Here is a 57,149-nt window from a genome sequence, read left to right on the forward strand (position 1 = left end):
CCGACCCCAAGCACTGGGCCATCGCGGGCTACTCGGCCGGCGGCCACTGCGCGACCCGGATGGCGCTGCTGCACCCGGACCGCTACGGCGCGGGCGTGAGCCTGTCCGGCTACAACGACCCCAAGGGCGAGCCCGACTCGGTCACCTCGAAGGACCCGGCCCTGCGCGAGTCCTCGAACCCGCTCACCATCCTCAAGAACGCCCCCCAGCCCCCGAAGGTCGCCCTCTACCTGGCCGGCGAAAAGGGCGACGGCTACGGCGACGCCCAAGCGCTCAAATCCATCGCCAAGCCCCCCACCGCAATCACCATCGCCGAAATATCGGGCGGCGGCCACGGCACCGACGTCTGGCGCCGAATGGTCCCCGACGTCTTCCGCTGGCTGACCAAAACCCTCGTCTAACCCACCCGCCGGCCGGACCCCCTCCAGCCCGGCCGGCACCCAACTCCAAACCCAGCCCAACCGACGCTTAAGGCCAAACCCAGCCCGGCCGGCGCTTGAGGCCACCCCAGCCCGACCGACGCGTGAGGTCAGCCGAACAACCCATCAGCCCGGCCGGCGACTGAGGCCAAAATCCAGCCCGGCCGGCGCTTGAGGCCACCCCAGCCCGACCGACGCGTGAGGTCAGCCGAACAACCCATCAGCCCGGCCGGCGCTTGAGGCCAAAATCCAGCCCGGCCGGCGCTTGAGGCCACCCCAGCCCGACCGACGCGTGAGGTCAGACAAACGACCCATCAGCCCGGCCGGCGACTGAGGCCAACCCCGCAACCTCCCGAACGTGCCGCCCCGCCCCCTCCGCAAGGAGCGACCGCAGGGCCGAAAACACCTTCCGCGCCTCGACCGCATTCCAATCCGCCGGCAACAACTCCGCAGGCAACCCCGGATCCAGATACGGCAACCGCCGCCATTGCGTAAGCATCGGAACATACGTCCGAAACGCCTCGCCCGGATCCACCTCCGGACGCCGCACGAGTTCGGCGGCGGCCGGCCCATACTCGTCGGTGAACAGCGCGTACTGCTCCTCGATCGCCTCGAAGTCCCACCAGTCCCCCACCGCGGACCCCAGCTCCGCAAACGCCGCGTCGCCGGTGAACAGGTGTACGTAGTCCGCGAGTTCGACCCGAACCAAAGTGCGCCGCGCATCCTCCAGCAGCCGCGCCGGCGCAATCCACACACCGGGCGACACGTTGCCGAACCCCAGCCACGTCAACCGCGACCGCAACTGATGCCGATGCGCCCGCTCGGACTCGGGCACCGAGAAGATCGCCAGCACCCAGCCGTCCTCGAGCCGAGCCGGCTCCAGGTTGCCGAAGATCCGCCGATCGCCCTCGTCGAAGATCGACTCCATCGCCGGGCTGAGCCGATAGCCGGTACCGTCCCGCCGCTCCTGCGTGAGTGTGCCGCGCTTCTTCAACCGCGAGATCGCCGATCGCACCGCCGGCGCGTCCACGCCGAGTTCGCCCATGAGCACGATCAGGTCGGCGATCGAGATCCAGCCGCCGAGTCCGCGCACGAACGCGCCGTACACGGTGTTGATCAGGGAGCTGGGCCGGGCCGGGGTCTCCGCCATGGTCGCCTTCCTCGCGGAGTCTGGTTCGCCGGCGATCCTATCCGGGGTCCACCTCCGCGCCGGCGACCGGCGTGCCCTCGGCCGCGCGCCGGCGCAGTTCGCCGCGCCGCAGCTTCCCGGTGCCGGTGCGCGGCAACTCGTCGACGAACTCGATCAGCCGCGGGTACTTGTACGGCGCCATGGTCCGCTTGACGAAGGTCTGGAGCGCGCGGACGGTCGCCTCGTCCGCGCTCACCCCGGGAGCCGGCACCACGTATGCCTTGACCACCATGCCGCGTCTCTCGTCGGTCGCGCCGACCACACCGCACTCGGCCACGTCCGGGTGGGTGCACAACACCGCCTCGACCTCGGGCCCGGCGATGTTGTAGCCGGAGGAGACGATCATGTCGTCGCTGCGCGCCTGGTACCAGAGGTACCCGTCCGCGTCACGGATGTAGGTGTCCCCGGTGATGTTCCAGCCGTCCCGCACGTAGTCGAGCTGACGCGGGTCGTCCAGGTACCGGCACCCGGTCGGGCCCTTCACCGCGAGCTGCCCGGCGGTGCCGTCCGGGACGGGCTTGCCGTCCGGACCGAGTACGACGGCCTGGAAACCGGGCACCGGAAGCCCCGTCGCGCCCGGGCGGATCGCGTCGTCTGCCGCGGAGACGAACACGTGCAGCATCTCGGTCGCGCCGATCCCGTCGATGATCCGCAGGCCGATCGTGTCCCGGTACGCCTGCCACACCCCCGCCGGCAACGCCTCACCGGCGGACACGCAGCGCCGCACGCCGGCGAGCAGGTCGGCGAGGCCCGCGCCGAGGATGGCCCGGTAGGCGGTGGGCGCGGTGAACAGTACGGTGACCCGCCGCTCGGCGACCACGGCGGCGAGTTCCTCGGGCGTCGCGCGTTCCAGGAGCAGCGTGGCCGCACCCGCGCGCAGCGGGAACACCACCAGGCCGCCGAGCCCGAAGGTGAAGCCCAGCGGCGGCGTGCCGGTGAACAGGTCGGTGGGCTCGGGACGCACGATGTGCGCGGAGAACGTGTCGGCGATGGCGAGCACGTCCCGATGGAAGTGCATGGTGGCCTTGGGCCGCCCGGTGGTCCCGGACGTGAACGCGATCAGCGCGACGTCGTCGGCCGAGGTGTCCACCGTCTCGAACATGGTGCTCTTCGCGGCGCAGCGGGCGGGCAGGGTGTCCTCGCCCGGGCCGCCGTAGGTGAGTACGCGCAGGCCCGGGGTGTCGGCCGCGTCGAGTTCAGCGGTGAAACGGTGGTCGCACAGCGCGACCGCGGGTCTGCCGATGTTGTGGATCGCGTCGAGTTCGTGCGCGCGCAGCAGTGGCATCGTGGTCACCACGACCGCGCCGGCCTTCAGCGCGCCGAACCAACTCGCGACCAGCCAGGGGTTGTTGGGACCGCGCAGCAGCACCCGGTTGCCGGGCACGACGCCGAGGTCCTCGATCAGGACGTGCGCGACCTGGTTGGCGCGGGTGAGCAGGTCGCCGTAGGTCCAGGTCTCGTCCGGGGTGACCAGGCACCGTCGGTGCGCCCCGTGTCGCGCGATGGTGTCGTCGAGCAGTGCCGCGGCGCAGTTGAGCCGGTCGGGGTAGCGCACGTCCGGCAGGTCGAAGATCAGCTCGGGCCATTGCTCGACCGGCGGCAGCCGATCCCGGGAGAACGTGTCGACGTGCGCGGAGGGACGGAGCTGCATGCCGGCACCTCATCATCCTGTTGCCATCGTGACGACAGTCAACGGTACGCGACATCGGCCCGCTATGGCATCCCCTTCCCGCCGAGCGCCGAGCGCCGAGCGCCGAGCGCCGAGCGCCGAGCGGGACGCGTCGGCGGTCGTCGCGCGGGCATCCCGTCACGAGGGCCTCGCTCGCGCGGCGTCCCGCCAAGCGGGCATCTCGCCAAGCGGGCATCTCGCCATACGGGCATCTCGTCGGGCGAGCGTCCCGCCGTGCGGGCATCTCGTCGGGTGGGCATCCCGTCACGCGCCGGTCCCGTTCGCCACCAGTACCGTGCCCCGACCGATCGCGCAGACCGTCTCGCCGCCGTCGGCGGACACCATGGTCAGCGTGCAGTCGCAGACCGCCTGTCGGCGGCCGGCGTGCACGATCCGCGCGTCGGCACGCAACGTGGCACCCAGCGCCGGGCGCAGGTATTGAACGGAGACGCTGCCGGTCAGTACGGCCGAGCCGAGCGTGCTGCCGGCCGCGAAGGTGATCGCGTTGTCGGCCGCATAGGCGAGCACACCGCCGTGCAAGTAGCCGTTCTGTTGCCGCAATTCGTCGCGAACGTCCACCTCCAGCGTGGCCTCCCCGGCACCGAAGGCGGTGACCCGGGCACCGACGAGTCGGCTGAACGGCTGGGCGGCCAATACGGATCGGGCGAAGTCGAGCGCCTCACGCGCCGCACGCGCGTCGGGGGCATCCGCTGTCTCGGGCGTGGTCGGCGGATCTGCGGGGCTCTGGGTCATCGTGGTGTCGCCCTTCGCGTGGAGGGATCGGGAGGGCCACGGGCGGCGCGTCCCCCGACGGGTGATCATCGAACCAGAGTCCCGATCACCCGCGTCGGGGCTTCCCGGGCACAATCGGGTCATGTTCGAACTGCTGCCGGGTGTCGGGGTGGTGCTGCCGCGCGGCGCCGGGACGTTGCGGTTCGAAATGAGCGAGTCGCAGGCGCAGTGGGTGCTGTCCACGGTGGTGGACGTACGCCCGTACTGGTCCTGTGCCGGCGCCGGCTACGGGGATGACGGCCACCGGGAGTTCTGGAGCTTCGGGGGTCACCTGGGCACCCTGCGCATCGACGTGACCGGCTCCGAGCACGGGTGTCGCACCATCACTTTCGAACCGGAGCCCGGCACCACCACGGATCCGGTGGTGTGGCGGGACGTCGACGTGTTCGGGTATCCCGCCGACGAGGTCGAGGCCGCGTTGGCGCCGAAGGCGGCGCGCGAGGCCGTCGGGCTGTTCCTGACCCGGGGCACGGCGGAGGCGGCGACCCGGATGGCGCGGGCGCGGTTGACCACCGAGGGCGGATCGGCGCGCCGGATCGGCTGACGCCACCGGGCGCCGTCGGATGTGCTTCGTCACATCACGGCGCGATGGTGAAATTGGACAGCTTCCCTTACCGTGGGCGCGCGTTTCGGCCCGGCCGGGACCCGGACGACCGGCCACGGTCCCGGTCCGATCCCGGGCATCCTCGGCCCCGAAAAGGAGAGCGGCGTCATGGCGCGGGACAAGCTGGGTGTGGCGATCGTGGGGACCGGATTCGGATGCATCACGCATCTGCCCGCCTTCCGGGACGCGGGCTTCGAGGTGCGGGCGTTGGTCGGCCGGGACCCGGCGCGTACCGCCGAGCGGGCCGAGCGGTTCGGGGTGCCGCACGCGTTCACCGATCTCGACGCGGCGCTCGCGCTGGACGGCGTGGACGCGGTGACCGTGGCCACCCCGCCGCACACGCACGCCGACATCGTGATCGCGGCGGTGACGGCGGGCAAGCACGTGGTGTGCGAGAAGCCGTTCGCGACCGACGCGGTCGAGGCGGCCCGGATGCTGGACGCCGCCGAGAAGGCCGGCGTCGTACACATGCTGGGCACCGAGTTCCGCTGGCAGTCCTCGCAGGCCCTGCTCGCGCGGTTGATCGCGGACGGCGCGATCGGCGAGCCCCGGCTCGCCACCTGGCTGTTGCACATCCCGGTGCTGACCGGGCCGGACGCCGAGGTACCCGCGTGGTGGGGTCGGGCGGAGGAAGGCGGCGGCTGGCTGGGGGCGCACGCGTCGCACTGGATCGACCAGATCCGGCACACGCTCGGCGAGTTCGCCGGGGTCAGCGCGGGCCTGCCGCTGGTCGCCGACCGGCCGGGGCAGACCGCCGAGGACACCTTCAACATCCGTTTCCGCACGGTGACCGGCGTCGAAGGCACGCTGCAAAGCTCCGCCGGGGTCTACGGACCACCGCTGCTGACCACGCGCGTGGCCGGTACCCACGGCACGGCCTGGGTCGAGTTCGACGACGTCTGGCTCGCCGACGCCAATGGCGACCGGCGCGTCGACACCCCCGCCGACCTGGCCAACCCGGACCCGATCGCACCCCCGTCCGACCTGATGCACACCGCCTACGACCTCCTGCACTCGATGGGCATCGACCGCGCGCCGTACACCAGGCTCGCCACGACCTTCGCCGCCCTGATCAACGGCGCCCCGGTCCCCGAGGCCCCACGCCACGCCGGCTTCGCCGACGGCGTGGCCGGCCAACGAGTCCTCGACGCGATCCGCGCCTCCGCCGCCGCCGGCGGCCACTGGACGCCCTGCGCCTGACCGCGGGCGGCCACGCGGCCTGTCTCGGATCGCTCCGCGCGGGCGCCGGGATGCGTGCGCGGGGTCGATCCAGGAAACCCACCCCTCGGAGCGATCAGCTCGGGCGCGAGGGTACGTCGAAGGTGTCGAGCAGAGCGCCGACGTACTCCTCCAGCCGCGTGGTGAGCAGCGCGGGGGTCAGGTCCGGGCGACCCGACTCCCGCCACGGGACCGCGACCTTCTCCGCGTCCGGCGCGAAGGCGAGTGCGTCGAGCAGACGCCAGTACAGGTGTTCGGCCGGATCGTCGGCAAGCCGCCCACCGGCCGCCGCGTAGGCGGTCGCGAAGCCCATCGCGGCGGCCGGGCCGTGCAGCAGGGCCGACGCTGTCGAGCAGTGCGCGACATCCAGGTCGGCCGGTCCCCACGAGGTCTCCACCCAGTCGACCACCCCGGCGACCCGCGCCTTTGGCCCGTGCCCGGCGAAGAGCACGTTCCCCGGGTGGAAGTCACGGTGCAGGAAGCGTCCGCGATACGGGGGCGGTTCGCGGCGAATCAGGTCGATCGCGCGTCGCCAGAGTTCGGGCCGCCCGGTTCTCTCGGGTACGCGCACCCGTTCCGGGGAGGTCCACGCCTGATAGCCCCGGGGCCGGGTGCGATCGTCGACCTCGACCGCGTGTACGGCGACAAGCAAGCGGGCCGACAACACGATCCGTTGCTGCGCCCCGTCGTCGTCACCCAGCCGAATCTCCCCCGGGAGCAGCGACATCAACAGGGACGGATGGTCGCAGTACTCTCCGCGCGGGTCCACGGCCACGAGCGTCGCCGCCGGGATGCCGCTACCGGCGAGCAGTTCCAGGATCGCCGCCTCCCGGCCCAACAGCCCCTCGGCGTGCCGCACGAAGAACGGCTTCACGAACGACCGCAATACCAGCGCTCGTTCACCGGCGGGACCGGCCACGCGCAGGCGACGCATCACCGACGTCCAACCACCGACCAGCCGCTCGGCGCCGACCACCCGCTCCCCGGCGGGCAACACCGACTCGACCCACGCCCGTGTCGCGGCCCACTCCACACCCTCGTCACCCACGCCGGCAGCGTACCGACCGACCCACCCGCCGACTCCCGCCCGCGCACCCCACCGTCCGCGTATGACGAGCTTCGAGACCCACCACCCGCAAAGCCCTGGACGACAGGCTCGGAAGCTCGGTGGCGGAAGTTCCGGCGGCGCCGGATCCGCGCCGCCGGTTGATCACGCCTCGTGCGCGCCGGGGCGGAGGTCGAGGCGGCGCAGGAGTTGGGCGTTGAGGGCGACCACGACCGTGGAGAGGCTCATCAGGATCGCGCCGACCTCCATCGGCAGGACCACACCCGCCCAGGCCAGGGCACCCGCGGCCAGTGGCACGGTGACGAGGTTGTAGCCCGCCGCCCAGGCCAGGTTCTGCCGCATCTTGCGGTAGACGGCGGTGGACAGGCGACGTACGCCGAGCACCGCGCGCGGGTCGTCGGAGGCCAGCACGACACCCGCCGACTGCACCGCGACGTCGGTGCCGGCGCCGATCGCGATGCCGACGTCGGCTCGGGCCAGCGCCGGCGCGTCGTTGACGCCGTCGCCGACCATGGCCACGCGCAGGCCCCGGGCCTGGAGTTCGGCGACCTTGGCGTCCTTGTCGCCGGGCAGTACCTCGGCGAAGATCTCGTCCACCCCCAGGTCGCGCCCGACCCATTCGGCGACCTGCCGCGCGTCCCCGGTGAGCATCCCGACGCGGACTCCCACGGTGTGCAACTCACGGACGGCGGAGCGGGATTCGGGGCGGATCTCGTCCTCCAGCGCGAGCGCCCCGGCCACCTCGTCACCGGTCAGCACGTACAACACGGCCGCGCCGCGCCCGACCCAGTCCCCGACGGTCGCCGACAGCCCGTCGGGCACGCGGACGGCCGTCTCGCGCAGCAACGCCGGCCCGCCGACCCGCACCCGGGTGCCGGCCACGTCCGCCTCGACGCCTCGGCCCGTCATGGACCGGAACCCGCTTGCCACGACCGGCTTTCCGTGCTCCTCGGCAGCGCGCACGATGGCCCGGGCGAGCGGGTGTTCGCTCTCCCGCTCGGCCGCGCCGGCGAGCAGCAGCACCTGGCCCTCGTCCCGGCCGGGTGCCGCCGCGACCCCGGTCACCGCGGGCGCTCCGCGGGTGAGCGTGCCGGTCTTGTCGAACAACACCACGTCGACGTTGCGCATGCGCTCCAGCGCGATCCGGTCCTTGACCAGGATGCCCTGCCGCGCGGAGAGCTCCGTCGAGATCGCGATCACCAGCGGGATCGCCAGCCCGAGCGCGTGCGGGCAGGCGATCACCAGCACCGTGACGGTCCGCTCGATCGCCGACCCGCCCTCGCCGAGCAGCGACCACACCACCAGCGTCAGCACCGCCGCGCCCGCCGCGTAGTAGAACAGCAGCGCCGCCGCCCGATCCGCCAACGCCTGGGCCCGGGACCGGGATTGTTGCGCCTCGGCGACCAGCCTACGGATCCCCGCGAGTTGGGTGCCCTCGCCGGTCGCGGTCACGACGACCCGCACCGCGCTGTCCACCGCGACCGTGCCGGCGACCACCGTGTCACCCGCACCGCGCGGCACCGCTCGGGACTCGCCCGTGATCATCGACTCGTCGAACTCGGCCGCCCCGTCCGCGATCCGGCCGTCCGCCGGGACGCGTGCCCCGGAGCGGACGAGCACGGTGTCGCCGGCCGCCAGGTCGGCCACCGGGATGCGCTGGAACTCCCCCTCCGGTCCGACCCGTTCCGCCTCGTCGGGGAGCAACGCCGCGAGTGCGTCCAGGGCGCCCGAGGCGGCGCCGAGCGCGCGCATCTCCAGCCAGTGGCCGAGCAGCATGATGTCGACCAGCAGGACCAGCTCCCACCAGAAGTCCAGCTCGTGCGAGGCGATTTCCAGCGTCGCGGCCCAGGACGCGACGAAGGCTACCGTGATCGCCATCGCGATCAGCGTCATCATCCCCGGACGCCGGGCCGCGAGTTCGGTGCGGGCGCCGGTCAGGAAAGGCCATCCGCCGTAGCCGAACACGACCGTGCCGAGGAGTGGCGGGATCCAGGACGAACCCGCGAACGACGGTTCTTCGTACCCGAGCACGTCCGCGAACATCGGACTCAGCGCCAGCACGGGCAGCGACAGCAGCAGGCTCAGCAGAAACTTGCCGCGGAACATCTCGGCGTGCCCGGTGTGACCGCCGTGCCCCTGGTGCTCGTCGTGGCCTTGGTGGCCTCCGTGCCCCGCATGGCCTCGCGGCTCGCCGTGCCCGGCGGGGCCTTCGTGCGCGGCATGCCCCGCGTGCGCCGCGTGCCCCTCGTGACGGCCACCCTCGCCCGGTCCTTCGCGGCCCGCGTGTGCGTCTCGTCCGTCCCGCTCAGCCCGCCCGCGCTCCATGCCGCTTCCCTTCTCGCCCGCCATCGACTTACCCTTTATACCCCACAGGGGTATAAGTAGCGTCGATCGACCCGCGCTCATTCCTTGCGATTCCGGCGGAACCATCCGCATCTCGGGCCGGCGGCGGTATAACCAGAGACCAGCCCCCTCTCCCTCGGGAGGCCAACATGGTGCGTCAGCCACGATCCCGCAGTGTCGACTGGTTGTGGTGGGCGACCTCGTCGGGCGAACTGCAACCCTTCCTGGATCATCCGGATCACGATCAACAGGAGATAGCCCGGGAGAAGTCGGCGGTCGCGGTCCAACTCGCCCGCCTCGGCGATCCGCTCGTGGACTGTCTGGCGGCAATCGCCCCGGACGTCCTGGCCGACGCCCTGTGGCGGTTGCCGAACCCCACCCGGACCGACACGCTGCGCGCGCTGCGGGTACCGCCCGCGCGCCGCCCCACTCCCGCGATCGCCGAACACGCGCTCAAGCGGCTGCGCAAACAGACCGCGAGCGTTCGCGGCTACACCGCCCAGGTCGTCACCCTGCCGGTGCTGCGCGTACTGCTGCCCGCGACCCTGGACACCGACTCGGAGGCGTTGGACGGCGAGATCCTGGAAAGCCTGAAGACCACGACGTTGACCCCCGATCTGATCCGGCTCACCGCGATCGCCGATTGGGGGTTCAGTTGTCAGGCCGCCGCGCTGCTGCGACTGACGCTGACCGAGGCCGATCTCGCACTGCCCGGCTGGCCCGCAGACGTGATCGCCGACGTGGTGACGGCGTGTCGGCGGTTCGAGGCGTTCTGCCGGGACCGGATGTGCGGCGCGAGCGAACCCCCGTCGCCGCTGCGCTCGCTCGACGACGCGCTCGGCCGGGCCCGGGCCGCCGCCGACTCGGTGACCGCCTCCGTAGCGGCCGGCCGCGCGCCGGAGGAGGCCGACCTGACCATGCTCGCGCTGGTCGGTCCAGCCGTCGCGGAAGCCCGAGAGGCGGTCGGCGCGCTGGTCGGCGCCGAGCCGGACACACTGCCCGAGGACCGACCGGGGCTGGCCGCCGCGATCACCGTGCACGAGGCCGCCGTACACGCCCGGGAACTCGCCGGCGTGGACCGCTTCCGGAATCTCGTCGGCCCGTCGATGCACGGCGCGGCGATCACCGAACTGCGCGAGCTGGCAACCGATCTGAGTACGCGTCACGAAAACTGGGAGCCGACCGACCGGCGCCGGGTACTGGCCCTGGCCGATCTCGGCGCGCTGATCGACGAGATCGCGGCCGACCGGGACGAGGGCGTGGACGCACTGGCCGAGACGGTCCGCCCACACCTGCCCGACCCGACCATCGTCAACGCCGCGCTGCGCGGCCGGTTGTCCTGGGACGAGACACCGACCACGGCCACCCCGCACGCCGCGACGCCCCCGCCGATCGCCGAGGAAACGGGGACGGCACCCGAGAGCACAAGCGACACCGAACCCGCCCCGACGCCCGAGGCTCCACCGCTCGACGCCGACGATCCGTCGTCGGGGGCGGAGGCTGCGGCTGCCGACACGGACGGCCGGGCCGACGACGCCGACGATGGCGGCGGCGGGGTCGAGACCGTCGGCACGGTGCCGATCGAGTCCGACCCCGACCCGGAGCCCGCCCCCCGACCCGACCCCGGTCCCGACTCCGCGACGCTGATCGGCGAGTTGATCGGTCGGGGCGACTACGCCTCGGCCGTGCGGGCAATGTCCGCCGACGCTCCGGAGCGCAAATCCGCGCTGCGCGCCCTCGCCTACGCCAACGGCGCGCGCTCGGACACCGGCGCCCTCGCGCTGTCCCTGCGCGACGAACTCGACGAAATGGCCATGCGCGTACCCGGCCACGACCGAGCGACCCAACTGCTGACCGTGGCCGCGGCCGCGCGCGCCGCCGTACTGTGCGGACACAGCACGTACGGCCTGCTCCAGGAGGCCGCCGCCGGGCTGAGCGACCTGCCCGCCGTGGCCACATTGGCCCGACACATCGCCACCGGCTCCGCGCAGGGACTGCTCGGCGGCGCCCGCAACCTCGGCGCGCTGGAAGCCCTCGCCGAGGCGGAGGCCGGCGCCGCCACGTGCGCGGCGGACGCCGCCGAGGCCCTGCTGCACCCGCGCCACCTGCGCTTCCCACGCGCCACCTCGATCGCCCAACTGTGGTGGCGACCCGAGGACGGCCTGCTGGGCCGACTGCTACGGCTGGCGGCCGGCAACGAACGGAGCGACGTGGACGAGGTCGCCGAGGCGCTGCGCCGGCTCACCAAGCACCACGAGTTGGAGAACCGACTCTCCGCGATCGACGAGGAGTTCCGCAACGGCAAGGGGCACCGCCTGGAGGGGCCGGCCCGACGCAGGCTGCTGGAGTACGCCCGCGAGTCGCTCGGCACGGTGAGCCGCTGGGTGGACGCCATGCGCCGGGTCGCCGAGACCGAGTCGGAGGCGGAGTCCTGGATCGCCGGCCCGCTGGCCGACCTGCGCCACACCCTGATCGCCGACCGCCCCGAAGCCGACCGCGAACTCGCCGATTTCGCCGCACACACCGGCGACCCACTCGCCGCCGGCGCGGCACGAGCCGCCGCCGCGAGCCTGTCCGCGACCCTCGACCTCCTCGACGGCCGCCCCCTGACCGGCCCCGAACCCACCCCCGAAACCCTCCTGCCCCCCAGTGCCCCCACTACCGACTGACCCCAACACGACACGCCACGAACACGAACGCAACAAGCGCAGCCGCAGACGCGAGGGCGGAGCCCGACACGGAGGCAGGTGCAAGCGCCAACGACGGAGGGCGCGCGGACGCGGGCGCGCGGGCGAGGGCCGACGCGAAGAGCAGGCGCGGGCGCAGACGCGCGGACGAGCGCCGACGACCGAGGCAGACGCGAACGCGGAGGCAGACACGGGAGCGAGGGCCGACGCGGAGAGCAGGCGCGGGCGCGCGGGCGAGGGCCGACACGAAGTGCGGGCGCGAGCGCGGGCAGAGGCGAACGAGCACAGGAACCGGGACGAACAATGCGGCTCACCCGGGACGAGCGCGGATACTCGACAGGCAGCACCGCAGGCACTCGCACCCGCACCCGCACCCCTCGCCCGGCCCCCTGTCCGCCCGCGCGACGCGGTCGCACCGGGCGTACCGGCCCGCGCTCGCGTCCACGGGACCTGTTCCGTCTAGGGGACCTCTTCCTCCGGGATGATGTGCATCGCCGCCTCCTCCGCGCCCGCCGCGCCGCCGTCGATGCCGACGTCGTGGGCGACCGCCTCCGATTCGGTGTCCTCGTGGGCACCCTCGTCCTCGGCGACCAGCCGCCCCGCCCTGGGGTCGGGGCTGCCCTCCCATTCGTCCGAGACGACGTCGTCGACGGAGACGTCCGGCTCCTCCTCGGCCAGGAGTTGGTCGAGCGACTCGCCGCGTCGCTCCTCCTCGGGAGTGTTGCCGTAACGCTCCGCCGCCGACCAGCGGTCCGGCGGCAGGATCCCGGTGTCCAGCGGGTCGTACGACAGGTCGTCGGTCGACAGCGTGTCCTCGGGGCCGAGTACGCCGTCGTCGCCCGGTGTGTCCGGGGAGTCTTCGGTCGGGTCCGGAGTGTCGTCGCTCATCGCCTGCCACCTTCCGCTGAAGTGCTCGTGCCGTGCGTCCAGGGCTCGGCCCCGTCCCCCCGCGACCCGAGTGACCTTGCCCAGCGCCGGCCGGTTCATTCGGGGCCGCCCGGGAGCGGCCCCGCCTGGCAGCATGTCCGGGTGCCGGAATATCGCTTGCGCGTAGCCACGGTCCTGACCTGTCTTCTGCTCACCGCCACCGGATGCGGCTCCGACGGCGACGACGGACCCGACGACAGGGCCGACGGACCCGCGAGGGTCGACCGCGCTCCGGAGCCCACCGAGGTCGCCGACGTCCGCCCCGAGCCGACCCTGACCATCAACTGCCTGCACACCATCGGCGAACGCCCGGAGCCCACGAGCGATTCGACCGTCGTCCTCGGCGACGTCGCCCTGGAGACCGGCCGCAGGCTCCAGACCACCAAGTCCACGGGCACCGAGTACCTGCACCCCTTGTTCGCCAAATCCGGCCTGATGGTGCGCAACGGCGCCGTCGTCGACATCGAGGTGTTGCCCGCGCCCGGCAACGGCGCGTCCATCGGCTGGGGCAACGGCCAGTCCTCCGCCGTCGCCGTCCGGGTCCCGGGCTGCACGACCGGCTCCACGGCGAACTCCTGGACGGCCTTCCCCGGCGGCTACTACGTGGACCGGCCCGGCTGCCTCACCCTGGTCGTGCGCTCGCGCGGGTTGCAGACGAAGGTGCGTGTCCCGGTTGGCGCCGACTGCTGAGCCAAGGCATCCCGACCGAGTGCCGCGCCGGGGCATCCCGGCCGACTGCCGAACCGAGGCGCCTCGGCCGACTCCCGCCCGCGGCGCTTCCGACCGGTTGGAGGCGATTCCCCCACCACCGGGCTCACAGCCCACCCAACCGCTCGTTCCAACGATGTAGACATCTCAACCCGTCTCATGCCTGAGGCTGATTTTTCCTGATGGATTTGGACGATCTTTGATCGCCGGCGCAGGGTGGTCCAGGGGGCAAGGGACGGAAAGCCCGGTCCTGGGGCCGGGGAGGGAGCGGACGGAATGCACGAGGCGCAGACACGCGAGACGAGCCGCGACGAATGGCAGACGCTGCACACCGGGACTCGGGAGTCCGCGGCCCGAGGGTTGCGCGAGGATTTGACCCACGCCGGAGTGGCCGAGGCGGACCTGGCCCGACGGGTGACCGAAGCCTGGGCGGGCTCCGTGGTGACCGTCGCGAGCACCGGCCGGCAATTCCGGATCACCCGGACCAGCGCTCCCGCGCCGACGATCTCGCTCAGCGAACCGCAACGCACCGAAACGGAACAATCGCTGCTCAACCGCTGACGTCGGCCCGCCGCCCGGCAACCGGGCCCGGGCACAACAGGCACAAGCACAAACACAGCCTCCGGCGAACGCCGCCCGTACCACTGCTCACCCGCTGATCCTCATCTCGCGCACGACGTCGCCCGCCACACGAAACGAGAAGTCCGACTGTCCGTCGAACCCGTCGCCCCCGACGTCTGCGGTCACCACGGTCTCGTCCCCGTCCTCGCGGACGGCGGTGACGGAGAGGGTCACCCGTACTCCGACGAACTCGGCGTCGCTCCACCGTGCGATCGCGTCCCGCCCGGTGAAGACCCGACCCCAGTCGTTCACCGACCCGTCGGCGGCGAACGCGTCCAGGAACGCTTCCGCGTCGCCGGCGTTCGCGGCGGCGACCAGCCGCCGAACGGGCGCGGGCAACCGCTGGTCCGTCATCGCGAACGTCCTTCCGGGGCGGGAGGCCGGACCTCGAACGGGAGCCCGGGCCCCACCAGTCGACCCGAATCGGGGCGACTCGGCCTGCCGGGTGACCCACTCGGGTAAGCGGACCGCGGTCGACCGGGAGCGGGCCTTCCGTCGAACCCCCGCGCCGTGCTGTGCTGTGCGCCATGGTCGACGAACCCACATACCCCACGGTTCCGCACCGGCACCGCGGCGTCCCCGCCCACGAGGCGGAAGCCCGCAGCCGAGCCTTCCACGACGTGATGGCCCAACGCCGCACCGTCCGCGACTTCTCCTCCCGGCCGATCCCGGACAACGTGGTCGACTGGGCGATCCGCACCGCGGGCACCGCGCCCAGCGGCGCCAACGTGCAGCCCTGGCGCTTCGTCGTGCTCACCGACCCCGAGCGCAAGCGCCACCTGCGTGAGGCCGCCGAGCAGGAGGAGCGCGAGTTCTACGAACACCGCGCGTCCGCGGAATGGCTCCAGGCCCTCGCCCCGATCGGCACCGACTGGCACAAGCCCTTCCTGGAGGAGGCGCCGGTCGTCATCGTCGTGTTCGAGGTGCACAAGGGACCGGACTCACCGCGCCCCTACTACACGAAGGAATCGGTCGGGATCGCCGTCGGCCTCCTGCTCGCGTCGCTGCACCAGGCCGGCCTCGCCACGCTCACCCACACGCCGAGCCCGATGCGCTTCCTCAACGAGGTGTGCGGCCGCCCCCAGGAGGAGCGCGCCGCCTACGTCATCCCGGTGGGATACCCGGCCGAAGACGCACGTGTCCCCGACATCCACCGCAAGCCGCTGGAGCAGGTCGTCGTCCGCCTCTGACCCGTCGGCCGAGCGTCACCGCGACCGCCGGGCGGGCCGCACGACCGCGCCCGTCCGGCGGAAGCCGTCCCGCGCCACCTCGAACGCCTGCGCCGAAGCCCGCCCCTCTGCGATCCTGAACGGGCACGTCCGGATTCGCATCAGCCGTACGTACGGGGGGCGTTGATGAGTGTCGTCGCCGGAAAGATCATCGACGAGTCGATCGTGATCGCCGCCGACTCCCAGGTGACCTGGGGTCAGGCCAAGACCGAGGGCACCAAGCTGTACAAGATCGGCGAGAGCCTGATCTTCGGCGGCGCCGGACTGCTGCGCGACATCAACCTGATGCGCCTGTTCCTGGACACGCACACGCCCGCGTCGGCCGAGGAACGCGACATCCTGGAGTTCTACGCCGAGTTCGTCGAGTGGGGCAAGCGCAAGCTGTCCAGCTTCGAGCCCAAGTCGGAGTTCATGTTCGCGTTCGACGGCAAACTGTTCGAGACGAGCAACGACTTCGACGTCTTCTACTACGACTACGGCGCGATCGGCTCCGGCTGGGAGTACGCGCGTGCCGCGCTGCACCTGGGCCACACCCCCACCCAGGCGGTCGGCGTCGCGTGCGACCTGACCATCTTCTGCATGCCGCCGGTGACCGAGTACCGAATACCGCGCCACCCGCAACATCAGCCCGGCCGTGATCACGAGGCCATCTGAAACGGACGTGGCGTGGGGTCTGCCGCAATTTGGCGCTAACCCTGTGTTTACGTGGTCTCTCGTAAGCTGTGGGGTATGTCAGAACAGCCCATCCCGGCGGACCTGATCGAGTTGCAGCGGGCCCGAGACGCCGCCTACGAGGCCATCGCCCGACATGCGGGGCAGCTCAGCGAAGAGGAGCACGCCCGGCTGTGGGCCCAGGCCCGCGACGCCGTCGAGGCGCTGCACGCGCACCCGGCGATGACCGCCGGCGGCGACCGCGCCGACCTGGTCACCCGCCTGCGTATGGCTGCCCAGGCCGCCTGAGCCCGGCCCGCGCCGGCATCGCGCGGCCCCTCGACGTCGGCCGCCCCGGTCACCACCGACCGCCGCCCCGGTCACCATCGTCCGCGAAACAAACGCCGCCGGCCGCGGCGCGCGCCCCGAAGGGTCCGCGCCGCGGCCGGCAGCGAAAAAAGACTGCGTAAAACGATCGGCGGAAGGCTCAGGCGCCCGCGGCCGCCTTGAGCGCGTCCACGCGGTCGGTCCGCTCCCAGGTGAAGTCCGGCAGGTCGCGACCGAAGTGGCCGTACGCGGCGGTCTGGGCGTAGATCGGCCGGAGCAGGTCCAGGTCGCGGATGATGGCGGCGGGCCGCAGGTCGAACACGGTGCCCACGGCGGCCTGGATGGTCGCCACCGGCACCGACTCGGTGCCGAAGGTCTCCACGAACAGGCCCACCGGCGCGGCCTTGCCGATCGCGTACGCGACCTGCACCTCGCACCGACGGGCGAGGCCGGCGGCCACCACGTTCTTGGCCACCCAGCGCATCGCGTACGCGGCCGAGCGGTCCACCTTCGACGGGTCCTTACCCGAGAACGCGCCGCCACCGTGCCGGGCCATGCCACCGTACGTGTCGATGATGATCTTGCGACCGGTGAGTCCGGCGTCGCCCATCGGGCCGCCGATCTCGAACCGGCCGGTCGGGTTGACCAGCAGCCGGTAGCCCTCGGTCTCGATGCCCAGATCGGCCAGCTCCGGCTCCACCACGTACTCGCGGATGTCCGGCGCGAGCAGCGAGTCCAGGTCGATGTCGGAGGCGTGCTGCGACGAGACCACGACCGTGTCCAGGCGGACCGGGCGGTCGCCGTCGTACTCGATGGTGACCTGGGTCTTGCCGTCCGGGCGCAGGTAGGGGATGGTCCCGTTCTTGCGCACGTCGGCGAGTCGCTTGGCCAGCCGGTGGGCGAGCGTGATCGGCAGCGGCATCAGCTCGGGGGTGTCGTCGCACGCGTAGCCGAACATCAGGCCCTGGTCGCCCGCGCCCTGGCGGTCCAGCTCGTCCTCGTCGCCGTCGACCCGGTTCTCGTACGCGGTGTCGACGCCCTGGGCGATGTCGGCCGACTGCGCGCCGATGGACACCGAAACGCCGCACGAGGCGCCGTCGAAGCCCTTCTTCGAGCTGTCGTAGCCGATCTCCAGGACGCGCTCGCGCACGATCGTGGGGATGTCGGCGTAGCCCTGCGTCGTGACCTCGCCGGCCACGTGCACCTGACCGGTGGTGATCAGCGTCTCGACGGCGACCCGACTCTTGGGGTCTTCCTTGAGGAGCGCATCCAGGATGGAATCGCTGATCTGGTCGGCGATCTTGTCCGGGTGACCTTCGGTCACGGACTCAGAGGTGAACAGACGGCGGGACACATCGCTCCCTGGGGTTGCAGCGGCTGCTGGCTGGCAGGTGGACCCGGACCGTCCGGACAGCTCGGGACGGGCGGGTCCACCGAATACTGGGCCCGAGTTTATCCCCCCGACCCCCGACGGGGGACTGGGTGTCCCACGCAATGGACGGCGTGGCGTTGCTCACTTTGTGTGAACTTGGGGCGATCGGGCGTTCGATTCGGCCGACGAACTAGCCGAAACGGGGCACGACCAGGTCCCAGACCACGTCCGCGAGGTCCTCCTTCGGACCGTGCGGAACCGGCGTCTCGGCACCGTCGGCGGCCAGCACGATCGCCTCGTTGACATCCGTGCCGAATGTCAACTCCTCGCCCACCTGGTTGACCACGAGCAGGTCACAGCCCTTGCGGGCGAGCTTGGCCCGGCCGTTGGCGAGGACGTCGTCGGTCTCCGCCGCGAAGCCGACCACGATCTGACCGGCCCGGAGCCGGTCGTGCGCCAGCTCGGCGAGGATGTCCGGGTTCTTGACCAGCGTGATCGGGTCCGGCTCCGCGTCGGTCTTCTTGATCTTGCCGCCCACCCGGTTGGCGGGCCGGAAGTCGGCGACCGCCGCGGCCATCACCACGCAGTCCGCGTCCGCCGCCGCCTTGACCACCGCGTCGCGCAGGTCGAGCGCGGTACCCACGTGCACCACGTCGGCCCCGGCGGGATCCGGCAGGCCGGTGTTGGCCTCGATCAGGGTGACCCGGGCGCCGCGGGCGATCGCGGTGCGGGCCAGCGCGTAGCCCTGCTTGCCGGACGAGCGGTTGCCCAGGAAGCGGACCGGGTCCAGCGGCTCGCGGGTACCGCCGGCGGTGACCACGACGTGCCGGCCGACCAGATCGGGCGCGGTCGCCCCGCGCGCGAGGGCGCGCCGGACCACCTGGAAGATCTGCTCCGGGTCGGGCAGTCGGCCCTTGCCGGTGTCCCTGCCGGTCAGCCGGCCCACGGCCGGCTCGATCACGATCGCGCCGCGCCGGCGCAGCGTCGCGACGTTCTCCACCGTGGCCGGGTGCTCCCACATCTCGGTGTGCATCGCCGGCGCAAACACCACCGGACATCGCGCGGTGAGCAGCGTGTTGGTGAGCAGGTCGTCGGCGAGCCCGTGCGCGGCCTTGGCGAGCATGTCGGCGGTCGCCGGCGCGACCACGACGACGTCCGCGTTCTGGCCGATCCGTACGTGCGGCACCTCGTGCACCGCGTCCCATACCCCGGTGGCCACCGGCTGCCCGGACAGCGCCGACCAGGTGGCCGCGCCGACGAAGTTGAGCGCGGACGCGGTCGGCACCACCCGGACCTCGTGCCCGGACTCGGTCAGTCTGCGCAGCAGTTCACACGCCTTGTACGCGGCGATGCCGCCCGCGACGCCGAGGACGACGCGGGGTCGAGATCCGGTACTCATCGCTGCTCCTGGTCCTCCGTCGCGGCCGACCCGTGTTCCGACCGGCACGGCGAGCCTACGACACCGCCCCTGGCGGCTCGATCTCGTGTCGCACGGGCGGCGGTTGCCGACCGGCCGTCGCGGGCGGCCCCCGCGCACCGCACTCCGCGCGGGACGCCCGCACGACGGGCCGGAATCTGAGTACTCGTACGGATGTCCCGTCCCGCCGGCGCTGCCAGCATCGTGGCGAGTATTCCATCGGGGGAGATGACGTCGATGTTGAACGAACGGCTGTTGGACGACGCGACGCGGTGTCCCGGCTGTGCGCGGGAGTTGGGGATTCCGCGCACCGATCGCTGCCACCGGTGTGCGATTCGCCTGAGCGGGCCGGAGGCGGACCGGTTGTGGCAGGTCAACGTGTCGGCGGCGCAACTTCTGCGGCAGCGCGAAGCACTGCTTCAGGCGATGCGCGCCGAGGCGCACCGGGCGCTCACCCGCCCGCCTCTGGCGCCGCCGGCGACACAGCCGTCGGCACCCGCCCCGCCTCCGACGCAGACGCAGACACAGACACAGACGCCGGTGTCCCAGCCCGTCCCCACCCAGCCGCCCGCGGCGCGCCTGCGCGAGATGGCCGAGGTCGGGCGGCGTCGGGTGGCCCGGATCGTGCTGGGCGCGGGTGTGCTGCTGGTGGTGCTGGCCGCGCTCGTGTTCGTCGCGGTCACCTGGAATCGCACCGGCACCGGCGGCCGGGCCCTGGTGATGGCGCTGGCCCTGGTGATGGCCGCGGCCGGCACCGCGGTCGCCGAGCGGCGCGAACTGCCCGCGACCGCAGAGGCGATGGCCGCGCTCACCGTCGCGATGGGCCTGCTCGACGGCTACGCGGCCTGGGCCGCGGACCTGGCCGGGCTGCGCGACGGGAGCGCGGTGTTGGTCGCCGCCGGCACCATGCTCGCGGTCGGCGGCGCGGCGGCGCTGGGCTCGATGGTGGCGCCGCTGCGCGCGTTGCGGGTCTCGGCGGCGGTGCTGCTCCAGGGTCCGCTGCCGCTGTTGATCGCGTGGTTCGGGGTGGGTCGCTCGTCGCTGTTGCCGCTGGCCGTCGGGCTCGGGCTCCAGGCCGCCGTCGACGTCGCGCTGCTGAGCCGGGTCTACGCCCGGGCCGCGCGCGGGCTGCGGATCGTCACCGAGGTCGGCGTGCTGTGCTACTGGCTGGCGGCGGTCGTACTGACCTTCGTCGAGGGTCCGAGCGGCCCGGCGGCGGCCACCATGCTGGGGCTCGCCGCGATCGCCGGCGGGATCGCGTTCACGCTGCGTCGCTCCCCCGCGGTGCGCCACCTGGCATCCGGATCAGCGATGGCCGGCTCGCTGGCGGCCGTGGCCCTACTGGTGGCCACCCGGCCCGCCGACGACTCGGACCTGCCGATCGCGTGGGCGGGTGTGGGTCTGTTGATCGTGGTCCTGGTCGCGATGGCGCCGCTGTTCGCGGTGCCGCGCGCGTTCCGGGCCGGACCGCTCGCGGTGCTCGCGCCGCTGACGGCGGCGCCCGCGTTCTGGGTGATCGCGACGCCGGTGATGGCGTTGGTGGGCCCGCTGTCGTGGCCCGCCCGCGCATGGAGCATCGACTCGGCCGGCGTGGGCGCACGAAACGCGATACTGCCGGACGGCGACTGGGACTTCGGCCTGGCGCCGCTGGTACTGCTGCCCCTGACGCTGCCGGTGGCGCTGGCCGCGGTGACGCTGCTGCGCGGTCGGCCCGGACGTACGCCGACCCTGGTGGCCGGCGCGGTCGTCGTCGAGGGGCTGCTCCTGGTCCTGCCGCCGGCCCTGGATCTGCCGTTGTGGGCGGCGCTGGGCTGGCATCTGGTGGCCGCCGGCGGGTGGGCCCTGACCGGGCGGGTACGCCCGTGGCTGCCCCTCGTCGCCCTCGCGCACGGGATCGTGGCCCTCACGTGGGCGACGGCGCACCCGCTGACCTCGATCACGGTCTGGGCCCTCGGCGCGGCCGGCCTCACGCTCACCGCCGTCCTGTCACCGGGACGCCTGTCGCCGGAGCCGAACCGGGCGACCGCCGAGGCGGCCCCCGAGACGAACGCCGACACGAACGCCGACGCGACCTCCGACCCCCGGCCATCCGACCGAGCAGCCACCCATCAGTCGAACAACCACCGATCACCCGCCCCCGAGGACTCGACCAATAACCCGTTCACCCCGCCACAGGATCGCCTCGCAGGCGACCGAGCCGCCGCCGACGACCACCCCGGCAGCGACCATCCCCACACCGCCGACCACCGGCCTCGCCCCACCCCCGCGCTCCTCGACCCGCTCGTTCGACCGATCGCGGCCGGCCTCGCCCTCGCCGTGGCCTGCACCGACGCCGCGATGGCGGCACACCACGCGGGTGCCGCGAAGGCCCCGACCGGCCTCGTGTCCGCCCTGCTGTGCGCGCTGGTCACGCTGATCGCGGTGGCGCTGCGCCCGAAGGCCGCGACCACCCGCGCGCTGACCCTGGTCGGCGGCGCCGGTTGGGCGATCGGCCTCCTCGCCGCGGCGCACGCCCCGGTCCCGCTCGCGGTGGGCCTGGCCGCGGCCCTGCCGACGTGCCTGGTCGGCGCGCTCCGCGACCTGCCGACCACCCGGCCGGCCTGGGCCGGCGCGGCCTGCGTGTGGTGGGTCGGCGCGATCGCGGCCGGCGCGCACGCGTTCGGCGCCGATCGGCCCGGCACCGCGCAGGCCGCCGTGATCGCCGCCGCCGTGCTGTTCCCGCTCGCCACCGTGCCCGCGAGTCGACCCGCCGTCGCCCTGGCGATCGAGGGCACGGCGGGCGCGGCCCTGCTCGTCGCCCTCCTGGTCGGCCGCACGACCTCGCCCGTCACGTTCGCGATCGCGGCGGGGGCCACCCTGTGCGGCGCGCTGTTCGGCCGCACGGCGCTGCGGCCCGGGTGGGCGCCCGCGACCGCCGTCCTGCTGTACGCCACGACGGCGGCCACCCTCTACCGGCTCGACGTCGGGGTGCCCGGTCAAGCGGTGGCCGGCGCGTGCGCGGCGGCGATCCTGCTGGTGGTCGCCACCTACCTGCACGATCTGCCGATGGCCGCGCTCACCATCGAGGGGGTCGCCATGGTCGCGGCGCTCGTGTCGATCGCACAGTCCGGCGGCCTGCTGCCGGTCGCGCTCGCCGTCGTCACCGCCGGCACCCTGCACAGCGCGATCCGCGGGCACGGCGAGGCACGCCCGATCTGGGCACCCGCCACCGTCGCGCTGTTCACCGCGACGGTGCCGGCCACCCTGCACCGCCTCGACGCCGCACCCACCGTATCCGTTCTGGTCGCGGTCGGCACGGCCGCCCTGCTGTACGTCACCACCGCCCGGCTCCCGCGCTCCGACGCCGCCGCCGGCCTCGCGACCGCGCTCGTCGCCGCGTGCTGCGTGCTCATGGCCGCCGTCGCGACCCTGGTGGTGGCCCCCGAGCAGATCTGGCTCGCGCTGGCCGCCGCAGGCTCGGCCGCGGCGACCACCCCGGACGGACCGCTGCGCCGGTCGGCCCGACCGACCGCCATTGCGCTGCTGTTCGCCGCCTACTGGGTACGGCTGGCGCTGCTCGGGGTCACCCACCGGGAGGCGTACACGATCCCGCTGGGCCTGGCCCTGCTGGCCGAGGGCTTCCTGCGCCGGCGTGCCGACCCGGAGACGACCTCGTGGACCGGGTATGGCGCGCCGCTCGCGGTGCTGCTGCTGCCCTCGCTGCCGCTCGCGCTGAGCCAGGGCGAGCCGATCCGGCCCGGCCTGCTCGGCGCGGCGGCGATCGCCACGCTCCTGGTCGGCGCGCGATTCCGGCTCCAGGCACCGTTGTTCCTGGGCGCGGCGGTGCTGGCCACCGTCGGCCTGGTGCACCTGCTGCCGCACCTGGCGCCGGTGTACGACGCGGTGCCGCGCTGGGCCGTGCTCGGCACCGCGGGCGTCCTGCTGATCGTGATCGGCGCCGGCTACGAGCGCCGGCTGCGCGACCTCAAGCGGCTGCGCCGCGCGGTGGGACGACTGGGGTAGGCCGCGGACGGGGCCGGCTCAGGTGAGCGCCCGCAGCTCGTCCAGCACCTCGGACACGCACGCCGGGTCGGCCCGATAGGGCAGGTAGAACCCGAGGCGGTCGGCGACCCCGTGGGCGCGCGAGGCCAGTTGGGCCGCGACGTCCTTGGGGTCGCCGATCGCCACCACCCGGCCCAGCAGCGTGTCGTCGACCGCGTGCGGGATGTCCGACCACCGGCCGGCCCGGATCAGCGCGTGCAGTTCGGCCTGCAACGGCCCGTAGCCCTCCACGTCGAGCACCGGCCGGTAGGCGGGCGTGGAAGCGTAGAACGCGACCATCGCCCGGGCGCCCTTGATCGCGGCACGCATCTCCTCCTCGGTCCGCCCGGCCGCGACGATCACGTCGAGCATCACCGAGAACCCGTCCCTGGTGCGCTGGGACAACACCAGGCCGTCGGTGACCGCGTCGGTGACCGGGCCGCGCACGAACAGGTCGGTGTTGAGCGGGTGTACGAGCAGCCCGTCCGCGTGCTCGGCGACCATGGTGATCATCCGCCGGCCCACCCCGCCCGCGAGCAGCGGCGGCAGCCCGTACGGGTTCGGCCCCGGTCGCAGCGTCGGCGGCATCAGCGTGAGGTCGAAGAACTCGCCGTGGAAGTCCAGCGGTGTCTCCCGCTGCCAGCACGTGAGCACCGCCCGGACCGCGCGCAGCGTCTCGGCCATCCGGGCCACCGGGCGCGACCACTTCGCGCCGTACCGGCGTTCGATGTGCGCCTGGATCTGGGTGCCCAGGCCGAGCCGGAACCGGCCGTGCGAGGCCAGGTGCAGGTCGTAGGCGGTGTGCGCGAGATGGGTGGGGCTGCGCGGGAAGGCCACCGCGATGTTGGTCATGATGTCCACGCCCGCCGCGGCGGCGGGCACCAGGGGCAGGAACACGTCGGTGGGGCCCTCGAAGGTGAACACCCCGTCGAAGCCCGCCTCGCGCAGTTCCCGGGCCCGCTCGCCGGCGCGGGCCAACGGCGCGTCCAGCAGCGTGTCCACGGGCAGCGGTCGTGCGCCCGCCTTCGGCGCATGCGCGCCGCTCTCGATCCGGTCCACCCTCGTCGCCCACCCTCCGGATCACCTGCGTGGCGCGCGTGTCGGCGCCCAGGTCACAGGTACGCCATACGCGATCAAGGATCAAGACGCACGAAGGGCCCGACGGCACACCGTCGAGCCCTTCGTGTCCAGCGGTCCAGCGATACAGCGCATTCGAGTCGCGTGACTCGCTCAGCCCTCGATGGGCTCGGCGGTCAGCATGCCCGAGTTGATCTCGCGAAGCGCGATCGACAGCGGCTTCTCGTGCACGTGCGTGTCCACGAGCGGACCCACGTATTCCAGCAGGCCCTCGCCGAGCTGCGAGTAGTAGGCATTGATCTGCCGAGCACGCTTCGCCGCGTAGATGACGAGGCTGTACTTGGAGTCGGTCGCCTCCAAGAGCTCGTCGATGGGCGGGTTGATGATGCCCTCGGGTGCGGTGGAAGAAGCTGACAAGGCGGGGGCCCTTCGAAAAGCTGTGAAAGCTGTGGGTGAAAGTCGGGCTGCCTGGTGACTATCGGGCAGCCCGAACGATCAAGATACGTTCATCAAGGCTAGCAGTTCGCGTACGACGTCTTCGACGGACGTGTTGACCAGCGTCATGTCGAATTCGGATTCCGCGGCCAACTCGACCTTCGCGGCGGCCAGGCGCCGCTCGATGACTTCGGGGGACTCGGTCCCCCGGCCCACCAGACGGCGGACCAGTTCGTCCCACGAGGGCGGGGCGAGGAACACCAGGCGTGCCTCGGGCATCGCCTGCCGTACCTGCCGGGCGCCCTGCAGGTCGATTTCGAGCAGGGTGGGAACGTCGGCGTCAAGCCGTTCGAGCACGGGCAGTCGCGGGGTCCCATAGCGGTTCCCGGCGAATTCGGCCCATTCGAGCAGTTCATCGGAAGCGATCAGTTTGTCGAACTGATCGCCGTCGGTGAAGTGGTACTCCACACCGTCGGTCTCCCCTGGACGGGGCTTTCGTGTGGTCGCGGACACAGACAGCCAAACCTCGGGGTGACGGCGGCGCAGGTCAGCGACCACCGTGCTCTTGCCGACCCCGGAGGGGCCGGAGAGCACGATGAGTCGACGGGTGCCGTGCACGTTACGGGGATCGGAGCCGGCGCCCGGTTCAGGACGCGGAGCCACCGAATTCCCGTTCGAGTGCTGCGATCTGATTCGTGCCGAGACCGCGGACGCGCCGGGTCTCGGAGATGTTCAGCTTCTCCATGAGCTGCTTGGCGCGCACCTTGCCGACGCCGGGGAGGGACTCCAGGAGGGCCGATACCTTCATCTTGCCCACGACCGGATTGTCCTTGCCCTCCTTGATGACGTCGCTGAGCGAAGCACCGGAGTTCTTGAGCCGGTTCTTCACCTCGGCGCGCTCCCGCCGAGCCGCAGCGGCTTTAGCGAGCGCATCCGCGCGTTCTTCGGGGGTCAGGGGTGGGAGAGCCACGCCGTGTCACCTCGGACTTCGTTGCGATCCTCAAGGCCGCCCGGCTCGGACGGCCACCAACAAACAGTGGAACCTAGCTGGTCAGAGCGTTCGCGGCAACGCGCGACACTCCACCGGGCCGGCTCACGAGGGAGCCTAGTCGGCGAATCGGTCCGCGTCGCCCGAATCGATGGGAAAAGCCCGGCTACCTGCGACAAAACCCGAACCTGACGGAGCGTCGGACGCCTGCGGGGCGGTCGCCGGACCCGCCAGCGCCTCCGCACCCCCTCCCGGCGCTCTTGCGCACGGCGACCACACTCCGATCCCGGACGCCGGCCGCGCCGGGCTCGGCGGCACGGACTCGATCGCTCCCGCCCGGAGCAATCCGCACGGTACGGCGGCCACGCCGCGAGCCCGCCGCAACGGCCCGAGAGCGCCTTCGAAGCACCCCTGGGCCGCGTCCGGCACTCCCGGCGCTCCCGGGTACCGGACGCCCGGTCCGGGGCCACACGCACGCCACAGCGGCATCCGCGAGCCGGCGCGCGGCCCGGGCAAGGGCCGGCGACCGGGCCCGCCCCACCCGCGCGCCGCCGCAATCAGCGCGCCGCCAGCGCCGCGCCGATCTCCCGCGCCGCCTCGCCGACGTCCGCCGCACCCGTGATCGGCCGCCCGATCACCAGCAGGTCCGCGCCGTCGGCCAACGCCTGCTCGGGCGTGGCCACCCGGCTCTGGTCGCCGAGCGCCGCGCCCGCCGGCCGCACCCCCGGGGTGATCAGCACGATGCCCGGTCCCACCTCGCCCCGCACCGCCGCGACCTCGCGCGGCGAACACACGATCGCGCGCGCCCCGGCCGCGACCGCGAGCCCGGCCAGCCGTCGGGCCGCCTCGATCGAAGGGCCCGCCAGACCGATCGCCGTCAGGTCCTCCTCGGCCATCGAGGTCAGCACGGTCACCGCGACGATGTTCACCTCCGGCGCGGCGTCGGCCGCGGCCCGGATCATCGCCGTCCCGCCGCTCGCGTGCACGGTCAGATACGTCGGCGCCAGCCGCGCGACCGAACGCACCGCGCCCGCCACGGTGTTCGGGATGTCGTGCAGCTTCAGGTCCAGGAACACGTCCCGCCCGCCGCTGGCCTCCCGCGCGCCCAGGACCGCGTCCGCGCCGTCCCGCAGGAACACCTCCAGGCCGACCTTGACCGTACTCACGTGCGGGCCCACGGCCTTCGCCCACGCGAGCGCGCGGTCGAGGTCGGGCGCGTCCAGGGCCACCGCCACGGGTGCGAGGTTGCTCATCGAAATCCCACTCTCGTCGACATCGAATATTCGTCCGGGTCCGGGCCCGGACATGGCGATGCCGGCACGAACCCCGTCCGTACCGGCATCACCCTCACCACAAGCCCCTAACGATGCGCGTACCCGATCGCCGCCTCCAGCGAGCCGAAGCCGCGGGCGATCAGCGCCGCCCGCAGTTCGTCCAGGATCCGCACCGGCGCCGACGGATCGTTGAAGATCACCGTGCCCACCGACACCGCCGCCGCGCCCGCGAGGATGAACTCCAGCGCGTCCAGGCCGGTGCGGATGCCGCCCATGCCGACGATCGGCACCTGCGCCATCTGCCCGTCCAGCATCGCCGCGTGCACCTGGTACACGCAGCGCACCGCGACCGGTCGTACCGCCGGGCCGGAGAGCCCGCCGGTGACACCGGCCAGGACCGGCTTCATCGTGTCGGTGTCGATCACCATGCCCAGCAGCGTGTTGATCATCGACAGGCCGTCCGCGCCCGCCTCCACGCACGCCCGGGCGATGTCCACGATCGAGGTCACGTCCGGCGACAGCTTGGCCAGCACCGGCACCAGCGGGTCCGCCGCGTCGCGCACCGCGCGGATCACGTCGTAGGACGTGGCCGGGTTGCACGCGAACACCTGGCCCCGATTGGCCACGTTCGGACACGAGATGTTGGCCTCGATGCCGACCACGCCGGGCGCGCCCTTGAGCCGCTCGGCCAGCGCCACGAAGTCGTCCACGTGGCCGCCGGCGATGGACACGATGGTGCGCCCGCCGCGGGCCGCCAGCCAGGGCAGGTCGCGCTCGACGAAGGCGTCGATGCCCGGGCCCTGCAGGCCGATCGAGTTGAGCATCCCGGACGGCGTCTCGGCCATCCGTGGGGTGGCCCGGCCCGAACGCGGGTACGGCATGATCGTCTTGGTGACCACCGCGCCGATCGCGGCCGGCTCGAAGAACTTGGCCAATTCCTTGCCGTAGCCGGCGCAGCCCGAGGCCGTGGTCACCGGGTTCGGCAACAGCGTCGAGCCGAGCCGGGTGGCCAGGTCGATCCCGCCACCGGGCAGCATGATCGTCGACGGCGGCGGCTCGTCGAAGTCGCTCGCGCCCTCGTTGTCGGCGTAACCGCCGTACACGTCGGTCATCAGTGCGCTCCCATCGCCGCTGCGCCCTCGATGTCCGCCGGGATCGTGCCGGCGTCGTCCCAGCGCACCTTGGTGCCGTCGAAGCACGGCCCGTCCACACACGAGCGGACGAACCGGCTGACGCCGTCGTCGCCGACCACCGGGAGCACGCATGTCATGCATACCCCGACGCCGCACGCCATCGATTCCTCGACCGCGGTGAACACGCGCGCGTCGTGCGCGGTCGCCACCTCGGTGACCGCGCGCAGCATGCCCATCGGCCCGCACGCGTACACGACGTCCGCCGCCACCGCGGTGAGCACCTCGGGCAGCGGGCCGGTGACGAAGCCGCGCACACCCTCGGAGCCGTCGTCGGTGGTGACCACGACGTCCTCGGTGATCGCGCGCGCCTGGTCCACGCCGTACAGCCGCTCGCCGGTCGCCGCGCCGAGCACGAAGGCGACCGAGCCGCCGTCGGCCACGATCCGCTCGGCGAGCGCGAACATCGGCGCGCTGCCGTAGCCGCCGGCCACCATCACCGCGCTGACCGGCTCGGCCGGCAGCGGGAACGGCGTGCCCAGCGGCGCGACCACGTTCACGCTGTCGCCCACCCGCAGCCGGGCCAGCTCGCGGGTGCCGCGCCCGGCCTCGGCGAAGACCACGTCGATCGTCTCCGCGCCCGGGTCGGCCCGGTGGATGGAGAACGCGCGGCGCAGCAGCATCGCCGAGTCGACGCCGCCGATCGCCACGGCGACGAAGTGGCCGGGTTCGACGCGGGCGGCGATCCCGGGGGCGCGCAACACCAGGCGGTGGTACGCGCCCGCGGGTTCGCGGCCGACGATCTCCGCCTGCACCTGCAGGGGAAGTGCCATCGGTGTCGTCAGCCCTTTCGGTGGGACGTGATGTGGTCGGCGTGCTCCTGGAGCGAGCGCACCCCGATGTCGCCGGCGATCAGCGACTGGATGCCCTGGACCGCCGCGGCAAAGCCCTGCACCGTGGTGATGCTCGGGATGCCCCGGGTGACCGCCGCGGTGCGGATCTCGTAGCCGTCGAGTCGCCCGCCGGTGCCGAACGGGGTGTTGACGATCAGCTCGACCTCCCCGTCGTGGATCATCCGCACGATGGTCGGCTCGCCGTTGGGGCCAGGGCCCTCGCTGTGCTTGCGCACCACGGTGGCGGGCACGCCGTTGCGGCGCAGCACCTCGGCGGTGCCCTCGGTGGCCAGGATCTCGAAGCCCATGTCGTGCATGGCCTTGACCGGGAACACCATCGAGCGCTTGTCCCGGTTGGCGAAGGACACGAAGGCGCGACCCTTGAGCGGCAGCGAACCGTACGCGCCGGCCTGGGACTTGGCGTAGGCGGTGCCGAACACCGCGTCGATGCCCATCACCTCGCCGGTGGAGCGCATCTCCGGGCTGAGCACGGTGTCCACGCCGCGGCCCTTGGTGTCGCGGAAGCGGTTCCAGGGCAGGACCGCCTCCTTGACCGCGATCGGCGCGTCCATCGGCAGCGTGCCGCCGTCGCCCTCGGCCGGGAGCAGGCCCTCGGCGCGCAGTTCGGCGATCGTGGCGCCGAGGGAGACGCGCGCGGCGGCCTTGGCCAGCGGCACCGCGGTCGCCTTGGACACGAACGGCACGGTCCGCGACGCGCGCGGGTTGGCCTCCAGGACGTAGAGGATGTCGCCGGAGAGCGCGAACTGGATGTTGATCAGTCCGCGTACCCCCACGCCGCGCGCGATGCCCAGGGTGGCCGCGCGCAGCCGCTTGATGTCGTGCGCGCCGAGCGTGATCGGCGGCAGCGCGCAGGCCGAGTCGCCGGAGTGGATGCCGGCTTCCTCGATGTGCTCCATCACGCCGCCGAGGTAGAGGTCCTCGCCGTCGTAGAGCGCGTCCACGTCGATCTCGATCGCGTCGTCGAGGAAGCGGTCGACGAGCACCGGGTGGTCGCTGACCAGGCCGGCGTTCTGCTCCAGGTAGGTGGCCAGGGAGGGCTCGTCGTAGACGATCTCCATGCCGCGCCCGCCGAGCACGTAGGAGGGCCGCACCAGCACGGGGTAGCCGATCTCGGCGGCGATCGCGCTGGCCTCGCCGAAGGAGAACGCGGTGCCGTGCTTGGGCGCGAGCAGTCCGGCCTCGGCCAGCACCCGGCCGAAGGCGCCGCGCTCCTCGGCGAGGTGGATCGCCTCGGGCGAGGTGCCCGCGATCGGCACGCCCGCGTCCTTGAGCTTTTGCGCCAGCCCGAGCGGGGTCTGTCCGCCGAGCTGGACCAGGACGCCGGCGACGGGTCCGGCCTGGGTCTCGGCGTACACGATCTCCAGCACGTCCTCCAGGGTGAGCGGCTCGAAGTAGAGCCGGTCGGAGGTGTCGTAGTCGGTGGAGACGGTCTCCGGGTTGCAGTTGACCATCACGGTCTCGTAGCCCGCGTCGTGCAGCGCGAACGCGGCGTGCACGCACGAGTAGTCGAACTCGATGCCCTGCCCGATCCGGTTCGGCCCGGAGCCCAGGATGATCACGGCCGGCTTGGTGCGCGGCGCGACCTCGCTCTCCTCGTCGTAGGACGAGTAGTGGTACGGGGTGCGCGCGGCGAACTCGGCGGCGCAGGTGTCCACGGTCTTGTATACCGGACGCACGCCGAGCGCCTGGCGCACCTCGCGCACGACCTCCTCGCGCATGCCCCGGATCGCCGCGATCTGCACGTCCGAGAGGCCGTGCCGCTTGGCCAGTCGCAGCACCTCGGGGGTCAGCTCGGCCGCGTCGCGGACCTCGCCGGCGATCTCGTGGATCAGGTACATCTGGTCCAGGAACCACGGGTCGATCCGGGTCGCCTCGAACAGTTCCTCGGGTATGGCGCCGGCCCGGATGGCGTCCATGACCACGTTGATCCGGCCGTCGGTGGGCTTCTCGGCGGCGGCGAGCAGGTTCGCCTTGTCCCCGACCTCGGAGACGAAGTCGAACTGCGAGCCCTTCTTCTCCAGCGAACGCAGCGCCTTGTTCAGCGCCTCGGTGAAGTTGCGGCCGATCGCCATCGCCTCGCCGACCGACTTCATCGTGGTGGTGAGGCGGTCGTCGGCGGCCGGGAACTTCTCGAAGGCGAAGCGCGGGACCTTGACCACGACGTAGTCGAGCGAGGGCTCGAAGCTGGCCGGGGTCTCCTTGGTGATGTCGTTGGGGATCTCGTCGAGCGTGTAGCCGATCGCGAGCCGCGCGGCGATCTTGGCGATCGGGAAGCCGGTCGCCTTGGAGGCAAGGGCCGAGGAGCGCGAGACGCGCGGGTTCATCTCGATCACGATCACCCGGCCGTCCTCGGGGTTGATCGCGAACTGGATATTGCAGCCGCCGGTGTCCACGCCGACCTCGCGGATCACCGCGATGCCGATGTCGCGCAGCGTCTGGTACTCGCGGTCGGTCAGCGTCATCGCGGGCGCCACGGTGATCGAGTCGCCGGTGTGCACGCCCATCGGGTCGAAGTTCTCGATCGAGCAGACGACCACGACGTTGTCGTGCTTGTCGCGCATCAGCTCGAGCTCGTACTCCTTCCAGCCGAGGATGGACTCCTCCAGGAGCACCTCGGTGGTCGGCGACAGGGTCAGGCCCTGGCCGGCGATCCGGCGCAGGTCCTCCTCGTCGTGCGCGAAGCCGGAGCCGGCGCCGCCCATGGTGAAGGACGGGCGGACCACGACCGGGTAGCCGCCGAGCGTGTCGACGCCGGCGAGCACGTCGTCCATCGAGTGGCAGATCACCGAGCGGGCCGACTCGCCGTGCCCGATCTTCTCCCGCACCCGCTCGACCACGCCCTTGAACAGGTCGCGGTCCTCGCCCTTTTGGATCGAGTCGAGGTTGGCGCCGATCAGCTCGACGTTGTACTTCTCCAGCACGCCGTTCTCGCTGAGCGAGACCGCGATGTTGAGTGCGGTCTGCCCGCCCAGGGTGGGCAGAAGCGCGTCGGGGCGCTCCTTGGCGATGATCTTCTCGACGAACTCGGGGGTGATCGGCTCGACGTAGGTGGCGTCGGCGATCTCCGGGTCGGTCATGATCGTGGCCGGGTTGGAGTTGACCAGGATCACCCGCAGGCCCTCGGCCTTGAGGATCCGGCACGCCTGGGTGCCGGAGTAGTCGAACTCCGCGGCCTGGCCGATGACGATCGGGCCCGAGCCGACGACCAGGACGGACTTCAGGTCGCTGCGCTTAGGCACTCTTGGTCTCCATCAGCGTCACGAAACGGTCGAACAGGTAGGCGGAGTCGTGCGGTCCGGCCGCCGCCTCCGGGTGGTACTGCACGCTGAACGCGGGTCGGTCCAGCAGGCGCAGGCCCTCGACGACGTCGTCGTTGAGGCACACGTGGCTGACCTCGGCCCGCCCGTAGGGGGTGTCCGAGACGGTGTCCAGCGGCGCGTCCACGGCGAAGCCGTGGTTGTGCGCGGTCACCTCGACCTTGCCGGTCGTGCGGTCCTGCACGGGCTGGTTGATGCCGCGGTGGCCGTACTTGAGCTTGTAGGTGCCGAAGCCCAGCGCGCGCCCGAGCAGCTGGTTGCCGAAGCAGATCCCGAAGAACGGGGTGCCCTGGGCCAGCACGGCGCGCAGCAGCTCGATCTGGTGGGTCGCGGTGGCCGGGTCGCCGGGGCCGTTGGAGAAGAACACGCCGTCGGGGGCGATGGAGTTGACCTCCTCCAGCGTGGCCGTGGCGGGCAGCACGTGCACCTCGATGCCGCGCTCGGCCATCCGGTGCGGGGTCATGCCCTTGATGCCCAGGTCCAGCGCCGCGACGGTGAAGCGCTTGGTGCCGATCGCGGGCACCACGTAGGCGGCGTCGGTGCTGACCTGCTCGGCGAGGTCGGCGCCGGCCATCTCGGGGCTGGTGCGCACCCGCTCCAGCAGCGCGGCCTCGTCCGCGCGGGCCGCGTCGCCGGAGAAGATGCCGACCCGCATCGCGCCGCGCTCGCGCAGGTGGCGGGTCAGCGCGCGGGTGTCGATGCCGCTGATGCCGACCACGCCGTAGCGCACGAGTTCGTCGTCGAGCGAACGCCTCGAACGGTGGTTGGAGGGCACCCGGGCGGGGTCGCGGACGACGTAGCCGGAGACCCAGATCCGGGACGACTCGGGGTCCTCGTCGTTGACGCCGGTGTTGCCGACGTGCGGGGCCGTCATCACGACGACCTGGCGGTGGTACGAGGGGTCGGTCAGGGTCTCCTGGTAGCCCGACATGCCGGTGGAGAACACCGCCTCGCCGAACGTCTCCCCCACCGCGCCGTAGGCGCTGCCGCGGAACGTGCGCCCGTCCTCGAGGACGAGCACCGCAGGCGTCGTGGCCCGTCCGGTCATTGCGGTCACGTGACCGATCCTTCCTGGTGGTTCTGTGTAGCGGTGCCGGCGGTCGCCGGCAGTTCCCCGGCGATCAGCCGGGTGATGGTCTCGATCCACGCGTCGTGGTCGTCCGGGTGATCGCCGCGGAAGCCGGAGTCGAGCGAGGTGTCGCCGTGCGTCCAGGTGATCACCAGCAGGCCGCCCTCGGGCAGCACCTTCCCGGCGATGCCCTTCTCGTGTCGCACGCCGGTCAGCGCCGCGGCGGGCACGAAGAAGTCGGTCGCGGCGGGCCGCTCGACCACCAGGCCGTCCGCGCGCAGGGTCAGCTCGACCGGGCTGCGGGTGCCCAGGCCGTGCGCGACCACGCGGTCGAGCCAGTCGCCGGCGGTGGTGCTGCCGAAGTAGCGGCCGACCAGCGGCGGCAGCAGCGGCGCGGCACCGGCCTCGGACGCGGTGGGCAGCGCGGGCAGCCCCTCCTGCCGCTTGCCGCGCTTCTTCCAGGCGCGCCACATCAGCAGGTAGACGCCGAGCACGAAGGCGAGGCAGATGCCGATCCAGAGGATGCGACCGCCCCAGTTCGTCACCTCCGCCGACTTCTGTTCGGTGGCGAGCAGCAGCAGGTCGTGGTGCGCCGTGCCTGAGGTCACGCGAGCTTCCCGTCGATCACCGTGGGTACGCCGCGCAGGAACGTGGCGACCACCTTGCCGGGCAGTTCCAAGCCGGCGTAGGGGGTGTTACGGCTGCGCGAGGCGAGTTCGGACGGTTCGACCGTACGCCGTGGGGTCGGGTCGACCAGCACCAGGTTGGCGGGCTCGCCGACCTCGACCGGGCGACCGTGCCCGTCGAGTCGGCCGATCGCGGCGGGGCGCACCGACATGCGGTCGGCGACGCCGGCCCAGTCGAGCAGGCCGGTGTCGACCATGGTCTCCTGCACGATCGACAGGGCCGTCTCCAGGCCGAGCATGCCCATCGCGGCGACCGCCCACTCGCAGTCCTTGTCCTCGCTGGGGTGCGGGGCGTGGTCGGTGGCGACGGCGTCGATGGTGCCGTCGGCGAGCGCCTCGCGCAGCGCGGTGACGTCGGCGGCGGTGCGCAGCGGCGGGTTGACCTTGTAGACCGGGTCGTAGCTGCGCACGAGTTCGTCGGTGAGCAGGAGGTGGTGCGGGGTGACCTCGGCGGTGACGTTCCAGCCCTTGGACTTGGCCCAGCGCAGGATCTCCACCGAGCCCGCCGTGGAGACGTGGCACACGTGCAGCCGCGAGCCGACGTGCGCGGTGAGCAGCACGTCGCGGGCGATGATCGACTCCTCGGCGACCGCGGGCCAGCCGCGCAGGCCCAGTTCGCCGGAGACGGTGCCCTCGTTCATCTGCGCGCCCTCGGTCAGCCGGGGCTCCTGCGCGTGCTGGGCGACCACGCCGTCGAAGGCCTTCACGTACTCCAGCGCGCGGCGCATGATCACCGCGTCGTCCACGCACTTGCCGTCGTCGGAGAACACCCGCACGCGCGCGGCCGAGTCGGCCATCGCGCCCAACTCGGCGAGCCGCTGGCCGGCCAGGCCCACGGTGACCGCGCCGACCGGGTGTACGTCGCAACGACCGGTCTCCTGGCCGAGCCGCCAGACCTGCTCGACGGTGCCGGCGGTGTCCGCGACCGGGTCGGTGTTGGCCATCGCGTGCACGGCGGTGAAGCCGCCCAGCGCCGCCGCGTTCGCGCCGGTGGCGACCGTCTCGGCGTCCTCGCGGCCGGGCTCGCGCAGGTGGGTGTGCAGGTCGACCAGGCCCGGCAGCAGGATCTGCCCTGCGGCCTCGATCACGACGGCGCCGTCGGCGCGCAGGCCGGTGCCGATCTCGGCGATCACGCCGTCGCGGATGAGCACGTCCGACGCGTCGCCCCCGAGGACCTTGGCGTCCTTGATCAGGTACGTGCTCACTGGGTGTTCTCCTCGGTGCCGGTGCCGGTGCTGGTGTTCGAGGCGCTCGGGGCGCTGGGGGTGCTCAGGGCCGGTTCGTTGCCGCCCAGGAGCAGGTACAGGACCGCCATCCGCACGCTGACGCCGTTGGTGACCTGCTCGACGATGGTCGAGCGGGTCGAGTCGGCGACCTCGGCGGCGATCTCCATACCGCGGTTCATCGGGCCGGGGTGCATCACGATGGCGTGCTCGGGGAGCATCGCCATCCGGCGCAGGTCCAGGCCGTAGCGGCGCGAGTATTCGCGCTCGGTGGGGAAGAACGCGGCGTTCATCCGCTCGCGCTGCACGCGCAGCATCATCACCGCGTCGCTCTTGGGCAGTGGCGCGTCCAGGTCGTAGGAGACCGTGCAGGGCCAGCTCTCCACGCCGATCGGGAGCAGCGTGGGCGGCGCGACCAGGGTGACCTCGGCGCCCAGGGTGGCCAGCAGGAGCACGTTGGAGCGGGCCACCCGGCTGTGCAGGACGTCACCCACAAGGGTGATTCGGCGGCCTTCCAGATCGCCGCGCCCGCCGGCCAGCCTGCGCCGCATGGTGAACGCGTCGAGCAGTGCCTGGGTGGGGTGCTCGTGGGTGCCGTCGCCGGCGTTGACCACCGAGCCGCGCAGCCAGCCGGAGCCGGCCAGGCGGTGCGGCGCGCCGGAGGCGTGGTGCCGGATGACCACCGCGTCGGCGCCCATCGCCTGCAGGGTGAGCGCGGTGTCCTTGAGCGATTCGCCCTTGGAGACCGAGGAGCCCTTGGCGGAGAAGTTGATCACGTCTGCGGACAGCCGCTTGGCGGCGGCCTCGAACGAGATGCGGGTGCGGGTGGAGTCCTCGAAGAACAGGTTGACCACGGTGCGGCCGCGCAGCGTCGGCAGCTTCTTGATCGGCCGCTCGGCGATGTGTGCGAGTTCTTCGGCGGTGTCGAGGATCAGGATGGCGTCGTCACGGGTGAGGTCCGCGGCCGAGATCAGGTGGCGCTTCACTGGCTACTTCTCCGCGTCGGTGGGGGCCGCGGCGGGGTCGGCCGCGCGGGTGCCGAGCAGGACCGCGTCGCGGCCGTCGTACTCGGCGAGGTGGACCTTGACGGTCTCGCGCAGCGACGTGGGCAGGTTCTTGCCCACGTAGTCGGCGCGGATCGGGAGTTCACGGTGGCCGCGGTCGACCAGGACGGCCAGTTGCACCGCGCGCGGGCGACCGATGTCGTTCAGCGCGTCCAGGGCGGCGCGGATGGTGCGGCCGGAGAAGAGCACGTCGTCGACCAGCACGACGAGCTTGCCGTCGATGCCCTCGGCCGGGATCTCGGTGCGCTCCAGGGCGCGGGCCGGGCCGAGCCGGAGGTCGTCGCGGTACATGGTGATGTCCAGCGCGCCGACCGGGACCTTCGCGCCGTCCTCGATCGAGGCGAGTCGCTCGCCGAGCCGGCGGGCCAGTGCCACGCCTCGGGTCGGGATGCCCAGGAGCACGACGTCGTCGGCGCCCTTGGCGCGTTCGACGATCTCGTGCGCGATCCGGGTCAGCGCCCGGTTGATATCGGAGGTGTCCAGGACCGCGCGGGCGGTGGCCGGGTCGAGGTCCTTGGGACGGGCGGCCGACGTGCCGCCGGGGGTGTTGCCAGGTGCTGTCATGGAAAACAGACCTCCTTCCCCGTCTCACAGGACGGGCTTTAAAGGACGTCGGGGTACGTCCCTCACAGTATCAGCCAACATCATCAGTCTTTCGGCCGCCCGGACCGTTCGATCGAGCCGGGGCGAAAGCCGCGTAAGGGGGCCTCTCACCTGCGCGAATCCGGCTTTGTAGCCCGTTCGGCTTGACGGACGCAAATTACTCTGCGTAACCTCACAATGAGTCACCACCGGGCCAAACGCGACAGTCGCGACGTGCCGAACCTCGCAGCTTCGGGGAGAGTTCGAGGTACAGAAAGCCGGCCCGGAGGTAGCCACCCCATCGGTTCGGCCAACCACCGGTGGACCTTCACGGTCAGTCACCTGTTTTGGGAGCGAGATGTCCAGCGACTACGCCAAGCAGCTCGGGGCGAAGCTCCGCGCGATCCGGACCCAGCAGGGCCTGTCCCTGCACGGTGTCGAGGAGAAGTCCCAGGGCCGCTGGAAGGCCGTCGTCGTCGGTTCGTACGAACGCGGCGACCGTGCGGTAACCGTGCAGCGCCTGGCCGAGCTCGCCGACTTCTACGGCGTTCCGGTCCAGGAGCTGCTGCCCGGCGGCACCCCCAACGGCGCGGCCGAGCCGCCGCCGCGGCTGGTTCTGGACCTGGAGCGGCTGCAGACCGTGCCGTCCGACCAGGCCGGTCCGCTGCAGCGCTACGCGGCCACCATCCAGAGCCAGCGCGGCGACTACAACGGCAAGGTGCTGTCGATCCGTCAGGACGACCTGCGCACGCTGGCCGTGATCTACGACCAGTCGCCGAGCGTGCTGACCGAGCAGCTCATCGGGTGGGGCGTGCTCAACCCGGAGGCCCGTCGGGCCGTCGACAGCCAGAACAACGCGTGACAATCCGCTAGACGGAGCGTTACGGAGGCAGGCGGAAACGTCGAAGGGTCCCGAAGCCGATCGGCTTCGGGACCCTTCACCTTTTGTACGATCGCCGGCCTCAGCCGGATTCGCGGACCATCACGCGCGGGTGCACGACCATGCGACCACCCGGGCGGTAGTCACGGCCTCGGATCAATGTGGTGATCGCGTCCGAGGCGCCGGAGCCCATCGTTCGGGTGTGCATCGAGACGCTGGTCAACCTCGGCCAGACCAGGTCGCAGAACGGCAGGTCGTCCGCGCCGACCACGGCCATGTCGTCGGGCACCGACCAACCGCACTCGCGCAGCGCGGAGATGATCATCAGGGCGAAGTCGTCGTTGCCCGCGAACACCGCGGTCGGCGGCTCGCTCTCGCGCTGCCACTGCCGCACGATGGCCAGCACGTCCTCGCGGACGTAGCCCACGTCCACCCGGCGCAGCGAGACCCCTTCCTCCTCGGCCGCGGCCTGCGCGCCCGCCCAGCGCTCCTCGCCCAGGAAGGCGAGCGGCCCGGACGGGACCAGGCAGGCCAGCCGGCGGTGGCCCCGATCGATGAGGTGGCGCACCGCGACCCGGCCGGTGTCCCGGTTGTCGAAGATCGCGGTCGGCACGTCGGGGTGCTCCTCGCGGCCCCACGCGAAGATCGCCCGGACCCCGGCCCGCTTGAGCACGTCCACCGCGCCGCCGGTGAGCCGGTTGGACTCGGCCATCACCGCGAGCGGGCGCAGCGCGGCCCACTGCCGGGCCGCGTCGGCCCCGCGCGAGGTGCGGTCGGCGTGGATGAGCAGGCTCAGCTCGTGCCGGTTGAGCGCCTCGGTCAGCTCGTCGATGAACGCCTCGAGGAGTTGGCCCATCGGCTGCAGCGGCAGCGGGAAGAGCACGACGTCGCTGTTGCCCGAGCGCAACGATCGAGCGGGCGCGCTGGGCGCGTAGCCCAGTTCGCGCACCGCGAGCATGACCCGCTCCCGGGTCTGCGCGCTGACCCGGACCCCGGGCGGCGAGTTGAGCACGTAACTCACGGTGGATCTGGATACGCCGGCGAGCCGGGCCACGTCGGAACTGGTGGGCGGCTTCGCCCCCGCCTCCGGCGCGCTCATCCGTGACCCCCCGGGCGGCAAGTGACCGATTTCGTGCTCGTCATCTCGACGACACCCCCTACCGCACCCGCACGCGGGGCCGGCCCGCGCGCAACCGATGTCCACCGGATCACAGGGTCGCGATCCGTTACCGCTTGGTTAGCGGGGACAACCTTGGCCGTAATCGCTCGAATGCGCTACCGACACATGTCGGTCGTTACAAGATCACTCGCAGTGACGATTCGCTGCGGATTGCGCTCTGTTCAAGCCTTGAACAATCAAATCGTTATCTAGTCGGACTGATTTCACGTTGTGGATCCATTCCCCTGCTTATTCGTGTCACCTAGGCTCCCAACCCAACACCTCGTCAGCAGATTCGAGACCTCCGTGCAGGGAGGGTTTCGAGTCCCCTCCATCGGACGGTCCACATGAGTTCGACCACCACAGAGGCACCCGACTCGTCGTCCCCTGCGCCGGAGCCCACCCCCGGTGCCGGGCACACCGGGTACAAGATCGGGCCGCTCTACGCGACGCTGCCCATCGCCAACATCGCGCTGTACATGTTGTGGCTGGGTGTGGGGGTCTACCTGCTCCCGACCCAGGTCATCCACATCAAGGGCGTTCCCGATCAGGAAGCGCTCAAGTGGCCGATCTTCTGGGGCGCGCTGTTCGCCACGGTCGGCAACCCGCTGTTCGGCAAGCTGTCCGACATCACCCGCTCGCGCTTCGGCCGCCGGTCGCCGTTCATCCTGTTCTGCGCGCTCGTCGGCGCGGCCGCCCTGTGCTTCCAGGCCAACGCGAACTCGATCGCGGTCGTCGGCCTGACCTGGGGCGTCATCCAGTTCATCATGAACGGGTACCAGGCCGCGGTGACCGCGGTCATGCCCGACCGGGTGCCCGCGGGCAAGTACGGCCGGTTCTCCGCGATGATCGGCCTGGGCATCCCCGTCGGCACGATCGTGGCCTCGCTGCTGCTGGCCGGCGTCGACCTGAGCATGATCGGGATCGACGCCCAGATCGGCGGCTTCGACGGCAGGTTCGCCGATCCGGCGGACGGTGGGGCCAAGGGCTTCTACCTGATCGCCGCCGTGCTCGTGGCCGCCGCGCTGATCTTCGTGATCGTCAGCCCGGACAAGTCCTCCAAGGACATGCCGCGGGAGAAGTTCGAGTTCGTCTCGTTCGTCAAGGGCTTCTGGGTCTCGCCGCGCGAGCACGCCGACTTCTTCATCGCCCTGGTCTCGCGCCTGGGCGTGATGCTCGGCTACATGGTCGTCCTGCAGTTCAACTTCTTCATCCTGTTGATGTACATCAAGATTCCGCAGGCCGAGGTGCTGTCCAAACTGGGCACCCTCACCGTGATCAACGCCGTGGTGACCATCGTCGCGGCCGTCGTGATCGGCCCGATCGTGGACCGCGTCGGGCGGGTCAAGCCGTTCGTGATCGGCTCGGGTGTCGGTGCCGCGCTCTCCCTGATGATCCCGCTGATGTGGGCCACCGAGGACGGCATGATCGCCTTCCAGGTCGCCAACGGCTTGTTCTTCGGCATGTACATGGCCGTCGACATGGCGCTGATCACCCAGGTGCTCCCGCGTCCGCAGGACGTCGGCAAGGACATGGGCCTGATCAACATCGCCAACGCCGGGCCGCAGATCGCCGCGCCGTTCCTGGCCCCGTTCCTGGTCGACGACCTGGACTTCGGCTACGAGGGCCTGTTCGCGTTCGCCGCCGCGATATCCCTGCTCGGGGCGCTGTTGGCGCTGCTGGTCAAGCGCGTGCGGTAGGTGCGCGGGCGGCAGGCCCGCGCGCGGCCTCGCGCGCCGTATACGCCGACGGGGCGGACCGGATCACCGGTCCGCCCCGTCGGTATGTCGGCGCTCGTCACTCGCCGGTCGCGTCGGGTCGCCGCGCAGCTCACGCGCGCGGGATCTCGCCCGCCGTCCAGCGGCCGGTCAGCAGCGCGCCCATGTCGTCCCAGGCCTCGTCGATGACGCGGGCCAGGCGCGCGACGTCCAGCACCTCACCCTCGGTCCACTCGTCCATCGCCACCCGCATCACCGAGTGGTACAGGGTCACCAACAGCGCCGGACGCCGGTCCCGTTCCGGCTCCAGTCCCTCGCGCCGCGCGATCTCCCGGGCCATCCGCCGCTCCAGCTCCATCGCGTTGCGCAGCGACGCGGCCAGCAGTACGGGGGTGGCCTCGATCATCCGGCGCAGCCGCAGGAACTCCTGCCCCGCGCCCTCCTGTTCCTCCTCGGCGACCCGGGCGAACACCTCGGCGCCCGCGCGCCGCAGCGCGGTCAGCGGCGCCTCTTCCGCCGGGCGGGCGGTGAGCGCCTCCAGGAACAGTCCCTCGAACTCGATCGCCCGGGCCAGCGCCACCTCCTCCTTGCCCGCGAAGTAGCGGAAGAAGGTGCGCCGGGACACCTCCACGGCGGCCACGATCTCGTCGATCGTGGTGGCGTCGTACCCCTTGCGCAGGAACAACTCCAGCGCGGCGTCCACCAACGCCTCGCGCGTGCGTTCCTTCTTACGCTCCCGCAAGCCCGTCGCGGTGCCGGCCGTCTCCCGCACGTTGGGTGGTCCTCTCGTTCGCCTATGCACAGTATGACACTTGCCACTGTGTGCAATTTGAGTGATTTGGCTATATGGCACTGCGTGCCATATCGTTCGATGGTTCGATGCGGCGCTGGACACGGATGGATGTAGGGAACGCATGAGTCAGACTTCGACGGCGGCGGCTTCGGGCGCGCTCCCGCCGGACCTCTCGAAGAGCGCCGTGCGCCGGGGCATGCAGGGACACCCCTGGCTGACCCTGCTGGCGGTCGCCTTCGGCGTGATGATGGTGGCCCTGGACGGCACCGTGGTCGGCATCGCGAACCCGGCCATCTCCAAGGACCTGGACGCCTCGCTCGCCGACCTGCAATGGGTCACCAACGGCTACCTGCTCGCGCTCGCGGTGTGCCTGATCCCGGCCGGCAAGCTCGGTGACCGCTACGGCCACAAGACGATCTTCCTGATCGGCGCGGCCGGCTTCGCCGCCACGTCGCTGATCATCGCGTTCTCGCAGTCGGTCTCGATGCTGATCGCGTTCCGGGTGCTCCAGGGCGTGTTCGGCGCGCTGCTCCAGCCCACCGCGCTGGGCCTGCTGCGCAACAGCTTCCCGGGCAACAAGCTCAACATGGCGATCGGCATCTGGGGCGCGGCGGTCTCCACCGCGACCGCCGCCGGTCCGATCGTCGGCGGCCTGCTGGTGGAGCACGTCAGTTGGCAGTCGGTCTTCTACATCAACGTGCCGATCGGCGTGCTGACCCTGGTGGTGGGCATCTGGGCACTGGCCAACAGCCGGGTGGCCGGCGCGAGCAACCGGATCGACTACCTCGGTGTCCTGCTGCTGTCAGTGGCGATGTTCTGCCTGGTCTGGGGTGTGATCAAGAGCGGCGAGAAGGGCTGGGGCAGCGCGTACACGCTGGGCTTCATGGCCGCCGCGCTGATCCTGCTCGCGCTGTTCGCGCTGTGGCAGACCAGGGCGCCCGAGCCGCTGATGCCGCTGGTGATGTTTCGCAACCGGCCGTTCTCGATCGGCATCGTGCTGATGATCTTCATGGCGTTCGCGATGTTCGGCGCGATGTTCTTCATCACCTTCTACCTCCAGGGCGTCAACGGGCTCAGCCCGACGGAGACCGGCGTGCGGATGTTGCCGATGTCCGTGGTGATGATGATCGGCTCGCCGATCGGCGGCTTCGCGATCACCAAGCTCGGCCCGCGCATCCCGATCATCGCCGGCCTGGCGCTGTCCGCGACCGCGATGGCGCTGCTCGCCCGGCTGGGCGAGGACGCGAGCTTCGGCGCCACGATGGTGCCGTTCGTACTGCTCGGCTTCGGGCTCAGCCCGATCATGGTCGGCGCGACGGACATCATCGTCGGCAACGCCTCGCTCGAACTCTCCGGCGTCGCCTCCGGCATCCAACAGGCCGCGATGCAGGTCGGGGGCGCGCTCGGGACCGCCGTGCTCGGCGCGGTGGTGGCGGCCAAGGTCTCCTCGGTGCTGCCGGACCGTTGGCCGGCCGAGGCGGGTGCCTACGACACCCTGCCGCACGGCCGGCGCGAGGCGATCGAGGGGTCGGTCGCACAGGGCTTCCCGCCGGTGGACCCGGCGACCATGAACGGGCACACGATCGACGCGGTCCGCCACGCGTCGGACACCACGTTCCTGGACGGCATGCAGCTCGCCTTCACGATCGCCGCGATCACCATGGCGGTCGGAATCGTGCTCGCGCTGTTCGTCCGGCAGGGCGAAAAGCGCGAAGGCGCGGTCGCCGTACATGTGTAGGGCATGATCGACGGGGAGCATCATCCCCTGGCAATGGTCGTGGGCAAGACCGTCGCGCCGTCCCTGATCGACATCGGGGGCGGCGTTCCGGTTTGCCCGGCAAATTAGACAGGTATTCTTACCTCGTGCAGCAAGACACCTCCTCCGGGCCCGAACTGGTGACGTTGCTGGTCGGCGCCGTGCGCGGGATCAGCCAACTGTTCTCCGACCGCATGACGGCCGCGGGATTCGACGAGATCCGGCCCACGCACGGCTTCGCGCTGACCCTGGTCGGCGAGGGCGGCACCACCGCCACCGAGCTCGGGCGCCGGTTGGGCATGACCAAGCAGTCGGCCGGCGAGGTGGTCTCGCACCTGGCCCGACACGGATACGTCGAGCGCAAGCCCGACCCCGCCGACCGCCGCGCCCGCCGGATCACCCTCACCGAACGCGGGCGCGAGTGCCTGCGGGTGATCTGGGCCGAGCTGTCCTGGATCCAGGGCGCGTGGACCAAGGCGGTGGGCGACGACGGCGTCGAGGTGCTCAAGGAAGGTCTACGCGCGGGCATGCGCCAACTCGGCGCGTCCGGTGAACTGCCCGACAACCTGAGCCAGGCCTGGTGGTGGCGGGAGAACTAGTGCCGGGAGACCGCGGTGGGTGCCCGCCCGCGCCGTCGGTTCACAGTGGCGGCTCGAATTCCCGGCGGGGGGCGACGTAGGTGTCGGTGAGATAGGCGAGTTCCACCGGCTCCGCGTGCGCCCGGACGAATTCGCGCACCCGGGCCATGAGTTGCGCCTTCGGTGCGGCATCCATCGCGGCCACGTAGCTGAACGTCGAGAACCGCTCCAACACCTGATCGTGCGTCAGTTCGTCGCGCCACCGGAACACCCTGCGCTCGGCGGGCGCGAACGGCTCGGCGGCGGCCAACTCCGCGCGATAGTCGTGCAACTTGTGGAAGGGCCACTCGGCCACCTCGTGCAGACCCGCGACGAACGCCTCGCTCTCGTCCAACTCGTTCCACACCATCGCCAACGCCCCGCCGGGCCGCAACACGCGCGCGATCTCGCCCAGCGCGGCCTCGGGCTCGAACCAGTGGAACGCCTGGGCGACGGTGACCACGTCGAAGGCACCGGCCGGAGCCGGGATACGCTCCGCGCTGCCCGCGTACACCGGCACACCCTCGACCACCCGGGCGAACGTCTCGCGCATCGCCGCCGACGGCTCGACGGCGATCACCTTCGCGCCGCGCTCGACCAGCAGCCGGGTCAACTTGCCGGTACCGGCGGCCAGGTCGAGCACCCGGGTACCGGGCCCGATCCCGGCGCCGGCGCACAGGTGTTCCACCGCCTCGGCCGCGTAGGACGGCCGCGCCCGCTCGTATCGATCCGTGCCCTGGGCGAAGCCGCGCGTGCCGAGACCGTCGGTCGTCATGCCGCGCATTCTCGCCGGGCGTCCCCGGTCGGGACAAGGGTCCTCAGGGTCTGCCGAGCAGGACCACCCCGGCCAGCACGCACACCGACACCGCGATCAGCAGCGTCGCGCGGACCGCCCGATCGCCGCACACGGCGTCGCCGGCCCGCACGGCCCGGTCCACCTGTCGGTGCCGCAGCAACCCCACCACGTACACGGTGAGACCGGCCGCCATCACCGCGCACCCGGGCAGCATGAACCACCAGCGATCCGGCACATGACCCGCGTGCACCAACAGCGCCCCGTTGGCGACGAACGCGAGCGACGTGCGCGACCAGGCCATCCTGGTCCGCTCCGGTTGCAGCCCCGGATCCAGGGGTGTGCCCGGCAGCGACGCGGGGCGCGACATCAGGAGGCGATCATGAGCACGACGCTCACCACGATCACGACCACCAGACCCGCCGAGAGCACCAGGGGCACCGCGGAGAACGGCAGCGCGTGCCCGAGCCGCATCGCCCGCTCGACCCGATACCAGCGCCGGTACGCGGTGGCCGACAGGGTCAGCGCCAGCGCGACCAGGGCCAGGCCGAGCACCAGCCGCTGTCCGCGCGGAGCCAGATCCGGAACCAACTGGACCACCGCGACGCCACCCGCGAGCAGCGAGAGAGCCGTCCGGATCCAGGCCAGGAAGGTCCGCTCGTTGGCGAGCGTGAAGCGGTAGTCGGGCTCGTCCCCGATCTCCCGCAGCCGGGAACCCTTGCGGTCGGATCTCATGATCTTCATTATCGGCATTCGATCATGATTCGATCGCCCGGGCCCCGGGGCCCGGGTCCGGAAAGCCGACGAGCCGGAGGCCCGGGTCCGGAAAGCCGACGAGCCGCCTCCCCCACACGGGGGCAGGCGGCTCGACCGGAGTCCCGGAAACGGGCGCGGCTAGCGCAGCAGCGTCGGCTTGAGGTCCTTTATCCGCGCGAGCAGGCCGTTCACGAAGGCCGGCGACTCGTCCGTGGAGTACTCCTTGGCGAGTTCGACGGCCTCGTCGATGGCCACGACGTCGGGGACGTCGCTCTCCCAGAGCAGCTCGTAGATGCCCAGGCGCAGGACGTTGCGGTCCACGCCGGGCATCCGGTCGAGCGTCCAGCCCACGGCGTAGGTGCCGATCAGGTCGTCGATCCGCTTGCGGTGCTCCTGGACGCCCTCGACCAACTGCATCGTGTAGTCCGCGACCTGGGGCTCCGCCCGGTCGGCCTGGAACCGGCCGACCCAGTCCGCGAGGATGGTCACCGGGTCGACGCCGCGCTGGTCGGCTTCGAACAGGATCTGCAGCGCGCGCTTCCGGGTCTTGCTGCGGGCACCGGCCACTAGCTGTTCACGCGGCCCAGGTAGTCACCGGAACGGGTGTCGACCTTGACCTTCTCGCCCGTCGTGATGAAGAGCGGAACCGCGATCTCGAAGCCGGTCTCCAGCTTCGCGGGCTTGGTGCCACCGGTGGACCGGTCGCCCTGGACACCCGGCTCGGTGTACTCGATGAGCAGCTCGACGGAGGCCGGCAGCTCCACGTAGAGCGCGGCGCCCTCGTAGATCGCGACGGTCGCCTCGAAGCCTTCGAGGAGGTAGTTGGCGGCGTCGCCGACGGTCTCGGGCGAGATCGGCAACTGCTCGTACGTGTCCGTGTCCATGAACACGAAGTCGGTGCCGTCCTTGTACGAGAACTGCATACCGCGCTTGTCCACGGTGGCCGTCTCGACCTTCGTGCCGGCGTTGAAGGTCTTGTCCACGACCTTGCCGGAGAGGACATGCTTGAGCTTCGTACGAACGAACGCGCCGCCCTTGCCGGGCTTGACGTGCTGGAACTCGACGACGGACCAGAGCTGGCCATTGTCGAGCTTGAGCACCATGCCGTTCTTCAGGTCGTTGGTCGTGGCCACGAGTGTGGTGTCTCCTGCGTGCTTCTGGGACCGGATGATCGCGCGTCGGACGGGGCGGGTGCGAAGACAGCCCGCTACAGGACGAGCAATTCCTTGGTCGTGATGGTGAGTAGCTCGGGGCCGCCGTCTTCGAGCGGACGAACCACAAGGGTGTCCTCGATGCGGACGCCGCCTCGGCCCGGGAGATAGATCCCCGGTTCGACGGTGACCGGCATGCAAGCGTCCAGCTTACCGGTCGCCGTCGGACCCAGACGCGGGTCCTCGTGGATCTCGAGACCGACGCCGTGCCCGAGGCCGTGTTCGAAGAACTCCAGGTATCCGGCCCGCTCGATCACCTCGCGCGCGGCCCGATCCACCGCGACCGCCTCGGCACCGGGCACCAGCGCCTCGCGGCCCGCCTTCTGGGCGGCGAACACCACGCCGTAGATCTCCTGCTGCCACGCGGCCGGCTCGGTGCCGATCACGAAGGTGCGGGTCATGTCGCCGTGGTAGCCGCGATAGCGGGCACCGAAGTCGATCTTGAGGAAGTCGCCGTCCTCGACCCGCCGGTCGCCGGGGTCGTGGTGTGGGATCGCCGAGTTCGGCCCGGTGGCCACGATGGTGGGAAACGCCACGGCGTCCGCGCCGTGGTCGGCCATGCGCCGCTCCAACTCCATCGCGATGTGCCGTTCGGTCCGCCCGACCAGGATCGACTCGATCATCTCGCCCAGCGCGCGGTCGCCGATCTCGCAGGCGATCCGCAGCGCGGCGATCTCCGCCGGATCCTTGACCCGACGCAGGTCCTCGACCACGCGGCCGAGCTTGACCAGCGCGGCGGCGGGGCTCTCCTCGGCGAGCACCGCGCCCAGCGCGCGGTACAGCTCGACCGTCACGTGCTGTTCCTCGATCGCCAGCCGGACCGCACCGCCCGCGGCGGCGCGCTTGGTCAGCGCCTGCGGGCAGGACCGCTCGACGAGCAGCTCGACGCCCGGCGACTCCTCGCCCGCCTGGGTCGCGTACCGGCTGTCGGTGCACAGCACGGCGCCCGAGTCGGTGGACCCCTCGCCCGCCGCTCCCGGTGTGTACACCAGCAGCGCGCCGTTCGAACCGGTGAAACCGGTCAGATAGCGCACATTGACGAGATTGGTGATCAGGGCGACATCTGCGCCGGCACCGGCCAGGCGGGAACGCAGCCGATCACGGCGTTGAGCATGGGCCTCGGGCATGGGACCAGCGTAGTCCCGCGAGGTGGGCGGAGCCCGGCGTGACTCGGCGAACTGCATCCTTCGTGCCGCGACCAGGGCAATCGTGTGAAGGCCGGACAGCGGCCGAGGTCGGGTCCTACGCTGCCAGCGAGGGGGTGTACTTCAGTGGAAATCAGCGGAAATGACGGACCCCGCGCCGCATCGGCGAACGAGCGGCTGGTCCGTCAGATCGAGGCCGCGGGTGCGCGGTACCGGGCGGCGGAGGCGGATCGCGGCGAGATCGAGCGCCGGCGCGCCGCGGGCAGTCGCTTCCCGGACGACGACGACCGGCTGCAACTGCGCGCGGCCCGGCTGGTCGAGCAGCACGAGGTGCCCGGGCAGGTGTTGCTGGCCACCTCGCCGGACGAGAGCGCACCGCGACTGGCCGAACGGATCATAGGAGTCACCAACGACCTCCAGAGCCTGAACTTCCTTGCCCGCGGGTTGCGGGCCGCCGCGTGCGTGGCGCGGATCTGGTACTCGACCGGCGGGCCGGTACGACCGCAGGCCACCGGCTTTCTGGTCGCGCCGAGCCTGCTGCTGACCAACCATCACGTGTTCCCGGACGCGGCCACCGCGCGCGGCGCGTTCGCCGAGTTCGGCGCGGAGATGGGTGTCGACAACGATTTGCCGGTGCACACCACGCGCTTCGCGCCGGACCCGGACACCCTGTTCCTGACCGACGAGGACCTCGACTTCTCCCTGGTCGCGATGCGTCCGGGCGGCGACGGTCGCCCGCCCGGGCGGATCTTCGGACACATCGGGCTGATCGCGGCCGAGGGCAAGCTGGTGGTGGGCGATCCGGTGAACGTGATCGGTCACCCGGCCGGGCGGCTCAAGGAGATCGCCATCCGGGCGAATCGGTTCACCCAGCGCCTGGACGACTTCCTCCACTACGAGACCGACACCGAACCGGGCAACTCCGGATCGCCGGTGTTCAACGACCAGTGGGAGGCGGTCGCGCTGCACCACAGCGGTGTGCCCGCGCACGACGACAGCGGCGCGGTGCTGAATCTGCAGGGATTGCCGTGGCGACCCGAGCAGGGGTTGGCGCAGATCGAGTGGGTCGCCAACGAGGGCGTGCGGATCAGCGTGATCCTGGCCCGGCTGGGCGCGCTGGCCACCAACGACGACGGCCTGCGGACACTGCTGGCCGAGTTGGGCGCCGGGTCGGGGCTGGGCACGACACCCGCGGCACGCACGGCAGTGCCCGCGCCGCGCTCACCGGTGGAGCCGGCGTCCGGTGCCGAGGCGGTCACCGTCTCGGGGGTGTCCGGGCGCCCGGGTGCGTTCGGCGGCCGGGTGCGGCTGGTGTTCCTGCACGGACGCAGTCAGCAGGGGCACGATCCGGCGGCGCTGCGGCGGAGTTGGGCGGCCGGGCTGAACAGCGGGCTGACCATGGCCGGACTGCCGACCGTGGATCCCGAGGACGTCTGGTTCCCCTTCTATGGTGATCGGCTCGTCGAGGTGATGGAGTCGACGGCGCCGATCGAGGCACCGCTGTCGCCGTCCGCACAGGGGTTGTACGACGAGCTGCTCGGCGAGGCCGCGCACCGGGCCGGGATGCCGGCGCCGGGCCGGACCGTGGTGACCGAGAGCATCTGGGACCACATGGTGGGCACGGTGCACGAGCCACTCGGCTGGATCGCCGCGCACACCGGGGTGGATCGGCTGGTCATCCGGGCCGCGTTCCGCGATGTCGCGGCGTACCTGGATCGCGACGACACGCGCGAGGCGGTGCTGGAGCGGGTGCTCGCGGGATTGCCCGCGTCCGGTCCGGTGGTGCTGGTCGCGCACAGCCTGGGCACGGTGGTGGCGATGGACCTGCTGACCCGGCTCGGGCCGGCGGTGCCGGTGGCCGGGTTGATCACGGCGGGCGCTCCGCTGGGGATGGACGCGGTGTACTCGCGGCTGCGGGTCGGCGGGGCACATCTGCCGTCGATCGCCGGGCCGTGGTTCAACACGTGGTGTCCGACGGATCCGGTCGCGATCGGGTGTCCGCTGGCCGACGACTGGAGCGGGCTGGCGGCGGAGTGCACGGTGGCCAATCCGCACGATCGTGCGCACGACATCGGCGCGTATCTGGCGCATCGGGAGGTGGCTACGGCGATCGGGCGACTGTTGGGATGAGCGGGACTCCCGCGGGCCGCGGTCGCGGGTACGACTCCGGGGTCGCGGGCTCGGGCTCGGGCCCGCGGGCTCGGGGATCACCTACGCGGGTGACCCCCGAGCCCGCAGGCGCCGTCAGTCCTCGAGTTCCTCGGCCAGCGCGCGCAGTGCCAGGCGGTACGAGCCGATGCCGAAGCCCGCGATCGTGCCGCTGGCGACGGCGGCCACCACGCTGGAGTGCCGGAAGCTCTCGCGCGCGTACGGGTTGGAGATGTGCACCTCGATGAACGGCGCGGTGCGCTGGGCGACCGCGTCGCGCAGACCGTACGAGTAGTGCGTGAACGCGCCCGGGTTCATCACCACCGGGATGCGGCCGTCGGCGGCCTCGTGCATCCAGCGGATGATCTCGCCCTCGTCGTTGGTCTCGCGGACCTCGACCGCGAAGCCGAGCTCACCGCCGAGCCGTTCGCACTCGGCGACCAGTCCCGGGTACGAGGTGGCCCCGTAGACGTCGGGCTCGCGGCTGCCCAGGCGGCCGAGGTTGGGACCGTTGAGCACGAGCACCCTGCGCGCGCTCACCCGGACACCTCGGCGTACGCGGCGACCAGGAAGGTCGGATCGGGCGCCTCCAGGACGACCGGCTTGGCCAGGCCGTCCAGCACGATGAAGCGCAGCATGTCGCCGCGCGACTTCTTGTCCACGCGCATGGTCTCCAGCAGCTTGGGCCACGCGTCGCCGCGGTAGGTCAGCGGCAGGCCGACCGAGGCGAGCACCGTGCGGTGCCGGTCGGCGGTGGCATCGTCGAGGCGACCGGCGAGTCGACCCAGCTCCGCCGCGTAGACCATGCCGACGCTGACCGCGGCGCCGTGCCGCCACTTGTAGCGCTCGGCCTTCTCGATCGCGTGCGCGAGGGTGTGGCCGTAGTTGAGGATCTCGCGTCGGCCGGCCTCCTTGAGGTCGCCGGAGACGACGTCGGCCTTGACCCGGATGGCGCGGGTGATCAGTTCGGCGGTGTCCTTGCCCCGCGGGTCGCGCGCGCCCTCGGGGTCGGCCTCGATCAGGTCCAGGATCACCGGGTCGGCGATGAAGCCGGCCTTGATCACCTCGGCGAGACCGCTGACGTAGTCGTTGCGCGGCAGCGATTCCAGCGTGGCCAGGTCGGCGAGCACGCCGGCCGGCGGGTGGAACGCGCCGACCAGGTTCTTGCCCTCGGCGGTGTTGATCCCGGTCTTGCCGCCGACGGCCGCGTCGACCATGCCCAGCAGCGTGGTGGGCATCGCGATCCAGCGCACGCCGCGCAGCCAGGTGGCCGCGACGAAGCCCGCGAGGTCGGTGGTGGCACCGCCGCCGATGCCGACGATCACGTCCGAGCGGGTGAACCCGGTCTGACCGAGCACCGACCAGCAGTACGCCGCGACCGCGACGTCCTTGGCCTCCTCGGCGTTGGGCACCTGGATGGCGATCGCCTCGTAGCCCTGCGCGGCCAGGTCCTCGCGGACCGCCTCGCCGGTGGCGGCCAGCGCCTCCGGGTGCAGGATCGCCACGCGGCGGGCGGACGTGCCGATCAGGCCCGCGAGTTCGCCGAGCAGGCCGGCACCCACGAGCACGTCGTACGACTCCGAGGCGCCGCCGACGCGGATCCGGACCGGCTCGGAGGGGTTGCCGCTCATCGATTCACGTCTTTCTCGGGCTCGGTCTGCTCGGATGGGGTCGGCTCGGAAGGAGCCTGGTCGGGTGCGGTGGCGAAGGCGTCGCGGATCTCGGCGGCGACGTCCTCGGGGGTGCGTCCGGCGGTGTCCACCGTCAGCGCGGCGACCTCGAGGTACAGCGGTCGGCGCGCCTGCATCAGCTCGCGCCAGCGGGCCCTGGGATTGCCCACCAGGAGCGGGCGCGGCGCGTCCAGGCCGACCCGCTTGACCGCGTCCGCGAGGGCGACCTCGAGGAAGACCACCCGGTGTCCCTTGAGCAGAGCGCGGGTCGCGTCGTCCATGATCGCGCCGCCGCCCAGCGCGAGCACGCCGTCGTGCTCGGCCAACGCCGCGGCGACCGCCTCGTGTTCGAGCGTACGAAAGTGCGGCTCGCCCTCGTCGACGAAGATGTCCGGGATCGACTTGCCCGCGCGCGCCTCGACGTCCGCGTCGGTGTCGCGGAAGCCGACCCCGTGCGCCCGGGCGAGCAGCAGGCCCACCGTCGTCTTGCCCGCGCCGGGCGGCCCGACCAGGACCACCAGCGGGCCGGTGCCCGCCTCTTCGTCGACCGCGGCCTCGCTGTGCGCGGTGTCCCCGATGTCCGCCATGGCGCTACCGAATCTCCAGCGCGTCCAGGTAGCCCCGCACGTTGCGGGTGGTCTCGGCGACCGAGTCGCCGCCGAACTTCTCGGTGACCAGGTCGGCCAGGACGAGCGCGACCATCGCCTCGGCCACGATGCCGGAGGCCGGCACGGCCGCGACGTCGGAGCGCTGGTGGTGGGCCTGCGCGGGCTCGCCGGTGCGCACGTCGAAGGTGGACAGCGCGCGCGGCACGGTGGCGATCGGCTTCATCGCCGCACGCACGCGCAGCACCTCGCCGGTGGACATGCCGCCCTCGACGCCGCCGGCGCGGTGCGACGTGCGCTTGGCGCCGTCGGGGGTGTTGACGATCTCGTCGTGGGCCCGCGAGCCCCGCGTCCGGGCCAGCTCGAAGCCGTCGCCGAGCTCGACACCCTTGATCGCCTGGATACCCATCAGCGCACCCGCGAGCCGCGAGTCGAGCCGGCGGTCCCAGTGCACGTGGCTGCCCAGGCCCGGCGGCAGGCCGTAGGCGAGCACCTCGACCACACCGCCGAGGGTGTCGCCGGCCTTCTGCGCGTCGTCCACCTCGGCGACCATCGCGGCCGACGCGTCCGGGTCGAAGCAGCGGACCGGGTCGGCGTCCAGGCGCGCGGTGTCGTCGGGGCCGGGCAGCATGCCGGCGGGCGCCTTGGCCGCGCCGAACTCGACCACGTGGCTGACGATGCGAACGCCCGCCACCTGCTCCAGGAACGACTTGGCGACCGCGCCGAGCGCGACCCGGGCCGCGGTCTCGCGGGCGCTGGCCCGCTCCAGGATCGGCCGCGCCTCGTCGAAGCCGTACTTCTGCATTCCCGCCAGGTCGGCGTGGCCGGGCCGCGGGCGGGTCAGCGCCGCGTTGCGGGCCTGCGCGGCGAGCACCTCGGGGTCCACGGGGTCGGCCGACATGACCGTCTCCCACTTGGGCCACTCGGTGTTGCCGACCATGATCGCGACCGGGCCGCCCTGGGTGAGCCCGTGTCGGACGCCACCGAGGAAGGTGACCTCGTCCCGCTCGAACTTCATCCGCGCGCCACGCCCGTAGCCCAGCCGGCGGCGCGCGAGCGCGTCCGCGACCAGTTCGGTCGTGATGGGCACGCCGGCGGGCAGCCCTTCCAGGGTGGCCACGAGTGCCGGGCCGTGCGACTCCCCGGCGGTCAGCCAGCGTAGGTTGCCCACGAATGCTCCTTCTTGCGCTTGCCGCGTATCACGTCCGGGGAACGGCGCGGAGGCCGTCCACGATTCGCCCGGCGGATGTCCACCCGAATCCTTTCATGCCGGCGGCGGGCTCCCCGCGCCGCGTCCAGGTGTCGGACAGCGCCGCACCGGCCTCCGTCGTCTCACCAGGCGAGATGCAGTCGGGACAACTCCGCGCCGCACAACACCCCGCCGAGCGCGCCGAGCAGCAGCCACGGCCCGAACGGCAGCCGGCTGCCCCGACGGGCCCGGCCCACCGAGACGAGCAGCCCGGCGGTGAGCCCGGCCAGCAGGAACGCCAGGAACGCGCCGGTGACCAGCACGCCCCAGCCCAGCCAGGTCAGGTGTATGCCGAGCACACCGGCGAGCTTGACGTCGCCCATGCCCAGACTGCCCCGGGAGAGCGCGGCCAGGCACAGGTGGTAGCCGGCCAGGGTGAGGCCGCCGAGCAGGGCCCGTCGGTACGCGGTGAAGTCGCCCAGCGCGAGCGACTCCATGCCCAGCAGGGTCAGCCCGGTCGCGAGCGTCACCAGCAGTACCGGATCGGGCAGCCGCAACGTGCGCACGTCCACGATGGCCAGGGTCACGCCCGCGACGGCGAGCACCAGGAACGCGAGCAGGTCCAGGCCCGGCCCGAGCCGCCAGGCCAGCAGCGCGCACACCAGGCCGGTCAGCGCGGCGACCGGCAGGGGCCCGTAGCGCCCGGTGGCGGCCACCACCGGACCGGCGACGGGGCCGGCGACCGGAGAGCGCGGCCCGGGGCCGGTGCCCTGGGCGAGCAGGAGGTGGATGGGACGGGGCAACCCGAGGCCGGCGACGAAGCCGAGCAGCGCACACGCGAGAGTGAGAACGGGGAACACGCCTGTGACGATACGCAGGATCCCTCGGCGGTCACGTTCCGTCGTCCCCAGCGCCGATCCGATGATCGCAGGAACACCGGATGCGGTACCGCGGCAGGCGGTACCGCAGTCGGGCAGGCACGCGAAACGCGCGCATGTGGGAATCCGGCAGGGCGAACACGCCCCCGTGGGCCTCCGGCGGGGCGAACCCGGCCGGTGAACCCCGAGCTCAGCCCTTCGTGCTCGGCCCGCCCCGTCGGCCCCGCCCCGTCAGAACCGCCCCGTCAGCGCCGCCTCGCCCGCCGCGCGCATCACGGCCAACGGCCCCGGTCGGCCCGTCATCAACTCGACCTGGAGCACCGCCTGATGCACGAGCAGGTCCAGTCCGCCCACCACCGGTCCGCCCGCGTGGCCCCACGCGCCCGCGAGCGCGGTGGGCCACGGGTCGTAGACGACGTCGAAGAGCACCCCGGGCCCGGCGGGCACCTCGGTCGCGAGATGGTCGACCGCGCCCTTGGGTGTGGTCGCCACCACCAGCGGCGCGCGCAACGCCTCGGCCGCGTCCGCCCAGGGGCGCACCTCGACCGCGACGCCGAGTCGCTCGCCCGCCGCGCGCATCTCGCGGGCCCGCTCCTCGCCGCGCACGTACACCCGCACCGGCCCGTCGGTGACCTCGCGCACCGCGGCCAGCGCCGAGGTCGCGGTGGCGCCCGCGCCGAGCACGGCCGCCGACTCGACCCGGCGCACGCCGCGTTCGCGCAGCGCCGCGACCAGGCCCGGCACGTCGGTGTTCTCCCCCACGCGCCGGCCGTCCGCGGTGCACACCACCGTGTTCACCGCGTCCACGTCGCGCGCGACCTGCCCGATCTCGTCGAGCAGCGGTCGGATCGCCCGCTTGAGCGGCATGGTCAGCGACAGTCCGGCCCAGGACGCGTCGAGGTCGCCGACGAAGCCCGGCAGGGCCGCCTCGTCGATCTCGAACGCGTCGTAGGACCAGTGGGTCAGGCCCAGTTCGGCGTACGCGGCCCGGTGCAGGACCGGGGACAGCGAGTGCCGGATGGGCGCGCCGAGCACGGCGGCTCGGCGCGGGAGCGACGTCGACTCGGTCACGGGCTCGTACTCGGGGTCGGGTGATCCTTTATCCACTTGGCCAACTCGGCCTTGTAGGTCTGGAAGTCGGCGTCGTTGTCGGTGAACTTCGTGGTGCCGACGATCGGGTCGACGGTGACGAAGTAGAGGAACTTGCCCGCGGGCGGCGCCACCGCCGCGTCGAGCGCGGCCTTGCTCGGGCTGCCGATCGGTCCCGGCGGCAGGCCCTTCCTGACCCGGGTGTTGTACGGGTTGCTCGCGTCGTTGAGTTCCTTGTTGGTGAGCTGGATGTTGCTCTTGTTGAGGTAGTAGTTGACCGTCGAGTCCAGCCCCAGCGTCATGTTCTTGGCGAGCCGGTTGTAGATGACCTGGGCGACCTTGCCCTTGTCGTCGGTGGTCTTGCCCTCGGCCTCGACCATGCTGGCGATGATGATCATGTCGTAGGGCGACCTGCCCATCGCCTGCGCCTTGGCCGGCAGGCCGAGCTTGTCGTACTCCTTGACCGCCTTGGCGACCATGTCCTTGAGCACCACGAGCGGGTCCATGCCGGGTGCCGCGACGTAGGACGCGGGGTACAGGAAGCCCTCGATGTTGCCCTTGGCGTACTCGGGCAGTCCGAGCGAGGGATCCTTCGCGGCGGCCTCGACCTTCTCCTTCGGCACCTTGAGCGTCTTGGCCAGCGATTCGTAGACCTGCGTGGCGCGAATGCCGGGCCTGAGGATGTAGTCCTGCTTGTTCTTCGGGTTGACCAGGATCTCGAAGGCGGCCTTGGCGGACATGTGCTTGGCCATCGTGTACGCGCCGGGCTGGATCTTGGACGCGCGCTGGTCCTTGTCCTCGCGGGCGACCTTGGTGAACGCCTCGACGCTCTTGGTCACCCCGACCTTCTTGAGTTCGTTGGCCATCTGCGGGGTGGCCCAGCCCTGCTTGATCTCCACCACGAGCGAACCCGAGCCGCTGCCGCTGTAGTCCGGGGGCGGGCCGAAACGGTCCTTCAGGAAACCGTAGGCCCAGTAGCCACCGCCGCCGATCACGGCGAGGACGATCACCAGCGCCAGGGAGACCGCACACCCACTGCGGTTCTTCTTCTTGCGGCCCCGGCCGCGCCGGCCGCCCCGCGAGTTGTCGTCCTTGCCCCGTCGCCGGCTGCGCGGCTCCGACTCCATGCGCAGTCCGAGATCGCTCATGCCGTGGGCCTTTCAGAGTCGGAGACGGACCCGGCCGGGGCAGGTGACACGGCCAGGCCCGGAGGACGTCCGGAACCACGCTCGGTGTCGAGCGCGTTTTGCAGGATCACGATCGCGGCCGCCTGGTCGACGACACCGCGGGCTTTCTTCGCCTTGACGCCGGACGCCTGGAGGCCGCGCGTCGCGGTGACGGTGGTCAGTCGTTCGTCGACCAGGCGCACCCCGATCGCCGGGTCGAGCGCGGCGACCAGACGATCGGCGAAGGACCGCGCCTTGGCCGCGGCGGCGCCCTCCGCGCCGGACAACGAGCGCGGCAGCCCGACCACGACCTCGATCGCCTCGTACTCGGCGACGATCTCCAGGATTCGGGCGACGTCCCGCTTGCCGGCGGGCACGGTCTCCACGGGAGTGGCGATCAACCCGTGCGGGTCGCTGGCCGCGACGCCGATCCGAACGTCTCCCACGTCGACCGCAATTCGTACTCCGCGTCTCAAGGTCGGCTCTCCGTCACAAGGCTCTGCGTCATTGACCGTCGGGGCTCGACGCCCCGTCATACAAGTCCCCCGGCGGTGCGGG

The 57,149-nt window shown here is 71.8% G+C and carries 53 protein-coding genes (1 of these 53 running past the window's edge); 15 read left to right on the forward strand and 38 right to left on the reverse strand.

From position 1 onward, the window contains the following. A protein-coding gene (locus ACIRL2_RS31400) for an alpha/beta hydrolase (protein WP_395873881.1) crosses the window boundary here: on the forward strand, positions 1-401 show its final stretch. 694 nt of this gene lie to the left of the window's left edge; only the last 401 of its 1,095 coding nucleotides appear in the window; the start codon falls outside the window, past its left edge; its stop codon occupies positions 399-401. Positions 402-717: 316 nt separating this feature from the next. Here the strand turns inward: ACIRL2_RS31400 and ACIRL2_RS31405 are convergent, their stop codons facing one another. The 3 genes from ACIRL2_RS31405 to ACIRL2_RS31415 form a co-directional block, all read right to left on the reverse strand. Next, complete coding sequence (locus tag ACIRL2_RS31405; RefSeq protein WP_402236528.1) at positions 718-1,569, reverse strand: PaaX family transcriptional regulator C-terminal domain-containing protein; 852 nt, start codon at positions 1,567-1,569, stop codon at positions 718-720. 37 nt (positions 1,570-1,606) lie between these two features. Then, the gene (locus ACIRL2_RS31410) at positions 1,607-3,259 is read right to left on the reverse strand and encodes an AMP-binding protein (RefSeq protein WP_402236530.1); all 1,653 of its coding nucleotides are present in this window, start codon (positions 3,257-3,259) and stop codon (positions 1,607-1,609) included. A gap of 282 nt (positions 3,260-3,541) precedes the next feature. Further along, entirely contained in the window at positions 3,542-4,030 is a 489-nt protein-coding gene (locus ACIRL2_RS31415; RefSeq protein ID WP_395873878.1) for a PaaI family thioesterase, read from the reverse strand. Positions 4,031-4,151: 121 nt separating this feature from the next. Between ACIRL2_RS31415 and ACIRL2_RS31420 the strand changes: the two genes are divergently transcribed. After that, on the forward strand, positions 4,152-4,613 hold the full coding sequence (locus ACIRL2_RS31420) for a hypothetical protein (RefSeq protein WP_395873877.1): 462 nt from the start codon (positions 4,152-4,154) through the stop codon (positions 4,611-4,613). A gap of 168 nt (positions 4,614-4,781) precedes the next feature. Next, a complete protein-coding gene (locus tag ACIRL2_RS31425) occupies positions 4,782-5,873 on the forward strand; it encodes a Gfo/Idh/MocA family protein (protein WP_395873876.1) in 1,092 nt (363 codons plus the stop codon). 94 nt (positions 5,874-5,967) lie between these two features. Here ACIRL2_RS31425 and ACIRL2_RS31430 read toward each other — a convergent pair whose 3' ends face one another. Further along, positions 5,968-6,939 (reverse strand): phosphotransferase family protein, encoded by a 972-nt coding sequence (locus ACIRL2_RS31430; protein WP_402236533.1) that lies wholly within the window; start codon positions 6,937-6,939, stop codon positions 5,968-5,970. A 162-nt stretch (positions 6,940-7,101) separates the two neighbouring features. Further along, positions 7,102-9,306 carry a copper-translocating P-type ATPase gene (locus ACIRL2_RS31435; RefSeq protein WP_402236535.1) on the reverse strand — a complete coding sequence of 735 codons (2,205 nt, stop codon included), beginning with the start codon at positions 9,304-9,306 and terminating at the stop codon, positions 7,102-7,104. Positions 9,307-9,449: 143 nt separating this feature from the next. On the opposite strand from ACIRL2_RS31435, the gene ACIRL2_RS31440 reads away from it, so the two are divergent. After that, on the forward strand, positions 9,450-11,969 hold the full coding sequence (locus ACIRL2_RS31440) for a hypothetical protein (protein ID WP_402236538.1): 2,520 nt from the start codon (positions 9,450-9,452) through the stop codon (positions 11,967-11,969). A 477-nt stretch (positions 11,970-12,446) separates the two neighbouring features. On the opposite strand, the gene ACIRL2_RS31445 is transcribed toward ACIRL2_RS31440, so the two are convergent. Then, on the reverse strand, positions 12,447-12,875 hold the full coding sequence (locus ACIRL2_RS31445; protein WP_395871839.1) for a DUF5709 domain-containing protein: 429 nt from the start codon (positions 12,873-12,875) through the stop codon (positions 12,447-12,449). A gap of 141 nt (positions 12,876-13,016) precedes the next feature. Here ACIRL2_RS31445 and ACIRL2_RS31450 point away from each other — a divergent pair, with 141 nt between their 5' ends. Together ACIRL2_RS31450 and ACIRL2_RS31455 are read left to right on the forward strand one after the other, a co-directional pair. Continuing rightward, positions 13,017-13,604, forward strand: coding sequence for a hypothetical protein (locus ACIRL2_RS31450; protein ID WP_402236540.1), 588 nt, complete (start codon positions 13,017-13,019; stop codon positions 13,602-13,604). 294 nt (positions 13,605-13,898) lie between these two features. Next, a complete protein-coding gene (locus tag ACIRL2_RS31455) occupies positions 13,899-14,183 on the forward strand; it encodes a hypothetical protein (protein WP_395871843.1) in 285 nt (94 codons plus the stop codon). An 87-nt stretch (positions 14,184-14,270) separates the two neighbouring features. On the opposite strand, the gene ACIRL2_RS31460 is transcribed toward ACIRL2_RS31455, so the two are convergent. Further along, positions 14,271-14,597 carry an SgcJ/EcaC family oxidoreductase gene (locus ACIRL2_RS31460; protein ID WP_402236543.1) on the reverse strand — a complete coding sequence of 109 codons (327 nt, stop codon included), beginning with the start codon at positions 14,595-14,597 and terminating at the stop codon, positions 14,271-14,273. Between the two features lie 173 nt (positions 14,598-14,770). Between ACIRL2_RS31460 and ACIRL2_RS31465 the strand changes: the two genes are divergently transcribed. From ACIRL2_RS31465 to ACIRL2_RS31475, 3 genes are all read left to right on the forward strand, one after another. Beyond that, positions 14,771-15,433, forward strand: a complete 663-nt coding sequence (locus tag ACIRL2_RS31465; RefSeq protein WP_395871847.1) for a nitroreductase family protein — start codon at positions 14,771-14,773, stop codon at positions 15,431-15,433. Between the two features lie 165 nt (positions 15,434-15,598). Beyond that, a complete protein-coding gene (locus ACIRL2_RS31470; protein ID WP_395871849.1) occupies positions 15,599-16,126 on the forward strand; it encodes a hypothetical protein in 528 nt (175 codons plus the stop codon). 75 nt (positions 16,127-16,201) lie between these two features. Then, the gene (locus ACIRL2_RS31475; protein ID WP_360319589.1) at positions 16,202-16,432 is read left to right on the forward strand and encodes a hypothetical protein; all 231 of its coding nucleotides are present in this window, start codon (positions 16,202-16,204) and stop codon (positions 16,430-16,432) included. A gap of 178 nt (positions 16,433-16,610) precedes the next feature. Here the strand turns inward: ACIRL2_RS31475 and metK are convergent, their stop codons facing one another. Beyond that, entirely contained in the window at positions 16,611-17,804 is a 1,194-nt protein-coding gene (gene metK, locus ACIRL2_RS31480) for a methionine adenosyltransferase (RefSeq protein WP_395871852.1), read from the reverse strand. 208 nt (positions 17,805-18,012) lie between these two features. Continuing rightward, a complete protein-coding gene (coaBC, locus tag ACIRL2_RS31485) occupies positions 18,013-19,221 on the reverse strand; it encodes a bifunctional phosphopantothenoylcysteine decarboxylase/phosphopantothenate--cysteine ligase CoaBC (RefSeq protein WP_402236547.1) in 1,209 nt (402 codons plus the stop codon). A gap of 255 nt (positions 19,222-19,476) precedes the next feature. Here coaBC and ACIRL2_RS31490 point away from each other — a divergent pair, with 255 nt between their 5' ends. Further along, complete coding sequence (locus ACIRL2_RS31490; protein WP_402236550.1) at positions 19,477-23,241, forward strand: SCO7613 C-terminal domain-containing membrane protein; 3,765 nt, start codon at positions 19,477-19,479, stop codon at positions 23,239-23,241. Between the two features lie 18 nt (positions 23,242-23,259). Here the strand turns inward: ACIRL2_RS31490 and ACIRL2_RS31495 are convergent, their stop codons facing one another. The 13 genes from ACIRL2_RS31495 to pyrR all read right to left on the reverse strand — a co-directional run bounded on the left by ACIRL2_RS31495 (position 23,260) and on the right by pyrR (position 37,000). Beyond that, on the reverse strand, positions 23,260-24,318 hold the full coding sequence (locus tag ACIRL2_RS31495) for a TIGR03617 family F420-dependent LLM class oxidoreductase (protein ID WP_395871860.1): 1,059 nt from the start codon (positions 24,316-24,318) through the stop codon (positions 23,260-23,262). A 171-nt stretch (positions 24,319-24,489) separates the two neighbouring features. After that, entirely contained in the window at positions 24,490-24,753 is a 264-nt protein-coding gene (gene rpoZ / locus ACIRL2_RS31500; protein WP_020551792.1) for a DNA-directed RNA polymerase subunit omega, read from the reverse strand. A gap of 78 nt (positions 24,754-24,831) precedes the next feature. Further along, positions 24,832-25,389 (reverse strand): guanylate kinase, encoded by a 558-nt coding sequence (gene gmk, locus ACIRL2_RS31505; RefSeq protein ID WP_395871862.1) that lies wholly within the window; start codon positions 25,387-25,389, stop codon positions 24,832-24,834. Positions 25,390-25,417: 28 nt separating this feature from the next. Continuing rightward, entirely contained in the window at positions 25,418-25,741 is a 324-nt protein-coding gene (mihF, locus tag ACIRL2_RS31510; RefSeq protein ID WP_026218483.1) for an integration host factor, actinobacterial type, read from the reverse strand. A 575-nt stretch (positions 25,742-26,316) separates the two neighbouring features. Continuing rightward, positions 26,317-27,012, reverse strand: coding sequence for an orotidine-5'-phosphate decarboxylase (gene pyrF / locus ACIRL2_RS31515; RefSeq protein ID WP_395871864.1), 696 nt, complete (start codon positions 27,010-27,012; stop codon positions 26,317-26,319). A 107-nt stretch (positions 27,013-27,119) separates the two neighbouring features. Continuing rightward, positions 27,120-28,145 (reverse strand): dihydroorotate dehydrogenase, encoded by a 1,026-nt coding sequence (locus ACIRL2_RS31520; protein WP_395871866.1) that lies wholly within the window; start codon positions 28,143-28,145, stop codon positions 27,120-27,122. Then, positions 28,145-28,996, reverse strand: a complete 852-nt coding sequence (locus tag ACIRL2_RS31525) for a dihydroorotate dehydrogenase electron transfer subunit (RefSeq protein ID WP_395871868.1) — start codon at positions 28,994-28,996, stop codon at positions 28,145-28,147. The genes ACIRL2_RS31520 and ACIRL2_RS31525 overlap by 1 nt, the downstream gene beginning before the upstream one ends. A gap of 8 nt (positions 28,997-29,004) precedes the next feature. Next, positions 29,005-32,316, reverse strand: a complete 3,312-nt coding sequence (gene carB / locus ACIRL2_RS31530; protein WP_402236558.1) for a carbamoyl-phosphate synthase large subunit — start codon at positions 32,314-32,316, stop codon at positions 29,005-29,007. After that, positions 32,309-33,442: a glutamine-hydrolyzing carbamoyl-phosphate synthase small subunit gene (carA, locus tag ACIRL2_RS31535; RefSeq protein WP_395872089.1), complete on the reverse strand. Its 1,134-nt coding sequence runs from the start codon at positions 33,440-33,442 to the stop codon at positions 32,309-32,311. Before carA ends, carB begins: the two co-directional genes overlap by 8 nt. Positions 33,443-33,447: 5 nt before the next feature. Next, positions 33,448-34,071: a hypothetical protein gene (locus tag ACIRL2_RS31540; RefSeq protein WP_402236560.1), complete on the reverse strand. Its 624-nt coding sequence runs from the start codon at positions 34,069-34,071 to the stop codon at positions 33,448-33,450. Continuing rightward, on the reverse strand, positions 34,068-35,354 hold the full coding sequence (locus ACIRL2_RS31545) for a dihydroorotase (RefSeq protein WP_395871874.1): 1,287 nt from the start codon (positions 35,352-35,354) through the stop codon (positions 34,068-34,070). Before ACIRL2_RS31545 ends, ACIRL2_RS31540 begins: the two co-directional genes overlap by 4 nt. After that, entirely contained in the window at positions 35,351-36,358 is a 1,008-nt protein-coding gene (locus ACIRL2_RS31550; protein WP_395871876.1) for an aspartate carbamoyltransferase catalytic subunit, read from the reverse strand. Before ACIRL2_RS31550 ends, ACIRL2_RS31545 begins: the two co-directional genes overlap by 4 nt. Positions 36,359-36,361: 3 nt before the next feature. Next, positions 36,362-37,000 carry a bifunctional pyr operon transcriptional regulator/uracil phosphoribosyltransferase PyrR gene (gene pyrR / locus ACIRL2_RS31555; RefSeq protein ID WP_395871878.1) on the reverse strand — a complete coding sequence of 213 codons (639 nt, stop codon included), beginning with the start codon at positions 36,998-37,000 and terminating at the stop codon, positions 36,362-36,364. A gap of 376 nt (positions 37,001-37,376) precedes the next feature. Between pyrR and ACIRL2_RS31560 the strand changes: the two genes are divergently transcribed. Beyond that, entirely contained in the window at positions 37,377-37,880 is a 504-nt protein-coding gene (locus tag ACIRL2_RS31560; protein WP_161356183.1) for a transcriptional regulator, read from the forward strand. A 100-nt stretch (positions 37,881-37,980) separates the two neighbouring features. Here the strand turns inward: ACIRL2_RS31560 and ACIRL2_RS31565 are convergent, their stop codons facing one another. Further along, the gene (locus ACIRL2_RS31565) at positions 37,981-38,997 is read right to left on the reverse strand and encodes a LacI family DNA-binding transcriptional regulator (protein ID WP_402236565.1); all 1,017 of its coding nucleotides are present in this window, start codon (positions 38,995-38,997) and stop codon (positions 37,981-37,983) included. 407 nt (positions 38,998-39,404) lie between these two features. On the opposite strand from ACIRL2_RS31565, the gene ACIRL2_RS31570 reads away from it, so the two are divergent. After that, entirely contained in the window at positions 39,405-40,757 is a 1,353-nt protein-coding gene (locus ACIRL2_RS31570; protein WP_395871881.1) for an MFS transporter, read from the forward strand. 130 nt (positions 40,758-40,887) lie between these two features. Here the strand turns inward: ACIRL2_RS31570 and ACIRL2_RS31575 are convergent, their stop codons facing one another. Continuing rightward, a complete protein-coding gene (locus ACIRL2_RS31575; protein WP_402236566.1) occupies positions 40,888-41,517 on the reverse strand; it encodes a TetR family transcriptional regulator in 630 nt (209 codons plus the stop codon). Positions 41,518-41,764: 247 nt separating this feature from the next. On the opposite strand from ACIRL2_RS31575, the gene ACIRL2_RS31580 reads away from it, so the two are divergent. Next, positions 41,765-43,306: an MFS transporter gene (locus tag ACIRL2_RS31580; RefSeq protein ID WP_402236709.1), complete on the forward strand. Its 1,542-nt coding sequence runs from the start codon at positions 41,765-41,767 to the stop codon at positions 43,304-43,306. Positions 43,307-43,431: 125 nt separating this feature from the next. Continuing rightward, positions 43,432-43,923 carry a MarR family winged helix-turn-helix transcriptional regulator gene (locus tag ACIRL2_RS31585; protein ID WP_395871885.1) on the forward strand — a complete coding sequence of 164 codons (492 nt, stop codon included), beginning with the start codon at positions 43,432-43,434 and terminating at the stop codon, positions 43,921-43,923. A 40-nt stretch (positions 43,924-43,963) separates the two neighbouring features. Here ACIRL2_RS31585 and ACIRL2_RS31590 read toward each other — a convergent pair whose 3' ends face one another. The 6 genes from ACIRL2_RS31590 to ACIRL2_RS31615 all read right to left on the reverse strand — a co-directional run bounded on the left by ACIRL2_RS31590 (position 43,964) and on the right by ACIRL2_RS31615 (position 47,828). Then, positions 43,964-44,716: a class I SAM-dependent methyltransferase gene (locus ACIRL2_RS31590; RefSeq protein ID WP_395871887.1), complete on the reverse strand. Its 753-nt coding sequence runs from the start codon at positions 44,714-44,716 to the stop codon at positions 43,964-43,966. A gap of 43 nt (positions 44,717-44,759) precedes the next feature. Beyond that, entirely contained in the window at positions 44,760-45,104 is a 345-nt protein-coding gene (locus tag ACIRL2_RS31595; protein ID WP_402236570.1) for a DUF202 domain-containing protein, read from the reverse strand. Continuing rightward, positions 45,104-45,478 carry a YidH family protein gene (locus ACIRL2_RS31600; protein ID WP_395871892.1) on the reverse strand — a complete coding sequence of 125 codons (375 nt, stop codon included), beginning with the start codon at positions 45,476-45,478 and terminating at the stop codon, positions 45,104-45,106. The genes ACIRL2_RS31595 and ACIRL2_RS31600 overlap by 1 nt, the downstream gene beginning before the upstream one ends. 150 nt (positions 45,479-45,628) lie before the next feature. Then, positions 45,629-46,057, reverse strand: coding sequence for a transcription antitermination factor NusB (nusB, locus tag ACIRL2_RS31605; protein WP_395871894.1), 429 nt, complete (start codon positions 46,055-46,057; stop codon positions 45,629-45,631). Beyond that, positions 46,057-46,623: an elongation factor P gene (efp, locus tag ACIRL2_RS31610; protein ID WP_395871895.1), complete on the reverse strand. Its 567-nt coding sequence runs from the start codon at positions 46,621-46,623 to the stop codon at positions 46,057-46,059. Before efp ends, nusB begins: the two co-directional genes overlap by 1 nt. Before the next feature lie 74 nt (positions 46,624-46,697). Then, positions 46,698-47,828, reverse strand: a complete 1,131-nt coding sequence (locus tag ACIRL2_RS31615; RefSeq protein ID WP_395871897.1) for an aminopeptidase P family protein — start codon at positions 47,826-47,828, stop codon at positions 46,698-46,700. 144 nt (positions 47,829-47,972) lie between these two features. Between ACIRL2_RS31615 and ACIRL2_RS31620 the strand changes: the two genes are divergently transcribed. Continuing rightward, complete coding sequence (locus tag ACIRL2_RS31620; RefSeq protein WP_402236575.1) at positions 47,973-49,976, forward strand: trypsin-like peptidase domain-containing protein; 2,004 nt, start codon at positions 47,973-47,975, stop codon at positions 49,974-49,976. Between the two features lie 114 nt (positions 49,977-50,090). On the opposite strand, the gene aroQ is transcribed toward ACIRL2_RS31620, so the two are convergent. The 8 genes from aroQ to ruvX form a co-directional block, all read right to left on the reverse strand. Next, a complete protein-coding gene (gene aroQ, locus ACIRL2_RS31625) occupies positions 50,091-50,534 on the reverse strand; it encodes a type II 3-dehydroquinate dehydratase (protein ID WP_402236577.1) in 444 nt (147 codons plus the stop codon). Then, a complete protein-coding gene (gene aroB, locus ACIRL2_RS31630) occupies positions 50,531-51,625 on the reverse strand; it encodes a 3-dehydroquinate synthase (protein WP_395871903.1) in 1,095 nt (364 codons plus the stop codon). Before aroB ends, aroQ begins: the two co-directional genes overlap by 4 nt. Beyond that, entirely contained in the window at positions 51,622-52,251 is a 630-nt protein-coding gene (locus ACIRL2_RS31635) for a shikimate kinase (protein WP_402236580.1), read from the reverse strand. Before ACIRL2_RS31635 ends, aroB begins: the two co-directional genes overlap by 4 nt. Positions 52,252-52,255: 4 nt before the next feature. Beyond that, positions 52,256-53,440, reverse strand: coding sequence for a chorismate synthase (aroC, locus tag ACIRL2_RS31640; protein WP_395871907.1), 1,185 nt, complete (start codon positions 53,438-53,440; stop codon positions 52,256-52,258). Positions 53,441-53,601: 161 nt separating this feature from the next. Further along, on the reverse strand, positions 53,602-54,318 hold the full coding sequence (locus ACIRL2_RS31645) for a prepilin peptidase (protein WP_395871909.1): 717 nt from the start codon (positions 54,316-54,318) through the stop codon (positions 53,602-53,604). Between the two features lie 249 nt (positions 54,319-54,567). Continuing rightward, entirely contained in the window at positions 54,568-55,407 is an 840-nt protein-coding gene (locus tag ACIRL2_RS31650) for a shikimate dehydrogenase (protein WP_395871911.1), read from the reverse strand. Further along, on the reverse strand, positions 55,404-56,573 hold the full coding sequence (mltG, locus tag ACIRL2_RS31655) for an endolytic transglycosylase MltG (RefSeq protein ID WP_395871913.1): 1,170 nt from the start codon (positions 56,571-56,573) through the stop codon (positions 55,404-55,406). Before mltG ends, ACIRL2_RS31650 begins: the two co-directional genes overlap by 4 nt. Beyond that, the gene (gene ruvX, locus ACIRL2_RS31660) at positions 56,570-57,127 is read right to left on the reverse strand and encodes a Holliday junction resolvase RuvX (RefSeq protein WP_395871915.1); all 558 of its coding nucleotides are present in this window, start codon (positions 57,125-57,127) and stop codon (positions 56,570-56,572) included. Before ruvX ends, mltG begins: the two co-directional genes overlap by 4 nt. Positions 57,128-57,149 lie beyond the last annotated feature (22 nt).

It is taken from the genome of Embleya sp. NPDC127516, assembly GCF_044765325.1.
Lineage (GTDB): Bacteria > Actinomycetota > Actinomycetes > Streptomycetales > Streptomycetaceae > Embleya.

Coding starts and splice junctions, on each gene's coding strand:
- ACIRL2_RS31405 (WP_402236528.1), bottom strand. CDS start 1,569: ATGGCGGAGACCCCGGCCCGGCCCAGCTCCCTGATCAACACCGTGTAC.
- ACIRL2_RS31410 (WP_402236530.1), bottom strand. CDS start 3,259: ATGCAGCTCCGTCCCTCCGCGCACGTCGACACGTTCTCCCGGGATCGG.
- ACIRL2_RS31415 (WP_395873878.1), bottom strand. CDS start 4,030: ATGACCCAGAGCCCCGCAGATCCGCCGACCACGCCCGAGACAGCGGAT.
- ACIRL2_RS31420 (WP_395873877.1), top strand. CDS start 4,152: ATGTTCGAACTGCTGCCGGGTGTCGGGGTGGTGCTGCCGCGCGGCGCC.
- ACIRL2_RS31425 (WP_395873876.1), top strand. CDS start 4,782: ATGGCGCGGGACAAGCTGGGTGTGGCGATCGTGGGGACCGGATTCGGA.
- ACIRL2_RS31435 (WP_402236535.1), bottom strand. CDS start 9,306: ATGGCGGGCGAGAAGGGAAGCGGCATGGAGCGCGGGCGGGCTGAGCGG.
- ACIRL2_RS31440 (WP_402236538.1), top strand. CDS start 9,450: ATGGTGCGTCAGCCACGATCCCGCAGTGTCGACTGGTTGTGGTGGGCG.
- ACIRL2_RS31445 (WP_395871839.1), bottom strand. CDS start 12,875: ATGAGCGACGACACTCCGGACCCGACCGAAGACTCCCCGGACACACCG.
- ACIRL2_RS31455 (WP_395871843.1), top strand. CDS start 13,899: ATGCACGAGGCGCAGACACGCGAGACGAGCCGCGACGAATGGCAGACG.
- ACIRL2_RS31460 (WP_402236543.1), bottom strand. CDS start 14,597: ATGACGGACCAGCGGTTGCCCGCGCCCGTTCGGCGGCTGGTCGCCGCC.
- ACIRL2_RS31465 (WP_395871847.1), top strand. CDS start 14,771: ATGGTCGACGAACCCACATACCCCACGGTTCCGCACCGGCACCGCGGC.
- ACIRL2_RS31470 (WP_395871849.1), top strand. CDS start 15,599: ATGAGTGTCGTCGCCGGAAAGATCATCGACGAGTCGATCGTGATCGCC.
- ACIRL2_RS31475 (WP_360319589.1), top strand. CDS start 16,202: ATGTCAGAACAGCCCATCCCGGCGGACCTGATCGAGTTGCAGCGGGCC.
- coaBC (WP_402236547.1), bottom strand. CDS start 19,221: ATGAGTACCGGATCTCGACCCCGCGTCGTCCTCGGCGTCGCGGGCGGC.
- ACIRL2_RS31490 (WP_402236550.1), top strand. CDS start 19,477: ATGTTGAACGAACGGCTGTTGGACGACGCGACGCGGTGTCCCGGCTGT.
- pyrF (WP_395871864.1), bottom strand. CDS start 27,012: ATGAGCAACCTCGCACCCGTGGCGGTGGCCCTGGACGCGCCCGACCTC.
- ACIRL2_RS31520 (WP_395871866.1), bottom strand. CDS start 28,145: ATGACCGACGTGTACGGCGGTTACGCCGACAACGAGGGCGCGAGCGAC.
- ACIRL2_RS31525 (WP_395871868.1), bottom strand. CDS start 28,996: ATGGCACTTCCCCTGCAGGTGCAGGCGGAGATCGTCGGCCGCGAACCC.
- carA (WP_395872089.1), bottom strand. CDS start 33,442: ATGACCGGACGGGCCACGACGCCTGCGGTGCTCGTCCTCGAGGACGGG.
- pyrR (WP_395871878.1), bottom strand. CDS start 37,000: ATGACAGCACCTGGCAACACCCCCGGCGGCACGTCGGCCGCCCGTCCC.
- ACIRL2_RS31560 (WP_161356183.1), top strand. CDS start 37,377: ATGTCCAGCGACTACGCCAAGCAGCTCGGGGCGAAGCTCCGCGCGATC.
- ACIRL2_RS31565 (WP_402236565.1), bottom strand. CDS start 38,997: ATGAGCGCGCCGGAGGCGGGGGCGAAGCCGCCCACCAGTTCCGACGTG.
- ACIRL2_RS31570 (WP_395871881.1), top strand. CDS start 39,405: ATGAGTTCGACCACCACAGAGGCACCCGACTCGTCGTCCCCTGCGCCG.
- ACIRL2_RS31580 (WP_402236709.1), top strand. CDS start 41,765: ATGCAGGGACACCCCTGGCTGACCCTGCTGGCGGTCGCCTTCGGCGTG.
- ACIRL2_RS31590 (WP_395871887.1), bottom strand. CDS start 44,716: ATGACGACCGACGGTCTCGGCACGCGCGGCTTCGCCCAGGGCACGGAT.
- ACIRL2_RS31595 (WP_402236570.1), bottom strand. CDS start 45,104: ATGTCGCGCCCCGCGTCGCTGCCGGGCACACCCCTGGATCCGGGGCTG.
- ACIRL2_RS31600 (WP_395871892.1), bottom strand. CDS start 45,478: ATGAAGATCATGAGATCCGACCGCAAGGGTTCCCGGCTGCGGGAGATC.
- ACIRL2_RS31615 (WP_395871897.1), bottom strand. CDS start 47,828: ATGCCCGAGGCCCATGCTCAACGCCGTGATCGGCTGCGTTCCCGCCTG.
- aroB (WP_395871903.1), bottom strand. CDS start 51,625: ATGAGCGGCAACCCCTCCGAGCCGGTCCGGATCCGCGTCGGCGGCGCC.
- ACIRL2_RS31635 (WP_402236580.1), bottom strand. CDS start 52,251: ATGGCGGACATCGGGGACACCGCGCACAGCGAGGCCGCGGTCGACGAA.
- mltG (WP_395871913.1), bottom strand. CDS start 56,573: ATGAGCGATCTCGGACTGCGCATGGAGTCGGAGCCGCGCAGCCGGCGA.
- ruvX (WP_395871915.1), bottom strand. CDS start 57,127: ATGACGGGGCGTCGAGCCCCGACGGTCAATGACGCAGAGCCTTGTGAC.